The following is a 54,741-nucleotide window of genomic DNA, read 5'->3' as shown; positions in this document are numbered from 1 at the left end:
GCGCGGCGAACCGATGTCGGGCCTCGTCGAGCGCCGCCCGGTCGGGGACGACGAGTTCGAACCACAGCAACCCGCGCCCCGCGGTCGGTTCCGTGCGGTCGTTCCACGTGTTCAGGCCGATGTGATGGTGATAGTCGTCTGTCGCGAGGAAGAGCGCGGACGGGCCGAACCGCTGACGAATACGGGTTCCAAGCGTCTCGACGTAGAACTCCCGGGCGGCGGAGAGTGACGAGACTTCGAGGTGGACGTGCCCGACGGTCGTTCCGGACGGGACCGTTTCGGCGTCCGTCCGCTGTTCCCGGAGTTCGTCGATGTCGAGCGGCAGCGTCTCCATCCGAACGCTCCCGTCTTCCTCGACGGACCACTCCTCGCGGGGGCGGTCACGGTAGATTTCGACGCCGTTCCCTTCGGGGTCCGTGAGGTAGAGCGCCTCGCTTACGCGGTGGTCGGACGCGCCGGACAGCTCCCAGTCGTTCTCGATGCGCACGAGCGCATCCGCCACGGCGCTCCGCGAGGGGACGAGAAACGCCGTGTGAAACAGTCCCGCTTCGGTTCGTCTCCGCACGGGAGCGTCGGCGTCCGCGACCAGTTCCAAAAGCGGAACGCCACCAGCGCCGAGGACGGCGGTTTCGCCGTCCTCCCGCAGGCGTTCGAGTCCGACGACGGTCTCGTAAAAGCGACGCACTCGGTCGAGGTCGTTGACTCGGAGTGCGACGCGACCGACGGTCGTTTCGGGAGAAATTGTGGACTCCATGATAGTCAGTACGGTCAGTACCGTGTGTAGAGTCGGGTGAGAAGACCGTGTATCTTTCCGAAGGGGAAGATTACTCCTCGTCCGCTTCGTCGTCCGATCCGGTACCGTCGTCGGCCACGTCCGCCGTGTCTTCCTCGTCCACGTCGTCCGAGATGTCCTCGACTTCGATACTGACCGGTTCGGTTTCGGACACCTCGTCGTTCAGGTGGCTGTCGAGGTTGAACACCGTGTTCAGCTCCTGTTGTACCTGGTCCACGATACCGCCGACGAGTTCGCTCGGCGCGATGGCCGTGTACTCGTACGGGTTGTTTCCGGCACCCGAACTCTCGCGTTTCTCGCGGAAGACGTTCTCCTCCTCGTGGAGTTCGGCGAGCGATTCGCGGACCGTGCTCGGATACAGCCCCGTCCCTTCGGCGATTTCCTCGCTGGTACTCCCCGGATTCTGCCGGAGGTAAACGTAGATTCGCGCGCGCGTCTCGGTGTCGAGCACCCACGAAAGCAGGTCCACGATACCTTGGTCGAACCCTTCGACCGCGCGGTCCGCCTCCTCTCCGAGGCGTTTCCGACCGCGCGACAGCGGTTTTTCGCCTTCCACCTCGTCCGCATCCAATTCGTCGCCGACGGCCTCCGCGTCGTCCGCACCGCTCGTATCGACGGGTATCTCGTCGCCGGTATCCTCGGAGTCGTTCCGTTCGTTGTCAGCGTCGTCCCCAGTCATGTCGTTCTCAGAAGGACAAAAGTCAGTAGCGCGTAAAAAACTTGCCTACAGCAAAAGGGATTCACACACCGTCTCGAAGCCGTCTTCCTCGTGGAGTCGCCGTTGACACTCGGCACCGCTCTCCGCGTCGTAGATGTCGCCGATGCCGCTGACGCCGAGGCGGTCGCACTCGCGGTCAACCACCTCGCCGAGCGAGATTTCGCCGTCACAGTCGCGGTCGATAAAGGAAGCGTCGTGGCCGTAGCGTATCGCACGCCACTTGTTCTCGTCCAGCAGTTCGCGGCGGTGGCGGTAGCCGGACTCGCCGTCCTCGTAGCGCTCCACGAGGTCGGTCACGAGGGCGTGGGTGTACTCCACGAACGCGAGCACGCGTTCCGGGTCGGCCTGCCCGTCGGGTGTTCGAACCTCGACCGTCCCGTGGCCGGAGTGGGGGCGAACGTCGTACCAGAGTTCGCCGCGGTCGTTTATCGACCCCGTTTCGACCATCGTCCGCTCGAACTCGGAGAACGCCTCGTAATCCTCGAAATCGGTCGGCATGCCGGTGTTCGGCAGCGCCTCGAATATCTTCGCCCGTGCTGACTGCAAGCCGGTGTCGTAGCCGTTCCAATACGGCGAGTTGGCCGATAACGCCAGCATGACGGGGAGATACCAGCGAATCTCGTTTGCCACCCAGACGGCCGCGTCCGCGTCGTCCACGCCGACGTGGACGTGTAGCCCGGCGGTCGTGTTGCGGTGTTGCGGGTACTGAATTCGGTCGAGTTGCGCTCGGTAGCGCGGCTTTTCGGCGTGATCCAGTTCACGCCACTTCGCGCCGGGGTGGAGACCCGCCGCCGCGATGCCGAATCCCTGCGAACTGGCGTGCTCGACGAGAGCTTCGCGTACTCGCCTCACATTGTCGTCAACGTCCGAAAGCGTCGTTTTCGGCGTTTGCGTCTCGATGACGCATTTGAACAGTTCGTGGTCCAAGCGACCGTCGAGTATCTCCGGTGGGTCGGTCTGGTAGACGAGTTCGTCTGTCCCTGCGGTCGGGACGCCTCGCTCGTCGACGACGTAGAACTCCTCTTCGACGCCGAGCGTCCCTAGGTCGGTGAAATTCTCGGCCGAACCCAAATCCATTTTTCGAGATTTAGCCACCCGAGACGTAAATACTTCCGGTGACGGTCACACCTTCCGGGGAACGGCCACGACGCCGAGATGGTCCACGTGGAACGGTTCGAGTCGTCGGGTTTCGATGATTTCGTACCCCTCCCGAAGCGTGTCGAGCGCGCGCTCGAACACGGTTTCCGGGTCGCTCGCCACGTCCTCGCTTCGGGCTTTGATGGCGAGAAGTAGCCGACCGTCCTCCCGAAGGAACCGCGCGTTTTCACAGGCCACGCGGGCCTGTCCCCGCGTCGCCACGTCCTGAACGAGCACCTCGACGTCAGATTCGACGACGTGCGCGTACGTCTCGGGTTTTCGCGCGTCCTTCAGCAGCGGAAAGAGATTTTCGCGGGCGTCCACCGCGTCGAGCAGGTCGCGGGTCGGTCGCGGTGCGAATTCGACCGCGTACGTCGGCCCGGAGAAGTCGGCGACGTGGCTCACCGTCGTTCCGCTCGCCGCTCCGAGGTAGAGCACCGTCTCGCCACCGTCCAGACCGGTGTCCATCCCGTGTTCCAGCATGGCGGCTAACTTCGAGCGCCGAGCGTCCCAACAGCGCCAGTCCCCGTCGGTCGGTTCGCCGTAGACCGGGTGACCCTTCGTCGCCAGTCGGTCGTCGCCGCCGAACGTCCGCCGTTCGACGCCATCGGGGAGCGTCATTCGTCACCCCGCGACTGAATCGCGTCCATCCGGCGGTCGAGTTCCGCCTTCAGTTCCGGGTTGTGTTCGCCCGAGTAGTGGTCGATTCGCGCCGCGATGACGAGTTTCCCGGACAGCGTGCGCGCCGCCGACCCGCGCTGGTCCGGTGGGGCCGCCCGAACCGCTTCGTGCGTGTAGATGATGCCGTGTTTCGGCGAGGAGGCGTGTCCGCGGAGGTGTGCGAACAGCGCGTTCTCCGCGCCGAGCACCTGTACCGTCCCGCCCGGCATCTTCGCCAGCGATTCGAGTCCCCCGGCCAGCGCAATGAGTCGCGCGGCGAGCACCGGGTCGGCGAGCGTGGCGAGATTCGGCGCGACCGCCGGTGCCTGTCGCTCCACGAACGACCGGAGTGTATCGCGCTCGTCGGCGAGGTCCGCGACCCGCTCCGCCAGCGACACCACCCGCTCCTCGACCGGCGTTTCGGGGTCGCTCTCGGCGAGTTCGCGGGCGTATCCGACGCCCGTTCCGGCGTCGGGATACAGCGTTCCCGCCCACTCCGCGACGCGTTCAGCGAGTTCGTTCGCCTCCGATTCACAGTCGTCCATCGCGCGCACCGCGTGCACGAGTTGGCGGTCGTCCGCCCGTTCGCGCTCCGTCACCGCGTCCCGCGTCGCTCGGATGGTAGCTTTTCGAAGCTTCGCGTAGTAGTCCGCGTCGTCCTCGGCAAACCCGGCTTTGACGGCCCGCTCGGGCCAGTCCGCCGGTGCGTCGGCGCTCCCCTCCCGGATGGCGCGCGCGCCGTCCTCCACGTCGTCCGGTTCGACGCCCGCGAACCACCCCAGTTCGCCACCCGCCGTCTCGGCGTCCGATTCGGTCATGGCCGTGGGTTGTGCGCCTTCTCGTTTAAACCTACGTTTACGCGCTCTCCGGTGCCTGTCACGGGGAGTGCGTGCGGCGGTGGCCGCATCGCGCTGTCGTCGGATTTCGTCTCCCGGTGTGCGAGGCGATTTCAGTGTATAGTAGTAAGAAATAGTATTTTTTAGTATAAATTGATAGTTTCGCGGAGAGTTTGGGAGGTTCACGAGGCGAGTTAGTACACCGGTTTCATCGCACCGCACAGGAACTCACGCCGACAATCGTGGCATCGCGTAACGGAAAGCAAAGTGAATTCGGCACGTTGCCATCGGACCGCACCACGGTGGAGTCCGGTCACAGGGGACCGGACGGATGAAGCCATCTCGTCACAAAAGACGGACTGTTTCTGCCGTTCATCCAACCCTTTTCGTCCCGATACGAGCAGTTAAGACCCACCCGCAGAGTTGGAAGTTATGGCCGGTCTCTACGCGCATCCCGACTACTACGAGATTGCCTTCGATTTCCGCGATGTGGCGGCCGAAGTAGACTTCTTCGAAGCCTGTATCGACCGATTCGGCGAGCGGTCGAATCGTCCGGATTCCGTCCTCGAAATCGCCTGTGGCCCGTCTCCGTATCTGCTCGAATTCGACGCGCGGGGCTACGAGTTCACCGGCTTGGACAACTCCTCGGAGATGATTTCCCACTCCATCGAAAAGGCCCGCGAACACGACATCGAAGCGACGTTCCTCCGGCGAGACATGGCGGACTTCGTTCTACCGAGCGACGTCGATTTCGCGTTCTGTGCGCTCGGGTCGCTGTATCTCGATTCGAACGAGGCCCTGCTGTCGCATCTCGATTCGATGGCCGACGCGATGACACCGGGGTCGCTCTACTGCATCGACGGCTCCATCGATTTCGCGGGCGGCACGTCCTCCCAAAGCGAATGGGAAACGACGCGTGGAGACACGACGGTTCGGTTCGGCATCGAACAGGAACCGATACACACGACGGAGCAGTTGGTTCGACAGACGCTGACGACGCGCGTCGAGACGCCCGAGGGAACGCGGCACTTCCGCGAGGAGTACGTACGCAAGACGTTCGCGCCCCAAGAGTTCCGCATGCTCCTCGAACGGACCGAGTTCGACCACGTGGGGTGGTTCGACAGCTTCGACCTCTCGACCCCCGTCGAGGACTGTGAACCGGGTACGCTCCACCGACCCGTGACGGTCCTCAGGAGGCGCTGATGTTCGTCTCCGTTTGGGACTGGCAGGTCGAAATCGACGACGCGCTGGTCGCCGAACCGCTCGACGAAATCCGTCAACAGGTCGGCGAGTACGCGGCGGGCGAACGGCGGTCGTTCGACCTCACCGTGGACTATCCAGACTCTTTCACCGGACGGGTCATGGCCGCGATGGCCGACGTGCCGCGCGGCGAGACGCGGACGTACGGCGACATCGCCGACGAACTCGACACCGCGCCGATAGCGGTCGGACAGGCCTGTGGTCGCAATCCCGTGCCGCTGGTCGTGCCGTGCCATCGCATCGTCGGCGCGAACGATTTAGGCGGGTACTCCGGCGGACGGGGGGACCGCCTCGGACTGAAAAAACGGCTGCTCGACCTCGAATCCGACTGACTATCCGTCCGGTGCGATGCGTTTGACGCGTCCGGTAATCCCGGACTCCAACTCGACTTTCACGCCGCCGGGTTCGCTGTGCTCCTCCGAGAGAATCTTCGCGATATCGCCACGGAGCGGTTCGGCTTCGTCCGCGTTCTCGGCGTTGGTCTGCTCGATTTCGACGGTTATTCCGCGGCGCAACTCCTCTCGCGTCGGTCGATTTGCGGACATACGACGAACTGCAACGGACGGCGGAAAAAACGTGTTGGCCATCTCCATTCGTGTATGGAATCAGACCCATTTATTCACCCTACAAAAGAATTATGTTTACTTTCTCCATAGCTGTTGGTGCGGACCCATCAACACGTCCCCTCGTCGGGACACAAAACCCCTACTCGAACTTCTCGAACGGCTGTTCACAGCCGTTACAGTAGTGCATCGACCGACAGAGCGACGGCCCTTTCGGGTGTTCGCGGTGGGTGTCCGTCGAACCGCAGTAGGGACACTCCGCGCCCGTTTCCTCGCCGCTCGTCGTGACGCTGGGGTCGAGTCGTCTCATATGCTCAGTCCGAACTCCCTGAGGTCGTCTTTGCCCTGTTCGGTCACCATCTCGATGGACCACGGCGGATTCCAGACGAGTTCGAGGTCCGCGTCCTCGACGCCTTCGACCGCCGCGACGTCGTTCACTATCTCCTCGGTCAGCATCTTACGGGCGGGGCATCCGGTGTACGTCAGCGTCATGATGACGGTGACGCTCGCTCCGGCGGCGTTGCTATCGTCACGGGACTCCTCGGGAGTCTCGCACTCGACCCCGTAGATCAGCCCCAGATCGACGATGCTGATGGGCATCTCGGGGTCTTCGATGTCGTACAGCGCGTCCCAGACGCGCCGTTCGAGGCCGGTCGCTCCCTCGCCCGTCGCGGGCAGTTCGTCGGGGGACCGTTCGCTTTTCGTGTAGTCGGTGTACGCACACGCGGTCGGTTCGGAGTCGGTGTCGAACTCCTGTGGGTCACTACTCATTATCTGGGTCCGGCATGATTCGGTGGGCTTCGGTTCGCCCGAGGTCCCGGTACGTCCGCGTCATGTCGTCGTGAAGGTCGGCCCAGTCGTCGGTGTGATTTCCGTCTCGTCCGATGTGCTCGGGGAGCAGTTCGTCTACGTCGTCCTCGGATTCGGCGGGCACGTCCACGCCGAGCGACGCGAGGAACGGGACCGTGATGTCGAGCCACTGCTCGCGCATCGAGTCGAGCGACTCGGTTCGAATCCCGAGTTCGTCGATGTCCTCGCTGGCGTCGCCCGCTTCGAACAGCGTCAGCGCGTACGGGAACAGTCGGTCAACAGCCGCCTGTACGCGTTCTACCCCCTCGTCGTCGCTCGTCAGCCGTTCGAGCCAGTTCTGGGCGTGCTCGCGGTGGTAGTTCTCCTCGCTCAAAATCTTCGCCACGCGGTCCGCGATTCGCGGATACGACGTATCTTCGAGGGCTTCGAGTCGGAGTTCCTCGGCAACGTCGTAGAAGTATCCGCGCACGATGGCGTCGGCCCAGTCGCCGGTTTCGAACGGGCGTTCGACGAGCGTCGAGTGGCGGAAGTCCGCGGGGTCGCGCTCGAAGATGAGTTCGGCTTCCGTGTAGCCGAAGTCCTGCAACAGGTCGTACCAGAGCCGGGCGTGGCCGAGTTCGTCCTGTGCGATATTCGAGATGGCGAGGTCGGATTCGAGCGTTGGCGCGCGAACCTGCCACTCGGTGTAGCGCTCCGCGAGGACGAGTTCGTCGTCGGCGAGTCGGCGGAGCAGGCTTTCGACGGCCGCTCGCTCCGCATCGCCCAGTTCGTCGGGTCCGGCGAGTTGTGCCGACATTATGCCTCACTCCGTCGTCGGTCCGCGTCTTCCTGTTCGCTCTCGGAGTCCTCGATTTCCTGTGCGAAACTGGAGTCGATGGTGTTGTACGCCATCACCCAGCGGTAGGATTTGTTCGTCGTGCCGCCGAAGGCGGTTTCGTCGGCATCGACTTCGCCGATTTCGTCCTTCGGGACGACCCAGAGGCTGTTGGTCGGCTTGCGACGCCCGTGTTGGACTTGGGCGAACATGAGCGCCATGTCGCGGTCCGGCGCGTGGACGTTTCCGCAATGGGTGTGATACTTGCCCGCTTCTTCCTGTCGGAACACTTCCCAGATCATGTTAATCAGCCGCCACCGGCGTGTTCGAACCGCTCGATTCCCAGTCGTCCAGTACGTCACGAACCCATTCCGCCGCGTCCTGTGCGTGTTTGCGGCCGTTTATCTGACCGACGCCGGGTTCGTAGCTGTTCTTCGCGATTTGGAAGAACTCGTCCCAGTCGAGGTCGTCCTCGCGCACTTTGTACGTCCCCGTCTCCTCGTCACGCTCGATGCGGGGTTCGTCGGGAATTTCCAATCCGTACTTCTTCGCCTTCGGGATGTAGGCGTTGAGGAAGGCGTTGCGGAGGTCGTCGTTCGTCATCGTCTTCAACCCGACTTCGGCGGAGAAGTCGTGGTGGGTGCTCTTCTCGTTGGTCGGCCCGAAGAACTGGATGATGCGGGGCCACCACTCCTCGAAGGCCTCCTGCATGAGTTCCTGTTCCTTCTTCGACCCCATCGAGAGTTCGCGCATGATATCCTCGCCGTGTTTGACGTGGAAGCCCTCTTCGAAACACACCTTGTCCATGGCGTGTGCGTAGGGTTCCCAACTCGTGCGCTTCAGGGTCGCCTGTCGGCGCATCGCCGCGCCGTCAACGAAGAAGGCGATCATCGGCGTCTCCCACCAGTTTTCCATCTCGTAGTGGAAACAGTTCAGGAACTTCCCTTCGCCGTTCGCCAACTCGTCCAGCATCTGGTCGCGGGTCTTGATACCGAGCGATTCTGCGGCGCGATAGAGCAGTTGCCCGTGGCCGATTTCGTCCTGCACCTTCGCGCTGAACGCCAGTTTGCGGTCGAGGCTCGGCGCCTGTCGAATGAACGGGCGTTCCAGATACGCCCCCATGATTTCGGAGTTCGCGTGGAACTGAATCATTCGGGTCGCCGCCTTGCGGTACTCCTCCGGCATGTCGTCCTTCGGACTGAACTGCCGGGGTCCGGCCCGCTCCTTGACGGTTGCTATGTCCATGGTCGATAGTTATGGAGCCCAACCCATACCGATTCGCCCGTCCATGTACGGGGTTTAAATATGCCGAGCGCATACAATCGCGGCATGATTGACGAGTGCCTCGTCGTCGAATTCGCCGTAACGGGCGACGACTGCCCGTTGGCCGAGGCGTCGCGCGAGACGGGGGTTCGTATCGACTGCCAACCGCCACAACATCGGGACGATGGCTACGCCCTGCTCCGGTTCAGCGCTCCCGCAGAAAACGACGGTCTCGCCGACTTTCTCGACGAAGACGACCGTATCCGATACCTCCACGTTTCCACGACCGACGGCAGACAGAACTTCCGCTGTCTCTCGAAGCACGCGTGCGTCGTCCACGAACTGACCAACGTCGGGTTCATGGCCGAGTCGCTCCGCTACCGCGACGGCGATGCGAAGTTTACGGGGGCGGTCGTCGGCCACGACGTCCTCCAAGGCGTGCTCGAAGCCGCCGGTGAAACGGTCGGGATGCGACTGGAGCGCGTCCATCAACTCGGGTCCGAGGACGAGAACGTCGTCGCCCAGCAGTGGGACGTGACACCCGCACAGGAACGTGCCCTCCGAACCGCACTGGAATCGGGCTATTTCAGCGTCCCGCGCGGGGCAACCGCGAGCGACGTCGCCGACGAACTCGGCATCAGCAAGTCGGCGTTTTTAGAGCGTCTCCATCGGGCCGAGCGGTCGATGTTCGCACAGATATTCGCGTAGCTGTCGCGGGCGGAAACCCGACGCAAGGTTCATGTTCCGGTGCCAGATATTCCCTCCCGTGCCCACGTCCGACGTCCCCTCTCGACCGGAGATCATCCTCCTCGTCTTCGGCTATCTCTCCATCTCGCAAGCCCACGTCCTCCCGGATGGAGCGGCCGTTCTCGGCTACGCGACCGGGTTCTTCCTGTTCGTGTTGATTCCGTTATTAATTTTGGACGAGACTGACTCCCGGTCGGAATCCAGTAGTTCGAAATAGCGCCCGTTCGATTTTCTCACATGGACCTCGTTACGGCACTCTCGGCGGATTCCGGGCTCCTCTGTGTCGTCGGAGCGGGTGGGAAAAAATCGACGCTGTACACGCTGGCGTCCCATCTCGACAGGGCCGTCGTCACGGCGACGGTCCGAATCCCGATTTTCGATGACCACGTTCGGGAAGTCGTCGTCACTGATTCACCGGGGGAAACACTCCACAGGGTCGAGGAATGGCCCGTTGGGGTCGTACCGGAACAGGAGCGACCCGATCGCTATCGAGGATACGACACCGAGACGGTGGCGTCGCTTCGGGACCGGACCGACGCGCCGGTTCTCGTGAAGGCGGACGGCGCGCGGACGCGGCTTCTGAAGGCACCGAACGACCGCGAGCCACAACTCCCGTCGAACGCCGACGTCGTCGTTCCGATTGCGAGCGCTCGCGTCGTCGGCAAGCCGCTGACCGAGGAGTTCGTCCATCGACCGGAGCGAGTGGCGTCGCTCACGGGGCGCGAAGCGGGCGAAGAACTCCGTGCGTCAGACGTGGCTACCGTGCTGGCGAGCGCGCGCGGCGGGATGAAGGACGTTCCCGAGGAGGCGACGGTCGTTCCGGTCGTGAACATGGTCGACGACGGGGAGTTGGAAGCCGTGGGACGGGACATCGCGGAGCGAGTGCTGGCGAGTGCGAACGTTTCCCGCGTCGTCCTCACGAGGATGATGGCGGACGAACCCGTGGTTGCGGTCGTCGAATGAGAGCACGAGTGGGTCGGGGTACAGGAAACCCGTATGGCGAACAGACGGCACGGCCGGACGTGAAGCGGTGTGCCGTACTCCCGCGGGTCGCTTCACGGCGCTTTGTGGCGGATGGCGAGTGTGGCCGCGCGCTCGGATATAAACCTCAGGTTCCTTCGAGTTGGGTTTCGGCGCGTTCGAACTCCTCGCGCGTGTTGACGTTCTCGAAGGAGTCGAGCGAGCCGTGTTCCCGGAGTTCGTCCTCCTCGACCACGACGTATTCGAGGTCGAACAGCGGTTCGACGATTCGTCGCTCGCCGCGGGCGAGGGCGGCGGCGCACGCCTCGACCATGGGTTCCGGTCGGTACACGGCGTGCGTGGGTTGGAACCATCCGTCGCCGAGTCGAGGGACGGCGGCGTCGTAGCCGTCCACTCGATTCAACAGGAACGAGACGATTGCCGGGTCCACGAAGGGCATGTCACAGGCGACGACGACGGCGTAGTGGTGGTCGCACGCCGCGAGTCCGGTACGGATTCCGGCCATCGGTCCGGTGTCGGGGTCGGTGTCGATGGCAAAGCGAACGGGGAGCGGATAGTCGCTCATGGCGTCGTCGATCGTCGCGCGTTGGTCTTCCCGACAGTTGACGACGAGTTCGTCGACGACATCGACGAGTTGGTCGGCGACGCGGCGAATCATCGGCACTCCCGCGAGCGGAGCGACCGCTTTGTCCGATTTCCCGAATCGAGTCGAGCGACCTCCGGCGATGACGACACCTGCGGGCATGGTTTTTCGTACGTGGCGGGTGAGTAAGTTTCTGTGGCCGAGGGGATTTTCCCCATGCAATTCCTCGGTTCGAAACGAATGGCGTCTCCATCGACCGCTCGGCTTCTTCGAATCGACCTCTCGTCTCGCAGAGCCGAAAGCGAACCGGTCCCCGCGTCGTGGTCACGGCGGTTCGTCGGCGGAAAGGGACTTGCGGCGCGATATCTCTACGACGAATTGGATGCGGGTATCGACCCGCTCGGACCCGAGAACGCCCTGCTGTTCATGCCCGGACCGTTGACGGGCACCGTCCCCGGCGAGTCGCGCTACGCGGTGGTTACGAAATCGCCGCTCACCGGAACGTTTCTGGATTCGTACTCCGGCGGGTCGTTTCCCGACCACCTCGCCGCCGCGCTGGGAAACCACGTCGGCGTGCTGTTCACGGGCGCGTCCGCCGACCCCGTTTCCGTGCGAATCGAGGACGGGGACGCGACGGTCGAACCGACCGACGAGCTGTGGGGTTCGACGGTCGAGGAAACGTGTGACGCGTTCGAGCGACCGACGGCCTGCATCGGTCCCGCGGGGGAAAGGGAGGTTCGATACGCGACCGTCGCGTCCGACGGCGGGGACCACCACGCGGGTCGCGGCGGTGCCGGTGCCGTCATGGGGTCGAAGGGTATGAAAGCCGTCGTCGCGGTCGGCGAACCGGGGCGTGGCGAGGCGGAGTCGAACTACGGGAGCACCGACATCGGCCGGTGGCAGACGTCGAGCGAAACGCTCGAAACGGTCGATTTCGCCAACGAGGTCGGCGTCCTCCCGACGAGAGGGTGGCAGGAAGGGTCCTTCGAGGGCGCGGACGACATCGGCATCGAGAGCGCGCGCGAACGGGCCGTCGCGCGGGAGAACCCGGACGACGAGGTGGCCGGTGGGTTTCGCGTCGAGAGTAGCGAGGGCGAAACGGTGCCGCGTGGCGCAACCGCCATCTCGCTCGGGTCCGGGTTGGGCATCGACGATTTCGACGCGGTAGCGGTACTCGGCGCGGCGTGCGACGACCTCGGTCTCGACCTCATCAGCGCGGGCAACGCCGTCGCGTGGACAATTCGCGCGGCGACGGAGGGCGTCCTTTCGCGCGACATCGAGTTCGGCGACGACGAGGCGGCGCGCGACCTCTTGGAGGAAGTCGCGTATCGCTCGTCCGAACTCGGCGACGTGCTCGCGGATGGAGTAGACGCGGCGGCGGCGCGGTACGGCGGTGAAACACTCGTTCCGACGGTGAAGGCGATGGATTTGCCGACCTACGACCCCCGCGGCGCTCCCGCGATGGCGCTCGCGTACGCCACCAGCGACCGCGGAGCCTGCCACCGCCGGGCGCGTCCCGTCCTCGAAGAGGTGTTCGCGGCCGGGTCGTGGACCGACGAGCGCCGCGCGGAAGCGGTCATCGAGGAGCAGGACTTGCGGTCGCTCCTCTGGAGCCTCGTCGTGGACGATTTCGCTGGCGAAGCGCTGTGGAACGAGGCTGGGGCCGAGTGGTTGCACGAGTCGGGAATCGGTCTGTCGGCGGACGAACTTCGGCGGGTCGGCGAGCGGGTCTGGACGCTGACTCGACTGTTCAACGTCCGCGAAGGGTTCGACCGGGAGGACGACGCGCTCCCGGCGATGCTCGCAGAACCGTTGCGAGGCGGCCCGAACGACGGGGCGCAACTCGACCCCGAGGAGTTCGAGCGGTTGCTGTCGGTCTACTACGAAAAACGCGGCTGGGACGAAACGGGGCGGCCCACCCGCTCGCTACTCTCCCGGTTGGGACTCGATTCGGTCGTGGACGACGAAACCCCCGTCGGGAAGGAGTAGATCCGTTTTTGCGCTCGGTGGTCGTTTCCGGTGGTGTGTCCCTCGATTCAGTCGTCGCCCGTCGTCTGCTCTCCGGGCCTTCCTTCGAGCGTTCCCGTCGGCGGTTCGACGGGGAGGGGGTCCTCGTCGGTGTCCGGGCCGAGCGGTTCGATTCGAACGCTCGTCACCTTGTACTCGGGGATGTAGGACGTCGGGTCGAGCGCGTGTTGGGTGAGTTCGTTGATGGCCCCGTGCGCGAAGTGCATCGGGATGAAGACGACGCCGGGGTCCGAGGTTTCCTCCACGTTGGCCTTCGTCACGATGTCCCCGCGTCGGGACGTGACGCGGACGTACTCGCCGTCCTTCACGCCGAGTCGGTCGGCCATCTCCGGATGGATGGTGACGAAACTCTCGGGCACGTGGTCCATCAGCACCTCGACGCGGCGGGTCATGGTGCCGGTGTGCCAGTGGTAGAGCACCCGGCCGGACGTGAGCATCAACGGATACTCCTCGTCCGGGAGTTCGACCGGGCCGCCGTAGTCCGCCGGGACGAACCGGGCCTTGCCGTCGTCGAAGTTGAACTCGTCCTCGTACAGGAACGGCGTTCCGGGGTCGTCCTCGTCCTCACAGGGCCACTGAAGTCCTTCCGGCGTGGATTCGAGACGGTCGTAAGTGACGCCGCCGTAAATCGGCACGAGGTCGTTGATTTCGTCCATCACGTCCACCGGGCCGTCGTAGTCCCAGTCGAAGCCGAACCGACCGGCGAGGTCCGCGAGAATGTCCGAATCGGTTCGCGCTTCTCCCGGCGGTTCGACGGCGGGGCGGACGCGCTGGACGCGCCGTTCCGTGTTCGTGAACGTGCCGGACTTCTCGGCGTTCGACGCCGCGGGGAGCACCACGTCGGCAAACTCGGCCGTCTCGGTGAGGAAGATGTCCTGTACGACGAGGAAGTCGAGTTCCTCGATTGCGTTCTCGGCCTCGCGGATGTCGGGTTCCGAGAGCACGGGGTTCTCGCCCATGATGAACATGCCCTTGATGTGGCCTTCCGTGATGGCCTCGTACTGTTCGGGCAATCGGAGACCGATTTCGTCCGGCGGTCTGACGCCCCACGCGTCCTCGAACTTGTCGAGCACGTCGTCGTCCGAGAGGTCCTGATAGCCCGGCAGGGTGTGTGGTGCCGGACCCATGTCGCCGCCGCCGCCCTGCACGTTGTTCTGCCCGCGGAACGGAGACACACCGGCGCGCGGTTTCCCGAGGTTGCCCGTCACCAGCGCGAGGTTCGTCAACGCGATGACGTTCCGCGTTCCGTGTGCGTGCTGGGTCATCCCCATCGCCCAGCCGAAGATGCAGGTGTCGGCCTCGGCGATGGTTTCGGCCGCGTTCGTGAGTTCCTCCGGGGGAACGCCCGCGAGTTCTTCGACCTTCTCGGGCGTGAACGGCTGGACCTTCTCCTTCAATTCGTCGAAGTGCTTGGTGCGCTCCTCGATGAACGCCTCGTCGTGGAGGTCGTTCTCGATAATGTATCGCACCATGCCGTTTATCCACGCGATGTCCTCGCCGGGTTTGGTCTGCGTGTACTGGGTCGCGTGCTCGGCCAGACCGATTTTGCGGGGGTCGAAAACGAACAGGTCCGCGCCGTCATCGACGTTCTGCTTGATTCGCGTCGCCAGCACGGGATGGCTTCCCGTGGTGTTCGACCCGGTGATGAGATAGCAATCGGTCTTCCCGATGTCCTCGTTGATGCGGTTCGACATCGCGCCGTAGCCGAGCGTCTGCTGGAGTCCGGCCACGGTCGATGAGTGACAGAGCCGGGCGCAGTTGTCCACGTGCTTCGTGTGCAACACCTGGCGGGCGAACTTCTGGGCGAGGAAGTTCTCCTCGTTCGTACACTTCGAGGAGGAGGTGACGGCGATGGCGTCGTCGCCGGTCTCCTCGCGTATCTTCGACAACCCTTCGTACACCTTGTCGAGGGCTTCCTCCCACGTCGCCTCGCGGAACTCGTCGCCTTCGCGGATGAGCGGCGTGGTCAGGCGGTTCGGGCTGTTCACGAAGTCGTAACCGAACTTGCCCTTCACGCAGGTCGAGAAGTCGTTCGCGGGCGTCGCGTCCTCGTCCGCCGGTCGGACGCCGAGCACTTCGCCGTCCTTGCCGTACAGGTCGAACCGACAGCCGACGGCGCAGTAGTTACAGGTCGTTTCGGCTTTCGTCACGCCGGAGAGGCGCGGGCCGCTGACGAGTTCGGCGACGTCGAACATATGCCCGATGTTCAGCGTCTCGGAGGCGGATTTCTCGGCGACGTGTTCGGTCTCTTCGAGCAATTCGTCCTTCACGCGCTCGCCGGTTTCCCGCGCTTTCCCCTTCGCCTTCGCCATGAACCGCGCGACGCCGGAGAGTTCTTCCTCGTCGCGTTCGCCGGGTACGTTCCGGTTCGGCGCGGTGGACGTATCGGACGTTTCGGCGTGGTCCACTTCGATGGTCTTCCCGATGGAGTTCTTCTGGTTGAATCCGGGGAGCGGGATGGTCGCCGAGTCGGTCAGGCCCTGTTCGACCAGCGAACCCGTCGGGCAGACGGTCGCACAGTGGCCACAGGAGACGCACGTCGAATCGCTCATCGTCTCGGCGTCGCTCTGGAAGCCGATTCGGGTGTCCTGTCCTTGGCCCTCGATTCGGAGGACGCCTTCGACCTGCACGTCGTTGCAGGCCTCGACACAGCGATTACAGAGGATGCACTTGTTCCGGTCTATCTGGATGGCGGCCGACGTGTCGTCGATGGGTTCGTACTCGTCGCGGTCCTCGAACACGCCGTAGCGGGGCTCCTCGACGCCGTTCTCGATGGAGGTGTCCTGTAGCTCACAGCGGCCGTTCTGCCCGCACGTGGTGCACCTGAGGTTGTGATTCGAGAGCACCAAATCGAGGTTGACGTCGCGGGCGTTCGCCGCGTCCTCGGCGTCGGTCCGCACCGTCAGGCCGTCCTCCGCGGGGAAACTGCAGGACGGAACTAAGCCATGTTCGTCCGTCTCCACCATGCACGTCCGGCATTCCGAACGCGGTCCGATGTTGTCGCCCTGATCGGTGTCCCGGTCGTAGTAACAGAGCGCCGGGACGTGTCCGTCCGTCTCCACCGCGTCGATGGCGTCGATGAGCGTCGAACCCGGCGGCACGGCTATCGGGTGGCCGTCCACCGTCACGTGATTCATTCCATCGCCGTCCGCACCGAAGTCGGGGTCGTTCGCCGTCCCCGTGACGAAATCCTCGGTCAGCGGCGTGCTCGGTCGCGGGTCTTCGATGTCCGGCACACCGGGTTTGGGTGCGGCCGGAGCGGTGTCTTCGATTCCTGATTGCTCGTCTGAACTCATTTTGTGATGTCGCCTCTCGTCATCCGCGCTGCGTTTGTAACGCACGTGTCGCTCTCACGGTTGCACGTGTTGCTCTCACGGTTACTGTACTTCCTCGCACGCGCCGCTCGGACAACGGCCCTCGGCGTGTGCGTGAAACTCCGGTTCGAATTCGTCCATCGCGGTCGTTACGGGCCGCGACGCCGACCGTCCGAAATAGCAGATGCTCGTCTCGCGCATCGTCCGGGCGAGTTCGCGGAGCATGTCGTCCTTGAACTCGCCGGAGTAGATATCTCGAAGCAGGTTCGTCAACTGCTTCGAGCCTTCGCGGCAGGGAACGCAGCGCCCGCAGTTTTCCTCCTCGGCGAACCGCGCCCGCGTTCCGGCGGTCACCACGGCGCACCGCGACTGGTCGAAGAGTTCGACCACGCCGTCGGTTCCGAGGCGTGCGCCGGTCAGCGCCGGGGCGCTCGGCGTGTGGTCGAGCGAGCGCGTGACGCCGCCGAACTGCCCGCCGACGCACGCCATCTTGAACTCGCTATCGACCGAGACCGCCTCCAGCACCGTTTCGAGACTGCCGCCGGTCGGCAGTTCGAGGGTCGCGGGGGCGGTCACGTCGCCCGTCACGGTCAGGAGTCGCGTGCCGGGGTCGGCGTCGTCCGGGTCGAACGCGTCCGGGTCGCGCAGGATTCGTCGAACCTGTGCGAACGTGCGCGGCGTGTGGACGATTGTCGGCCGACCGTACAACCCGTGCTCGCCGGGGGACGGCGGGCGGAGGCGGGCCTCCAACCGGTCGTTACCCTCCAGTGCTTCGAGGGCCATCGTCGGCTCCGCCGCGATGTACATGTCCGGGGCGGCGAAGGTGCGAATCGTCACGCCCTCGGCGGCGTCGGTGTCGTTAAACGCGGTCATCGCCTTCCGAACCCGTTCACGGGTTCCGAGGGCGGATTCCGGGCAGTAGACGACGATATCCTCCGCACCGATGGCCGAGGCGACCGCCGTCGCGCCGTCGAGCACCGCTACGGGGTCGGCCTCCAACAGCGTCCGGTCGGTGGCATTCCTATCGTCGGTTTCCCCGGCGTTCACGACGACGACCGGGTCGCCGTCGGTTTCGCGGGCCGTCCGCCACTCCTCGGCGACCGGTTCGTCCATCCGCGCATCGCCCCGTCCGCGGCCGAGCAAGCCGACGGTTTCGACCCGCGAGATGACCGTCTCCGGGGCCGCACCGGCCTCCGCCGCGACGAACTCCTCGTAGCCCTCCGCGGTCGTCGGGTCCACCCAGCCGCACCGTTCGAGGACGTCCCGGCGACCGACCGACAGCGGCCCGTCGTCCGGCACCGGGAAGGTCGCCTGCTCCTCGCCGTGGCTCACGACCGCGTGTGCGCCCTCCTCGACGACGGTGCCGTCCTCCAGCGATTCGACGAGGGTTCGGGCACGCTGGGGGGTGCAGTTCGCGTGAAACGCGGTGGTTCCGTCGGCCGTGGTCGCCACGAGCGGCGTCAACTCCTCGATTCCGACCGGGCCGACGTTCGCAACCGCCACCGTTTCCGCCGCGTCACGTGCACTGTCGAGCACCGCTTCCGCGTCCTCGCGCCCCGCCCCAGCCGAAACGCGAAGAATCGGTGCATCGAGTGCGGGCGAATCAGAAGTTCCCATTCCCGATGTACTATTACAGCCAGCCGATAAAAGATTATGACCGGCAGGCCGACACGACGATAAAAACGACCGCGACGACCGCGTTAGAACGGCGGTTCGAGTTGGGTACGCGACCGCTTTCGTCGGCGGAGCGCGAGCGCGACGGTCACGATTGCGAGCAGGATGGCGAGGAGAGAGCGGCATCGCTTCATCGTGTCACCCCGTCTTGTAGACGCCGCGCGCTTCCGCGACGTGTTCGTCGTCCTCGTCGTAGACGCTCACGTCGACGGTTCCCACGTCGCTCCCGTTCCGCACTACGTCGGCCTCGGCGTAGAGATCGCCCGTACCAGCGCTCAGATAGTCGATTCGCATGTCGATGGTCGGCACCGGCTGGTCGTTGAGGGAGACGAGCGCAGCGCCGCCGACGGTATCCGCGAGGGTGAACGTGACGCCGCCGTGGGCCATGAGTCGGTCCTGATTCCACGACAGTTCCTCGCGTATTTCGAGTCGCCCCTCGGCGTGTCCGTCCGCCGCTTCCGTCACCTCGACGCCGAGCAGGTCCGCGAACGGCATGCCTTCGAAGAACGCTTCGATGTCCATACCACGACTGGACGCGGGGAGTAATTAAATGTACGTGGGGAGACCCTCTCAGGTATGCACGTTTCCGACGACGACGGAATCAGGACCATCACGTTCGACCGCCCGGAGGTTCGGAACGCCTTCACGCCCGACGCGGCGGGCGAACTCGCCGAAATCCTCGCCGAAAGCGACCCGAAAGAACAGGACGCCATCGTGCTGACCGGCGAAGGGAAAGCGTTCAGCGCGGGCGGCGACATCGAGTCGATGGCCGAACGCGAGGAGAACGTCCGGGAAGCCTACGAGCGCGTTCGTGACACTCTCTCCCGCGTGGTCCACGAGGTGCTGACCGCGCCGGTGCCGGTCGTAGCGAAGGTCAACGGCGACGCGGTAGGTGCGGGGATGGCGCTCGTCACGGCCGCCGACTTCGCCTACGCGACGGAATCGGCGCGGTTCGCGGCGTCGTTCATCAACGTCGGCCTCATTCCCGACATGGGCGGAACCTTCCTCCTCCCGCGACTCGTCGGGCTTCGAAAGGCGAAGGAACTCGCCTTCACCGGCGAACTCATCTCGGCCGAAGAGGCGGCCGAACTGGACGTGGTGAACGAAGTCGTCCCGGACGAACAGCTCGATATCCGGGTCACGGAGCTGACGGACACGCTGGCGGACCAGCCGACCCACACCATCGCGCTGGGCAAGCAGGCCCTCCACGAGAATCTGGGCAAGGACTGGCGCGAAGCGCTAGATTACGAGACGATGGTGCAGTCGCAAGCCTACGACATGCCCGCCCACATCGAGGGCGTCGCGGCGTTTTTGGAAGGTCGGGAACCGGAGTTCGAATAGCGGAGAGCGGTCGAATCGCAGTTCGGTATTCGGAGGATTTTTCGGCGGTTTTTGACAGAGGATTGTTATCTTTGTTCGGTGGGGTCGTCGGTTTTCGAACGGATAAACTGTATCTCGCTCTATCGAATCATCCCGTCCGCGAACGATTCAGCGTCAGGGATTTTCGGAGCGGACGCCATCCGTCGTCGTCATCGTTCGATAACGGCTCGACTGACGGCGCTGACTGACGAATAGCCGCGAGCGACGCCGCCGACGAATACATCCCGACGAGCGACACTTCGACGAATTTCCACCGAGTGATTTAACGGAATGGAGGCCCACGGTACGAAATACGAAAACCGATGGTCCCAGATTTCTTTACCGCTACCGTCGTGGCGCTGGCAGTCGGGGTCGGGCTCGCGTTCACCTACTTCGGCTACTCCTTCGTGACGCAACTCACCTCGCTCGTCGGCGGTCTCGGCGGTGCCCTGTTCGGCAGTTTCGCCGCTCGAACCCTCGCCCCCGCACTCGGCATCGCGTCGCCGAACCTGTTGCTCGTGTCGCTGGTCGGTGCCCTCCTCGGCGGCCTCATCGGGAGTCGGGTGGCCCACTCCGCCCAACGGTTCGCCATCGTCGGGGGGAGCGCCCTCGCCGCTGCCTCGGCGGCGTACGCGTCGTTCGGGTCGGGTGGAGTCGAAACGATTGCCCTCCCGATGCTCGACGGGGCCGCGGACCCGCTCGTCGGGTCGCTGCTCGTCGGCGGTGTCACGGGGATTCTCGTCTGGCGGTTCTACCTGCCGTTCCTGACCGTCGTGACGAGCCTCCTCGGGGCGACCATCCTCCAACAACTCGCGCGCCAGTGGGGGAACGTCCTCCCGGTGTTTCAGGCAGACGTGTGGGCGATGCTCGGGACGAACGAGGTGTTCTGGCTCCTCCTCGTCGGGTCAGGCGTCCTGATCCAGTATCGCCGCCACCGCCGCCTGAAATCCCACGTTCGGTTGCGGCGGCTCTCCCCCGGACGGTCGCGGTGAATCGCCTTTTATTCCCGTCTTAGTACTGTTCGACGATTTTCAGTTCATCGCACTGTCGGACACCACAAAGCTTTCACCAGATGTGATGGAAACTATTTGTGAATCCACATGTCCCCCTGGTTGGTCACCTACACGTTCAGAGATGGGAGCACCGTCCGCCGCACCCTCGATGCTCCGACGATAGACGACGCGTACGAAGCGTCCACCCTCCCGAAGACTATCGGCGACCGCGTTCTCGACGGGATAACCATCGAGGAACGAGCGCAGCGGTCCGACGGCCACCGCACGTCGATACGGTTCGGCGAAGAGGAGCGAGGTACGGAACCCACGCCGCAACCGCGGATGGCGGAGTCCGGCGAGCGCGTGCGGAAAGTCGCGGGAGATACGTCGTAAGCGACCCGTCCACGTGAACAGGCCGCTGAAGATATCATTCGAAACGAACCGGAAGGTCAACCGCCTCAATACGACGAACGACTCGTTTCGAACGCTATCGATTCGGATGTCCCGATTGATCCTCCACTGACATCCACGAGGAACGCGCACCTACTCGACGTCCTCGAACGCTTTCAACACGACCTTGCTCAGCGACGGGTGGATGTGGATCGTCTCGGTCACGTCGCCGACGGTCCCGGACCCGCTCGCCAGCGCGAGAAGGACCTCGTGAATCAGCGTCGAGGCGTCGGTACCGATGATGTGACAGCCGATAACGGCCCCGTCGGGGTCGGCGAGCACCTTGACGAAGCCGTCCCGGTCCTTGAGCGCGTTGCCCATCACCGTCTCCCGGTAGGCACATCGACCGACGGCGTACTCCCGCCCCGCATCCGCCAACTCTTGTTCCGTTTTTCCCGTTCCGGCAATCTGCGGTGACGTGAAAATCGCGTGGCCCATGCTCGTATACTCGACCGCCTCTCGTTCCCCGTCGAGGGCGTTTTTCACGACGTACTTCGTCTCGTGGTCGGCGGCGTGTTTGAACTCGTAGGTCCCGATGACGTCACCCTGCGCCCAGACGTGCTCCGCGCTCGTCTCCAGAAACTCGTTCGTCTCGATGTAGCCGCGGTCGTCGAGTTCGATACCCGCTCGTTCCGGGTCGAGACGGTCCGTGTTCGGCCGTCGCCCGGTCGCAACCAGCATCTCGTCGGCCGTGACCGCGACCGGTTCGCCGTCCTCCGCGGTCGCCGTGACGGTCACGCGCCCATTCGATTGAGAGACCGCGGTCGCCTCGTAGCCCGCGTGAACCGTGTGGCGGCGACGGGCGATTTCGGTGAACGTCTCCGCGACATCGCGGTCCTCGTTCGGGACGAGCACGTCGCTCCGACCGATGATGGTGACGGCCGTCCCCAGCGCCTCGTAGAAGTATCCGAGTTCCGCGGCGATGTAGCCGCCCCCGACGATGACCAGTCGGTCGGGTTGGCTGTCGAGTCGGAGCGCGTCGGCGCTCGTGAGGTATTCCACGTCCTCGATGCCGTCGATGGGCGGAATCGACGGGCGCGCTCCGGCGGCCACGACGACTTTTTCGCCACGGATGCGCTCGTCGCCGACGTCCAAGGTTCGCTCGCCGACGAACCGCGCGTCGTCGCGGAACAGCGTAACGTTCTCGCGCTCCTCGTCGATTCGTTCCATCCTCCGCGATTTGCCGTCCACCGCTCGGGTCACCTCGTGGACGATGCGGGGAAAATCGATTCGTTCGAGGTCGGCGTCGATGCCGAACTCGCCCGCTCGCCCGACGGTTTCCGCCACGTCCGCCCGGTGTATCAGCGTCTTCGACGGGTTACAGCCGCGGTTGACGCACGTTCCGCCGACAGGCCCCCGTTCGACGAGCGCCACGTCCAATCCGCGGTTCGCGGCCGCGAGCACCACTTTGTTTCCGGTTCCCCCGCCGATAACGACGACATCGAACTCCTCCATTCCGTTCACCCGGACTCCGTACGACGAGGAGGGTCAAGAATCCCCGAGGCGTTCCTTAGAGGAGTCGGTCGCCGCCGACCGTCACGGACACCGAATCGACCGTCTTCCCGTCGAAATCGACGGCGGTGAGCGTGGATTTCCCGACGGGAAGGAAAACGCTCTTCGACGTTTGGCCGCCGTAGACGCCCGCCGTGTCGAACTCGCTTCCGCTCGAACTGACGACCACGAGGGTCCGAACGCCGTACTCCGTCGTCGCTGACGGCGTGAAGGTCACGTTCGCGTTCACGCGACCGCTGGCCCACGGTTCGCTGACGGAGATCGCTTTGAACACGATCGAATCCTCGATACCCGTGACGCGGACCGTCGGGCTGAGAGTCAGACACCCGCTCGTTCCGACGACTCCCGCGGCGGCCGCCGCACCGAGGAACGCTCGACGTGAGCGTCGGTTCTCCCCTTCGTTCGCGTCGTCGTTCCCCGTCATCGCTGTGAATCCCGCAGGATGAGCGGCCCGATGGCGAGGGTTCGTTTGGCGACCGTGGCGATACGGAGGATGTACGAGACGAGGAGCATGAACGGAACCAGCGTGACGCTGAACGCCGCGCCGACGACCAGCAGGATGTCCGAAAATCCGAACGTCGTTCCCGTGAACGTCCCGCTGCCGACGAACGCGAGCATCGAACCCGCCACGAACAGCGCGGGAATCGCGGCGTACAGTATCATCTGCGAGAGGTCGATGAGCGCCCACTGGAAGTAGAGCGTCTTGATGTGTTCGCGTGCGGGGCCGAACATGGACAGCGAGGTCTTCAACCGCTCGAAGAGTCGATACTGGTCGTCCGTGAGGTCGTCCCGATACTCGTCTCGCATCCGTTCGACGTGGAATATCTTCCACGAGTAGTTGAAGTTGAGCGCCGCGAACAGCACGTCGAACGTGCCGAACGTCGCACCGTCGAGTTGCTCTTTGACGGTATCCGCGTTACCGGTGAGGCTGTCGATGAACTCGTCGAGTTCGCCGCGCAGTTCCTCGTTTCCGTCCCGTTCGACGGAGTTCCGAAGTTCGTTCGCTCGTTCCTCGGTCGTGTCGATTATCTCGCTCAGGAACTTCGACGGGTCGGACGGCGTGGTGTGGCCCAGCATCTCGCCGACGAAGTTCCGGAAGTCCATCGCGTCGCTCATCCGTCCGCGCTGGTCGCCGAGCGGACCGTTCTCCTGTGAGATAACCAACTGCGTGATGGTGACGACGAGCGTCGTCGCGGTGATGTTCGCGCCGAGCATGGTCGAGAACATCGTCTCGATGGTGTCCGATTTCGCTATCTCGGACCGCAAGGGCGGGTAGAGGAACGTCCCGGCGATGACGAACGCGACGAAAAAGAGCAGGACTATCCCACCCGTTACGAACAGTCGTCTCGCGCCGAGAACGACCCAAAGCTTTGCTCTGCTCTCGCCCGCCCGCTCGCGCATCGTGTTGGCGGTGCTGATCTGGTCGCCGTTGTCGTCTCGCTCACTCATTCTCGTCGTCGTCATCCCTCCATGCCGGTCGCTTGAAGACGAGATACTTCGTCCCGCCGCCGACGTATTCGATGGTCGTCACCAGCTCCCAGCCGTCTTCGCCGAGGTCGTTCAGGTCGTTTTCGGGGTCGATGGATTCCTTTTTCGTGCTTCCCCGCGGCGGCCTGATGGTGTGGTATTCCCACCGCTCGGTCGCTCGTTTCGCCATGGGTGGTTTTCTTCGGGGGAGGGAAGGAATAGAATTGTGGCCCCGAACTGTCGCGTAGCGGTCCGCGAGACTACAGGTCGAGGAACTCCTCCGCGTTCTCCCAAAGTATCTTCCGCTGGACCTCCTCGGGGAAGTCGAGGTCCTCGAACTGGTCCAACCACTGTCCGGGGCGAATCATCGGGTAGTCCGTCCCGAACATCACTTTGTCCCGCAGGAGCGTCTTCGCGTAGTGGAGCACTTGGTCGTCGATGTACTTCGGAAGCCACCCGGAGAGGTCCATGTAGACGTTGCCCTTCTGCTGGCAGATGGCGAGTTGCTCCTGCTCCCACGGGAACGCGGGATGTGCGAGCAGAATCTGGAGATCCGGGTGCTCGGCGGCCACGTCGTCGATGAGCATCGGGTTTCCGTACTTGATTTTGAGGCCCCTGCCGCCGGGTGCACCCGCGCCGAGCGTCGAGTTACCGCCGTGGAAGACGACGGGGACGCCGAGGTCCTCGATGGTCGAGAACAGTTCCTCGTGTTCGGGAGCGCTCGGGTCGAAGCCCTGAGCTATCTGTTGGAATTTGAACCCGGAGAGGTCGAGGTCGTTGACGACGCGTTCGGCTTCCTCCACGCAATCGTCCTTCAGGGGGTCGACGCTGCCGAAGCCGATGAAGAAGTCGTCGTACTCGTCGCGGACTTCAGCGACGTAATCGTTCGGCACCGGCGGGTTTCCGGTGTTGGTCTCGGCGTCCCAGCCGAGCAGAATCGTCCGACCGATTCCGGCCTCGTGGTACTCCTCGACGAGCGAATCGTAGGTGTCCGTCTCCATCTTCGCGCCGAACTTGTTCGCGGCGTCCTCCATCATCTGCCCGCCCGCGTCCTCCAAGAACTCCTTCGTCGGCTGGTGGGCGTGCGTGTCGATAATCCGCGGTTCGTCCTCCGCCTCGAGTACGTCGAGCGTCATACGCGATAGTTCGCCGGAGAGGTGAAAAAGATGAACGACCCGGAGTCACCCCGCCATCACACCGCGTCGGCGTACCGTTTCGAACATTCATGAACGATATTTTTAGTAATTCAACCACGAACTGATTTTATGAATTATACTCGCGTTTCTGCTGAAGATGTCCGAGAATCCAGATACACCGAACGAGCGAACGACACTCGACCGACGGTCGTATCTAAAAATCGCAAGCGGCGCACTGGTTGCGGGAGGAACCATCGCTTCCGTCACCCCGACGACGGCCACGTCGAGCGTGACGAACGGTGACATCGACAGCAACGTCGAGGCGACGACGGCGACTCCGGACGGCTTCCAGTACGACGAGGTGTACGACGTCGTGGACGACCTCGGAATGGACCCGAGTGGGGAGGAACCCATCGACGACATCCTCCGCGAGAATCTCCAGAGCAACACGAAACTGGAGTTCCCGGACGGGACCTACCGCGTTACCGAGTTGGTGTATAACTACGGAAACGGACTCCACGACTTCGGGATGGTCGGCGTCGAGGAGGGGGCGACGATGCTCCTCGACACGCCGGACAGCGCCACGCAAAACCCCGGTGCGATGTGGCTGTCGGTGGGCGGCGCGAGCGATTCGTACAACATCCAGTACGAGGGGCTTCGACACGACGTCACCGACGCCCCGGAAGCGCCGGGGATGCAGATAAACGTGGACGACGGCCTCCTCGTCCGGGACGTGGACCATCACGGCGTCCACGACGGGTCGAAAGGACCGTTCATCTTCGGCGTGCTCACCGACGACGGGTCCGGGTTGGTCGAGGGACTCCGCGCCCCCGACGGCGCGCCGGACGGGAGCGGCGCGGTCGGCGTCTTCGTCCACCAGTACACGAAGGGGGACCTCGAATTCAGGGACTGCCACGTCGGAGGATTCCCGAACAACGGCCTGTACGAGTCGAGCAAGAGCACCGGAACCGTCACCGTCACCGGCGGCGAGTACAGGAATAACAACATCGCGAACGTCCGTCTGGCCGGGTCCGGCGGTACGGTTCGTGACTGCTGTGTCGTCATCGACGACGCGCATTCGTCCTCCTCGTTCCCGACGAACATGCGGGGTATCTGGCTGTTCGCCGACGACGCGACGGTCGAAAACTGCGACGTCAGCCTGACCGCCGACGTAGCGAGCGACGGGGCGATAGTCGCCGCCGGTGCGGGAACGACCACGATTCGAGACACCCGGATTCGAATCGGCACCGACGACACGGCGGCGATGTACGCGGTGAAGCCGAAGTCCACGCCCGCGCCGGTCGTCTGTTCCGGCGTACAGGTGACGGGCGACGCGAACCACACGGGAAGCGGCTATCCCGGCAGCGCGCCGCTCCGCGCCTTCGGCCGCCCGAACTCCGTCTTCGAGTCCTGCTGTGTGAGTCAGACCGGTACCGACCGCGACGGAATCCTGTTGCAGTACTGCGACGACAGCACGGTTACGGGAAGCGGGTTCGACGTGACCGGGGACGCCGTCGTCCTCGACCACTCGGACGACGTGACCCAACGGTGTAACTCGACCTGCGGGGCGTCCTGTGCCTCCCCGTCGTGCTCGTCGGAGGAGTAAGGCCGCCGACTCGCGGTTTTGGTTCGTTTTTCACAGTCCCGCGTTGAGCATGAGCACCGCTACGGCACTCGTGACGATAGCCACGGGGACGCCCACCGATAGCAACCGCCGGATGGAGATGTCCACCCCGCGGCGGGCGGCCTGCTGAAGCGCGATGAGCGTCGCCGCGCTGGCGATGGGCGTGGCGTTCCCGGCGAGGGTGCTGACCGCCGAGAGGACCAGCCAACCGGATTGAGTCGTGACGCCCGACGAGAGCAGGACGACCGCCGGAACGTTGCTGATGAGGTTCGACAGGACGAACGTCAGTCCGGCGAATCGCCAACTAGCGCCGAATCCGGAAACGAGTCCCATCAGCGACGTCTCCTCCAGACTGCCGACGAGGACGAAGATGCCGACGAACAGGACGATGATGCTCCAGTCCATCCCGTGCAGTATCTCCTCGCCGGGCACTCGACGGAACAACTGGAGCCACGTGATGTGAATAATTCCCATCGACGCGGCGATGATGCCGGGGTCCGAGTCCGGGAAAACGATGAGAAGGGCGAACGTGGCGAGGAGAAAGACGACGCTCGACAGCGCCCACCGCTCGTCGATGTCGGGGACGGGAATCTCCGGGAGCGACGTCCCGGCGGCCGTAATCGGCACGAGGACGAGCGCCGCGATGAGCAGGCAGACGAGCGCGACCGGCGCGAGGTGCGCGACGAACTCGACAGACGTCAATCCGCTTCGGTTCAGGATGTAGGCGTTCTGCGGGTTGCCGAGCGGCGTCGCCGCGCTGCCGATGTTCGCCCCGAGGACGACGGCGATGAGCGGCGGCACGGGGTCGATGTCCGCGTTGCGAATCACCTGCACGAGGATGGGGGTCAGCAACAGGACCGTCGCGTCGTTGAGCGCGACGGAGCTGAAGACGGCGGCGACGACGAGCGTTCCCACGGTGAGTCGTCTCGCCGTCCCGGTGAAATCCACGAGGTACGACCCCGCCCAGCCGTAAAAGCCGCTCCGCGAGAGCGCCTCGACGTGGGCGAGCATACCGAACAACAGGAGGAGAGTGCTCGTATCGACGCTGGCGAGCGCCTCGTCGGGAGAAATCGCCCCGAGCGCGAGGACGACGACGGCACCCGTCGCGCTCGTCAGCGACCGGCTGAGCGGGTAGACGCGAATTTGGTTGAAAAACAGCAGGCCGAAGGTACAGAAGACGACGGCGACGACGAGCGCGTCGGAGACCATGGACTAAATTTCGAAGGGAACGGCATAGAACGTTCGGACGGCTCGCGGTTCGACTGGCCGACGAAAATCGAACGGCGGGATTAGTCCCGGCGCTTGATGAGGAACTTCATGTCGCCTTCGAAGACGACGGTATCCTCTTGGTTGGTCATCGTGGTGTCGATGACGACGAGACCGGAGTCCTCGCGGCTGGAGAGGTCCTTCGTCTCGATGACTTCCATGTCGAGCGAGATGGTGTCGTCCATCTTGACGGGCGCGGGGATGTCCATGTAGTTCATGCCGAGGAACGCGAGGACGGTGCGCTCCAGGAAGCCACAGCGGTAGACGAACCCGGTCGCCAGCGAGAACGTCATCGGGCCGTGTGCGACGCGTTCGCCGAAGTACTCGTCCTCGGCGTAGTGCTTGTTCGTGTGGAGTTCCGTCCAGTCGCCGGTGAAGGCCGAATGCATCACGAAGTCGTACTCGGTGACCGTCCGGCCGACGCTCTCGAACGTCTGGCCTTCCTCGAAGTCCTCGAAGTAGTGTGGTTCGTAGCTGTAAGCCATGTCGAATCCCACTCGGGAAGAATATAAGTAACTACTGTGCGGAACCGACCCATGGCGAATATCCCGGACGAGAGATACGACGAAATCGCGAACGACCCCTTCTGTGCGACCCTCGGAATCGAACTCACGACCCTCGAGTCGGGCGGGGCGCGGACGGAACTCACGGTCCGAGAGGAGTTGCTGAACTTCCACGGGACGCCCCACGGCGGCGTCGTCTACTCGCTCGCGGATGCGGCGTTCGCGGCGGCGTCGAACGCCGACGGCGACACCGCGCTCGCGCTGGAGACGAACATCTCCTACCTCTCGGCCGCGGACGTGGGCGACAGACTCGTCGCGGTCGCCGAGCGCGAGGACGAGACTCGACGCACCGGTACCTATCGGGTGGACGTGGCCGTCGAGGCGAGAGCTGAGGAAGACGAGGCGGAAACCGAAACGGAAGACGGGAGCGGGGGAACGGAAACCGCGAGAGAAGGAAGCGAAGGAACGGAAGAAGCAAGCGACCCCGAGAACGTCGCCATCTTCCGCGGTCGGGTGTACAAACCCTGACAGCCGGACCGACACCGACCGCCGAAGCACCCGACGGCACCCCGAACACTCCCAAACATCCCCGAACACCCGTCGAACTCGGCCTCGATTCGTCCCACTTCGGTCGTTATATTTCGAGCCAATTTTAATTCCATTGGTAGTTACTTCGAGAACTGCACGCGGTAACCACGTTCGAAACGCTCACCGAAAAGAAATGAGAATTTTATCGGCACGAGGAGCTTAAATTCCAAATTTGGCTGGATAATGGTGTGATTTATACCGTTTCAGTAAATGTCGTGAGGTATGAACACGAGTCCCATGCCGTTGGCTCCCTCGCTGCTGTACGCAACGGCCGGTGGGCGATCATCGCGGCAGAACGTCGTCGTCCTGTCCGACGGGGGTGACGCCGAACGGACGGTTTCGTTCGCGGCGACGCTCGCCGACGCACGGGGTGGCGAGTTGATACTCGTCAATGCGGCCGTCCGGTCGTCGGGAACGCCGCTCAATCTCGCCGGAGACGTGCTAAACGAACGGCAAGCGGCGGCTCGACGGACTCTTCGGACCACCGTCGATTCCGCATTCGACGTTCGAACCCGCGCGGCGGCCCGAGTCGGACGGAACTATCTCACCATCGCACGGACCGCGAGCGAGGAGTTCTCTGCCGGTGTGGTCGTCGTGGACGAATCGGAGTCGATGACGTCGACGGCGTTCGGTCGAAGCGTCTCGACGCGCGTCGGTGGCCACGTCGATTGTGACGTTATCTCCGTGGGCGGAAATCACCTCTCGACCGACGTGACCTCGATTCTCGTTCCGGTGGCTGGCGGGCCACACTCCGGGCTGGCCGTTGACATGGCACGATACCTCGCCGAGAAACACGGCGCGTGGCTCGAACTCCTCCACGTCGTCCCGAGTTCCGCGGACGAACGCGCTCACACCGACGCGGAGCAGTACATCGCCGCGGCCAACGAGCGCCTCGGCGACTTCAGCGCCGTCGACGAGTGGATTCTCGAAGCGGACGACGCCACCGACGCCATCGTCGACCAGTCTCAGTACTACGACGTGACGGTGCTCGGCGCGCCGCAAAAGAACAGGCTTCGGGAGTTCGTCTTCGGGTCCACGACGGCGGACGTTCGTTCCTCGGCGTACAGCACCGTCGTCAGCGTCGAACGCCCGGACGGGCGCGACTCGCTGCTCGGTCCGTGGCTCTGAGTCGAGGGACGCGAAGCGCCGCCCTCAGCGGTGGTCGTACACGCGCTTTACCTTCCCGACCTCGGTCCGTTCGAGGGCACCCGGTTCGACCACTTCCAGCGTGTCGGGTTTGACCTCTAGAATTTCGCGCAAACGCTCCTGAATTCGCTCGCGGAGTTCGTGCGGCGAATCGTCGAAGTCCTCGTGGTATTCGACGGTTATCTCCATCCTGTCGAGTTGGCCGTCCCGCCGCAAGTCGATTCGGTAGTGCGGGGCAACGGCGTCCAGGTCGACCATGACCTCCTCGATTTGGCTCGGGTAGACGTTCACGCCGCGAACGATGAGCAGGTCGTCGGCGCGGCCCGTGACGTTGCCCATTCGAACCATCGTCCGGCCGCAGTCACACCGCCCGTAGTTCAGCGTCGTCATGTCGCCGGTTCGGTAGCGCAGAACGGGCAGGGCTTCCTTGGTCAGACTCGTGATGACGAGTTCCCCCTCCTCGCCCTCGGGGAGCGGTTCGCCCGTCTCCGGGTCCACGACTTCGGGGTAGAAGTGGTCCTCCCAGACGTGGAGGCCGTCCTGTGCGTCCGCACACTCGATGGAGACGCCCGGCCCGATGATTTCCGAGAGGCCGTACACGTCCACCGCGGTCACGTCGAGCGCCTCCTCTATCTCCTCGCGCATCGGGTCTGTGAACGGTTCCGCGCCGATGATGACCGTCGAGAGCGGGAGGTCTTTCGGGTCGAGGCCGCGTTCTTCCATCGCTTCCGCGAGGTACAGACAGTAGGAGGGCGTACAGGAGAGCACGTCGCTCTCCAAGTCTTGGAGCATGTCGATTTGCCGGGCGGTGTTGCCGCCGCCGACCGGAATGACGCACGCGCCGAGTTCCTCGACGCCGTCGTGGAACCCGAGACCGCCGGTGAACAATCCGTAGCCGTAGGCGTTCTGGACGACGTGTTCGGGTTCGACGCCCGCGGCGGAGAGCGACCGGGCCATAACCTCGCGCCAGACACCGAGGTCGGAACCGGTGTAGCCGACGATTTTCGGCTTTCCGGTCGTCCCCGACGAGGCGTGAATCCGCTGTAGTTCGGCACGCGGGACCGCAAACATTCCGTCCGGGTAGTTGTCGCGGAAGTCCTCTTTCGTCGTGAAGGGGAGTTTCGATACGTCCTCGACGCTCTCGATGTCGTCCGGCGAGACGCCGGCCTCGTCGAGCGCGTTCCGGTAGTGGGGGACGTTTTCGTAGGCGTGTGCGACCGTTTCTGCGAGTCGGTCGTCCTGAAGCGCACGCAGTTCCTCCCGAGATGCACTCTCGGCATCACTGTATGTCATGCTTATTCATGATTTGAAGGGGTGCGGGAAAACTGTTTCTCGATTCCCGCCGAAATATCGCGGCTCGACTGAACGTTTATTTTCCTCGCCGTTGCACGCGGAGTGGATGGCAACTGTCTCGGAACTGTGGGGGCGGTCGAGTGCGGGCAAACGACACTGGCGAGTCTTCGTCGGCGGGTACGCCGCGGTCGTCTTCGCGCTCCTCGTCGTCGTGACGCTCGCCGGTGGGTCGGTTTTCGCCGACTCGTTTCTGCTTTCCGCGGCGCTGTTTTACGCGCCGCCGTTCGTCTCCGCGGCGAGCGCCTTTCGCGGCGGCGGCGCTCCCGCCAGCCTCGCCGTCGGTCTCGCACCCGGCGTTTTGTTCGCGTTCGTCGTCGGGAGCCGCGCTCTCGTCGGCCACCCCGTACAGGGAGAAGCGCCGCTCTGGGCGCTGACCGTTGGGTTCTCACTCCTCGGCGTGGTCGGGGCGCTGCTCGGGTACGGGCTCGGAAGGGGCGTGCTCCGCTTCGTGGAAGGGTAGCTGATTCGGATGACGTGAAAGGAGGGGAGGGAAGGGAAGTCGCATTGGGCGCTGAGCTCCGGCGGACGCTTCTGTCCGATGCGTGATACCAGACGACACAATCAAATAATCGACCACCGCAGTTCGGGACGGATGCAAATCGACTACCAGCGCGAACTCGCGGAATTCGAGTGGGACATCCCGGAGGGGTACAATCTCCCGGCGGTCATCGAGTCCCACGCGGCGGCGTTCGGCGACCGACTCGCCGTGCAGTTCCGGGACGACGACGGGAACGAGGCACGGCGACGGTTCGCCGACCTGCGCGACGATATGAATCGGTTCGCCAACGCGCTCGAATCGCTCGGCGTGGGCGAGGGCGACCGGGTGATGCACCTCCTACCGCGCCACCCCGACGTGTTCGCCATTCAACTCGGGGCGCTGAAACGCGGCGCGATTCTGGTGCCGTGCTCGGCCATGCTGAAACCCAAGGACGTCCAGTTCCGGGCGAACGACTGCGAGGCGACGACGATAGTGTGTCACGACGAACTGACGGACATGGTGGAAGCCGTCGCCGACGAGACGCCCCTCGACACGATGGTCGTGCTGGGCGGGTCGCGGATGGGCGAGTGGGAATCCTTCGGCGCGCTCATCGACGGGGAGTCCACGGAACACGACGGGCCGGACATCGGTCCACAGTCCCCGATGTCTATCAACTACACGAGCGGGACGACGGGACAGCCGAAACCCGTGCTCCACCGGCACCGCTGGATGCACTGTTTCGAACGCGTCAACGGGCGCTACTGGTGGGGCGTCGAGGAGGGGATGGACTTCGAGGACGAACTGCTCTGGGCGACGACGGGCACCGGGTGGGCCAAGTGGTTCTGGAGTCCGGTCGGGGTGGCGCTGACGACGGGCGCACCGCAGTTCATCTACCGGGGCGACTTCGACCCGGAGACGTTCCTCTCGCTGCTCGAATCGGAGGGCGTCACACGCCTCTGTGCGGTGCCGACGCAGTACCGGATGTTCACCCAAGTGGACGACATGGCCGACTACGACCTCTCGCTGAAGCAAACGCTGTCGGCGGGCGAACCGCTGAACCGCGAACCGATTCAGGCGTTCGAGGAGGCCTTCGACGTGACGCCGCGCGACGGCTACGGGCAGACCGAAACCGTCGCCTTGGTGACGAACTACCCCGGTATCGACGTGAAGCCCGGAAGCATGGGCAAGCCGACGCCCGGCCTCGGAACCACCATCATCGACACGGTGGACGAGGAAGAAGTCGAGCGGGGAGAAATCGGCGAAGTCGCGGTTCCCGTCGATAGTCCCGCCATCTTCGACGGCTACTTCGAAAAGCCGGAATTGGACGAGCGGACCTTCTCGGGGGCGTACTACCGAACCGGCGACTTGGCGAGCGAGGACGAAGACGGCTACTTCTTCTTCGAGGGCCGCGCCGACGACATCATCATCTCCTCGGGCTACCGCATCGGGCCGTTCGAGGTGGAGGATGCGCTCGTCGGCCATCCGGCGGTCGCCGAGGCCGCCGCCGTCGACAGTCCGCACGACGATCGCGGCAACGTGGTCAAAGCGTACGTCATCCTCGCGGAGGGCTACGACGGGAACGACGAACTCGTCGAGGAGCTACAGGAGTACATGAAAGAGGAGACGGCGCCGTACAAGTACCCGCGACGTATCGAGTTCGTGGACGAACTGCCGAAGACGTCGAGCGGAAAAATCCGACGTATCGAACTCCGAGACAGGGAAATGTCGAAGTTCGGAGACTGACCCTCGCCGCTTTTATTCGACCGCGAAGCCCTTGTCCTGTAGTACCTCCGTGACCCGCTCACGGTGGTCGCCCTGTAGTTCGATAACCCCCTCGTGTACCGTCCCACCGGTCGCCATCTTCCGCTTGAGTTCGGACGCGAGGTCCTTTACGTCCACCTCGCCGGTGTCGAACCCCTCGACGATGGTGACCGGTTTGTCGTAGCGCCGTTTCTCGGTTCGGATGACGAGGCGCGTCTCGGTTCGCCCCAAATCTTCGTCGATGCCGAGTTCTTCCGGCAGTCCCGTGATGGAACTGAAGTCGTCTTTGTCGTTTGCCACGGCACACGAACTATGCCACCCAGTACCTTGGTTCTGTCTAATATCAGAGAACCCACATCATGAGGCGGGTCCCAAAACCGTTCATCGGCACCCCGGACCGTCGTTGTGAGAGAAGATGCCCACGTTGCCGGACCGATAATCGAGTATCACGTCGTGGCAACCGCGTTTCGTAAAGGTCGCGTGAGTGTGAGCCGACCCGACGCTCACGCTGAGCGTGTATCGCCCCGGTGTCGTTCCCCACATTCGGTCGGCGACGGGGATAGCGATGGGATCATCGTGCTCCACTCGCCGAGAGAATCGATGGGCGGTACTTCCGTCGCGTTCGATTCGGACGCGAAAGACGTGCGGTTCGTCGTCGTAGTTCATCAAGTCGAAGTGACCGAGCGTCGCCTCGGGATCGTTGAAAATTCCGACGCACCCGGCGGTTACACCCGTACCGAGGGAGACGAGGAGGGCTCTCCGTTGCATATCTGACACGATACCGAACCACGACAAGTGCTTTTTGTTGTCGAAATCTCAAGCTTCTAAACCCGTCCCCCCGTCGTGGCGACCATGGAACGAGTCGCAATCATCGGCGCGTCGATGACCCAGTTCGGGCAGCGCGACGCGTGGATACGCGAACTGTTGGCGGAGGCCGGGGAGGCTTGCCTCGACGACGCGGGCGTCTCGCCGTTGGACCTCGACCACCTCTACGTCTCGAATATGGCGAGCGGCGAATTCGAGGGGCAGACCGGCGTGCCGAACGCGCTGGCGCACGACCTCGGCGCGCTCCCGGCGTACACGCAACGCATCGACCAGACGAGTTCGAGCGGCGGCGCGGGAATCTACGCCGCGTGGCAGTCGGTCGCCTCGGGAGCGAGCGACCTGACCCTCCTCGTCGGCGGGGAGAAGATGACCCACGAGACGACCGCCGAGGCGACGGACGTCATCGCCTCGCTGACCCACCCCGTCGAGTACAAACACGGACTCACCCTGCCGAGTTTCGCGGGACTCACCGCCCGTCGCTATCTCCACGAGTACGACGCGCCGCGCGAGAGTCTGGCCAAGGTCGCCGTCAAGAATCACAGAAACGGCGTGGACAACCCGCACGCGCAGTTCCGCAAGGAGGTCGATGTGGAGACGGTGATGGAGTCGCCCATCGTCGCCGACCCGCTCCGCCTCTACGACTTCTGTCCCATCACGGACGGGAGCGCCGCGCTGTTGTTCTGCCCGGAATCGGAGGCCAAGCAGTACACCGACGAGTACACCGTCGTCTCCGGAATCGGCGGCGCGACCGACACCCACGTCGTCCACGAGCGCGACGACCCGACGGTGATGGGTGCGGCCGTCGAGAGCAGCGAACTCGCCTACAACATGGCCGAGCGAGAACCCGAGGACATCGACGTGGCCGAACTCCACGACATGTTCACCATCCTCGAATTCCTGCAGAGCGAGGCCGTCGGCTTCTTCGAGCAGGGCGAGGGCTGGAAAGCCGTCGAGGAGGGCGTCACCGACCGCGACGGCGACCTCCCAATCAACACCTCCGGCGGCCTGAAATCCAAGGGCCACCCGCTCGGCGCGAGCGGCGTCGCACAGGCGTACGAACTTCACCAGCAGTTGCTCGGCAACGCCGGAAAACGACAAGTCGATGCGGAGGTCGCACTGGCCTGTAACGTCGGCGGATTCGGTAACTGCGTCATCACCACCATCATGGAGCAAGCATGAGCGGAAATTCGAAATTCGAAGCGCACCGCTGTCCCAACGGCCACCTCTCGTATCCGGGGCACCCACGGTGCCCGGAGTGTGCCGAACCGCAAGACGAAACCGTCGATTTGACCGATAGGACCGCCGAGGTCGTCACGTGGACGACCAGCACCGCGACCCCGCCCGGCGTCCGCCAACCGAACCACATCGCCATCGTCGAGTTCGACGTGGACGGCGACTCGGTGCGGGCCATCGGGCAGTTGACGACGGACGGCGTGGAAATCGGCGACGAAGTGCGGCCCATCTACGCCGACGAACTCCGCGACCCGGACGCCGGAATCCGCGAGAAGGCGAGTCAGGAGTGGGACGGCTACCGGTTCGAACCCGTCGAGTGAGCGCACGGTCGTCGTTTTTCCATCCGGTTCGAAACCCCGTCGATGGTTCGAGAGGGGACGCTGAAACAGAACGAAGAACGAGAAGAGGGGAGAACAGAGGGAGAAGAAGGGGCTTACGCGTCGGGGTCGTCGTCGGGACCGGATTCGTCATCGTCGGAAGAGGATTCGTCATCGGCGTCCTCGTCGCCGCTGCCGTTGCCGCGAACGCCCAACTCGTCGCGGATGGAGCGGAGTTCGGCATCCACATCCACTTCGGGTTGGTCGACCTCCTCTTCCAGTTCCGCTTCTTCGGCATCGGCGTTGTCCGCGAGTTCGCGCCCCTCGTCGGCCTGTTCGCTCCCGGCCGAAACTTCCTCGCGGATGTCGTCGCTGAGTCGGCGGGCGTCTTCGAGGATGCGTCGGGCGCGCGGTTCCTCGGGTAGGCCACCCTCGGTGAGAGCACCTTCGACGTCGTTCAGCGTATCCTGCAATCGGTCGAGAGTGGCGCGACTCGCCCGTCCGGCGCGGGCGCTGAGGTCGGAGCGCGCTCCTTCCGTCGGGTCGTATTCGGGGTCCACGAGGCGGATGATCTGCTGGAGCGCCTTCAGCGCGCGGACGTTCGCTTCCAGCATGGTGATGAGCGTCGGGATGGCGTACTCGCCGGTAAACGAGAGGACTTCCCGGGGCGTCGGCGGGCGGGGCAGTCCCATCGGCCCGCGCGGCGGTTGCCGAAGTTCGGTCTGGAGGCCGCGCAGGGTGGTTTCCAGTTCCTCGATTCGCTCTTCGAGGTCCTCTCGGTCGTCCCGGTCAGGGTCGTCCCGGTCGTTCGACATAGGTGACCGTTGGCACCGCAGAACAAAAGTATTGGTCGGTCGGAATGTGCGGGTCGGTCAAAATGAGCGGGTGGGTCGGAACATGCGGGTCGGTCGGCGGTCGGGACTCAGAACCCTTCCGTGAGGAACACGTCCCGCTCGGGGAACAGTTCGGCGAGGTTCGCACGCGCGTCGTCGGTTTCGATGGAGAGGTTTCCGAACCGTTCGGCGTCTTCGACGGCGTGGTAGCCCACGACCAACTGCGAGAGCGTGTTCACGTCGGTCACCGCGTCGGGGTCGGCGTCGGTGCGCTCACAGCGAACGACGTCGCCGGTGTCGAGTTCGAACGTCCCTTCGTTCCACTCCGCCAGCGGGTCGGTGACGCGGAGGACGACGTTGGCGTCCGCATCGTACGCGATGCTTTCGAGGGCGCGCGGGACGTCCACGAGGCGGAACATGGGACCGGCGTTGATTTCGCAGTCCACGTCACGGGGATTCGCCACGATGTCGAGGAGGTCGGTGGATTCGGGGACGTATGTCAGCTCGACGGTTTCGACTTGCGAGTCGTGGTACTGCACGAACCGCAGGAGGTGGCGGTATGCCTCGTCGTCCATGGCCGTCAACTCCCACACTTTGAACCGTTTGCCGTCGTCCTCGTCGTGGACGGTGTAGACGACGTAACCGCGCGCTTCGCCGTCCCGCATCCACGCGTACACGTAGGGGTCTTTCTTCCACCCTTTGAAGACCCGCTCTCGCCACCAGTCTTCGGTTCGGTCGGTGCTGAGGGCGTATCCCTCGGTCATCGCGTCGAACGCGGGAACGAGCAGTTCCCAGTCGTCGGCGTCGAGCGGCCGAAGCTCGCCCGCGGGTTCGATGTCCAAATCGAGCGCGTCCGGGGTCGTCTCGTATTTCGTGTGCTTGTTCGCCGTTGCCCAGCCGTACTTCCGATAGAACTCGTAGGAGAAGGGCCAGAGGGCCGAGAAGTACACCTCGTTCTCGCGGTACTCGGCGAGCGATTCGGCGAGCATCTCACGCACCAATCCACGGCGGCGGCTCTCGGGCGGCGACGCGACGGCGGACAGACCGGCCATCTCGTGCCACTCGCCGCGGATACGAGTCGTGAACCAATGGTGTTTGCACACGCAGAGCAAGTCGTCGCCGTCGAAGAGTCCGCGACGGTCCCCGAGTTCGGGGTCATCGTCGTCCTCGCCGATGTCGGGGCCGTCTTCGGGTTGGAACGCGTAGTACAAAAATCGCCGATACTCGTCCTTGTACTTCGCGGGAATCGGCCGATAGTCGGGCATGATTCGGGATTGGCTGGAAGCGAGAAATAGGTTCGTGTCGGGCACTAGAACCGCATTTCGCTGTACGAAAGAAGGGATATCGGGGAAGTATGTCGGATCGATATGAAAGGCGAAATACAGGGCAGAACGAACTCTATGACTTGCTTCCCCAACCGAACGAGAGCCATCCGCCGTCCGGGTGGAGGATTTCGCCGGTCATGAAGTGTTCACCCTCCGCGAGGAACGCGGCGCAGTTGGCGACTTCCTCGGGGGTTCCAAACCGACCGAGCGGCGTGCGGTCGATGACGTCCTGCTCGTCGAATCCTATCTGGTCCTGTGCGTCGTCCACCATCTCGGTTCGGATGTAGCCGGGGGAGATGGCATTGACGTGGATGTCGTGTTCGGCCCACTCGACGGCCAGACAGCGGGTGAGGTTGTTGACGCCGCCCTTCGACGTGTTGTACGGCGTCCGGCCGGTCTGGCCCTGTTCGCCCATCATGCTGGAGATATTGATGATGTTCCCGCCGGTTCCCTGCTCTATCATCTGCCGTCCGGCGAGTTGCGCCCCGGAGAAGGCGCCGGTCAGGTTCACGTCGATGACTTGCTGCCAGTCGGAGAGCGACATCTCCTCGGCCGGGCCGCGGATGTTGATGCCCGCGTTGTTCACCCAGACGTCGAGGGAGCCGAACTGCTCGACGACGTCCTCGACGAGCGATTCGAGCGAGTCGGCGTCCGTCACGTCGGCTTCGATGGCAACGACGGACTCTGAACCCGTCTCGTCCGCGATTTCCTCGGCCGCTTCGGCCGCCCGCTCCTGCGAGCGTGAGTTGACGACGACGTTCGCGCCCCGGGACGCGAACTCCTGTGCGATTGCGAACCCGATACCGCTACTCGACCCCGTTACGACGGCGGTCTGGTCGTGCAATGTGCTGGTCACGGTTGTTGGCTATCGCGCTGCCGTTTTATTATTCCGGTTGTTTCGTCACTATTTGCACACTAAACCGTGTGAAACTGGACTATTGTTGAATAAATGGTGAAGAATCAGTTAATCCGTAAGAACGGTGACCGGTCCGTCGAAGTCGAGAATGACTTCCTGTGTCGCGTCGCCGAAGAGGGCCTTTCCCGTCGGCGAGCGCTGTCGCCCCGTAACGAACACGTGGTCGCAGTCGTACTCCTCGGCGGCGGCGAGGATTTTCTCGGCCTTGTTGCCCAGATAGCCCGTCACGTCGTACTCCACATCGAGTTCGGAGAGGACCTCGTCACCGATGTCACGGGCGAACTGCGTCGCACCCTCCTCGGCCTCGCCGACGGTGTAGCTCGCCGAACTGCTCATGAGCGATTCCATCGCGTCCCGCCGAGCGCCGTACTCTTGTTCGGTAGTGATATGCGTTAGAATCAAGTCGGCGTCCAATCCCTCGGCGATGATACCTGCTTCGCGAACGAGTTCCTTGGCCGCCTCCGTAGGTTCGACGACGGCGAGTGCACGGTCCATAAATACCGCAAATAAACGAGAAATAATAAAACCAGCGTTCGTTTACATAGTGAAGAAATAATACAATCTATTTCAAATATACTGTTTGTTAATTATTCATCTTTATTAAATTATCGCTATTAAAGGAAAATGTTTTCAATGAACATCAATGACATGGAGTCGCAATCCATGGCAATCGAATTCGCACAGAGTCCGCTGTTGACGTTCGCAGCCGGACTGATTTTAGTCATCCTCCTCCTGGTCGTCTGGGACCTCCCGGCGTTCGTCGGGCTAGCTATCTCCGCATTTGGTGTCGGATTACTCAACGCGGTATTCGTCGCCGACTTCACGTTCGGCGACGCGGCAGCACGAACGGCGACGGAGTTCGGGAACGGGATGGCCGGTATCGGTATTCCAATTCTAATGGCATCGGTTATCGGAAAGTCGATGCTCGAGAGCGGTTCCGCCCAACGTATCGTTCGGGCGTTCCAATCGGTCGTTGGAAAGGAAAATTCGGACATCGCGCTGTGGGGCAGCAGTACCGTACTCGCGATTCCTGTGTTCTTCGACAGCGTGTTCTACCTCCTCGCGCCGCTCGCACGTTCGATGCGCGCACGTGTGGGGAAGAATTACGCGCTGTATCTGATAGCCGTCGGGGCAGGTGCCTCGGTGGCTCACGTCTTTATCCCACCGACGCCGGGACCGTTAGCAGTCTCGGATCAACTCGACATCGCTAACCTCGGGCTGACCATTCTGGTCGGTATCGTCGTCGCCATTCCGTCGGCGATCATGGGAGGTCTGGTCTACGGCCGCTGGATAAACAAGCGGATGAACATCCCGCTTCGGGATGCCATGGGAACGACGACGGAAGAACTCGAAGAGCGTGCGAACCGGGACAACAAGAACCTCCCCAGTGTGCTCGAATCGGCCATCCCCATCATCCTCGCAATCGGGTTGGTCGCCTCCTACACCATCGTCGATACGTTCAAGGACCCATATCCGGTGCTCGCGAACCTGCAACCGGTGGTCGCGTTCGTCGGGGACAAGAACGTCGCGCTGACTATCGCCGCCATCGCGGCGGCGTACACCTACCTCCGCTGGTCCGACCTCTCGCGGTCGCTCTGGGAGGAGGAACTCACGGAGGCGCTGAAGAGCGGTGGGAACATCGCCGCCATCACCGCGATGGGCGGCGCGTTCGGTGCGCTCTTGGCCGCGTCCGGAATCGGGTCGTACATCGCAAGCCACCTCAAGGGCATCGGCATCGGCCTGCTCGTGACCGCGTGGCTCATCGCCGCCATCGTTCGCGTCGCGCAGGGGTCGGCAACGGCCGCCATGCTCACCGCCGCGGGAATCATGGCACCGCTCACCGCACAGCTATCGGTTAGCCCGGTGTACATGGTGATGGCCATCGGAGCGGGCGGAAACATCTGCTCGTGGTACAACGACTCCGGGTTCTGGCTCGTCAAGGAAATCGGCGGGCTTACGCAAGCGGAGACGCTGAAGACGTGGACCGTGTTGACGACGATCATCTCCATCACGGGCCTCGTGACGGTGCTCGTCATCTCGACAATCTTCCCACTGGCGTAGTTCGAACCCACCGAAATTCCCCGATTTTCCGAAGCCGTCGCTTAGCAGTGGAAAAGCCACCTGACCCCCACGGAGAATCATAGTCAAGCGACGAACGCGCGCCCTGTTCGAATTCGGTGTCGCCGCGATAACGTTGGTCGTTCAGATACGCCATTGGCGGGCACTGCTGAACGACGACCGACCGTGACGTCGGCGGTGTGCGAACGAAACGCCGTCGCCGTCTGCTGTTCATCCTGTGCACGGGCGCTGCCCGGCGACGATTCCTGCCACAAACGGGAGCGTTCAGGGACAACTTCGGCGTCGGTCAAACACCCGGGATGGTCGTTTATCGACTCCGGTACGGCGTGCTTCGGCCGCTTCCCGGTACGGACGAATAGAAAAGTCGGCCGATTACAGCACCACCGAGAGGAACTGCTTCGCACGGTCCGTCGGCTTGGGGCCGGTTTCCGGCTCGAACGCGTACCGCAAAAACCGCTGATACTCGTCTTCGTATGTGGCCGGTATCGGCCGATAGTCGGGCATGATTAGAGATTGACGAGAAGCGAGAATTATGTTCGCATCGGTCACATGTATCGTATATCGATATATGAAATCGGGGATTCGAGCAGGGGTATCGTCCGCCGGGAAACCGGCGCAGCCGACCTGAAAGTCAGCTATATGCTCGTCGCGGAACCATAGCCACCCATGAAACTCGGACGGATACGGGTGTATCCCATAAAAGGGCTCGACGGCATCGAGGTCGATGCGACCGACATCGTACCGGGAGGCACGGTAGCCTCCGATAGGGAATTTGCGCTCTTCGACGCCGCGGGCAACGCCGTCAACGGGAAGCAAACGGATATGTTCCAACGGCTGTCAACGGATTTCGACCGCGCTTCGGGTGAGCTGACGATAGAAACGCCGGACGGAGAGACACGCCTCTTCGACCTTCCCGAACAACGCGAACGGGCCGAACGATGGTTCAGCGAACTCTTCGAGATGGACCTGACGCTGCGTCGGGACACGGAGAACGGGTTCGTCGACCGGCGAAAGCGGGGGCCGTCGGTTATCAGCACGGCCTCGTTGCGTGCCATCGCGTCGTGGTTCGACGGGATGACGGTCGAAAGCGCGCGGAGACGACTCCGCGCCAACGTCGAAATCGAAGGCGTTCCCCCGTTTTGGGAGGACCGATTCATCGGTGACGGGTCGCCCGCCTTCGAAGTCGGCGGTGTCCGATTCGAGGGCGTCGAGGCGTGCAATCGGTGCGTCATCCCACAGCGCGACCCGGACACGGGCGAAGCCCTCCCAGAATTCCGCACGCGATTCATCCGAAAACGGCGGGAGACGCTCCCGGACTGGGTGGACGAGAGCGCGCTCGACCACCACTACGCGGCGATGCTCATCGCCCAGATACCCGAGTCGGACCGCCATCAAACGCTCCGCGTCGGCGATGCCGTCGAAGTAGTCGAATAGGCCCGGACGGATTCGACAGCACGGCACGGAGCCACGATTTTCGAACCACGACGGGCACGGAAAATAGAGAACACGGGGACAGTCGAAGGACCGCTTGCGACCGTTGAATACCGTAAAGACCGGCGGCGTTTTCAGTTCGCCGCTTCCCCGGATTCGACGTTCGTCCGTCGGCCCAGGAGTCGCTCGCGGATTACGAGGAGGCACGGAAGCACCGTGACGCACGCGACGAGGGCGTACACGATGCTCAATCCCGTCACCGTCCCGAACCGCCGGAGCGGAGGCGAGAGCGCCAACGCGAGCACGCCGAACCCGGCGGCCGTCGTCACCGCGCTTCCGAGGAGCGCGCCACCGGTCCCGACGATGGCGGCCGAGAGCGCCTCCCCGAGCGTGTCGTGACGAGCGCGTTCGTCCACAACACGTTCGCCGAGGTGGATGCTGTAGTCCACGCCGAGACCGATGGCTAGACTGGTGATGATGACGGTTTCGCTGTTGAACGGAATGTCGAGCAACGCCATCGTTCCGAGCAGCCACGCGAGCGCGATGAGGACGGGAACGAGGAGCACCGCGCCGAGTTCGGGTGCACGGTATCGCCACCAGTACAACCCGACGAGGAACACGAGGATGACGCCGAGCGTGATGGAGAATCCCTCGACGAGCGTCTCGAACAGCGCGCTCTGGACGACGGCGGTAACGACCGGCTGACCGGTCGCAATCGCCGTGACGGGGGCACCTCGTTCGACCGCGGTGGCAACCGCGCGGACGTCGCTTGCGCTCGACTGCGCCGAGGCGTCGCCCGCGATTCCGACGATAACGCGTGCGGATTCGTACGACCCGTTCGCGTCACGGTAGAGGACCGTCGCCGCGCGTTCGGGAGCGGCGTCGTACAACCGGTCGTAGACCGCCGCGACGTCTTCGTCCGGGAGTCCGTCGCCGTCACGGTCGCGGTCGTCGATTGCCGCGGCCACCGTGTCGTTCGTGGCGGCCACGTCGCGCAGGACCGTCGCGGGGCTTTCGACGGCGGCTGACCCATCCGGCCGCAAGACGATGGTGCCGTTCCGCCCACCGCGTTCCGTTGCAGTCGTCGTCGCCGCATCGAGCGCCGCGAGCGATTTCGCGTCGGTGACGGTCCCACGGACGAGTATCTGCGCCTCCGACCCTTCACCGCGCTGCCGGAAGTTATCGCTCAGGTACGCGAGGTTCGCGCTGACATCGTACTGGTCGGGCGCGAACGGTTCGGGGAGCGAGTGCATCCACGCGGGGGCGTCCTGCGGGATGAAATCGGCTTGGTTGAACTCCGTATCGATGCCCGTCGCGCCGTAGACGCCGGACGACGCGAGGAGGACGGCGACGACGAGGACGACGACGGGTGCCCGTTGGGCGAGGTTTGCGGTACCCGAAAGCGCGCGCCGAATCGGCCCGTTACCGCCGCCGAACGCCGAACGCAAGCGGGGACGGCCGCGGCGGTCGAAGAAGCGTTCGACTTCGAGTTTGACCGCCGGGACGAGCGCGGCGAAAACGACCAGCATGGCGATGATGCCGGTGCCGCTCAGGAGCGCGAAGTCGCGGATGGACGCCAGCGGACTGACGTAGTTCGAGAAGAATCCGATGGCAGTCGTAAACGCCGCGATGGCCAGCGCGAGGATGACCCCGGAGAGTCCCGACCGCATCGCCATCGCCGGAGACCGCCGGTCGGTATCCGAATCGTCGGTATCGAGGGCACCGGTCCGCGCCTCGCGGTACCGCATAACGACGTGCAGCGAGTAGTCGAGACTCAACCCGATGAGGAGGAACGGAACCGCGATGAGGAGCGAACTCGACGGAATCCCGAGCCACGCCTGCGCGCCGCTGAGCCACACCATCACGACGCCGACGCCGAAGACGCTGATGAGCACGTCCACGAGGTCGCGGTAGGCGAGGGTGAGCGCGATGAGCAACAGGACGAGGGCGACCGGCGTGATGATGATGAAACTGTCGCCGATGGCCCGCGACGAGGCGTCATCGACGATTCCCTGCCCGAAGACGAACGCGTCGTCGAAGCGCGAATCGACCAGCGACTCGATGGCCACCTGCGCGTCGTACGCAGCTTGAGTCGCGGCTTCCGAGTCGTCCGTTCCTCGCTGGAAGACGAACGTAATCCGTGCGTCCGCGCTCGTCGTCCCCGGTTCGTAGTTCGAGGAGAGGAACTCCGTCGGGTCGGTTCCCGGAGCGGCCGCGTCGGAATCGAGCACCGTTCCGACGAGGGACCGGACGTCGGCGGGAGAGCGCGTTTCGAGCGCGCGTATCTGCTGGTCCAACGTCGGCGACGGTGGACGGGTCGCCGGAGCACCGGCGTTCGTCCCGGACCCGTTCTTCGACGAGTTGGCCCGTTGCCGTCGCACGTCCTCGGCGTACGCGGCGGTTGCGACGACGTTCTCGATGCCGACGAGTCCGCGGTCGGCGCGGAGCGTCCCGTTGATGGAGTCGTCGTTTCGTATCTCGCGTTGGAGACGGAGACTTCGAAGCAAGGACTCGCGGGAGAGGACGTTTCCGTCCTCGGTTCTCACGACGACTTGGCTTACTATCGCGTCGTTCGTCCCGTACGTCGCCCCGATTTCGTCGAGGGCTTTCTGTTCCTGCGACGTGGTTCCGGCTTGGCCGATGGGCGCGTCGCCCGTTTCGCCGATGACCGCGCCCGCACCCACGACCACCGAGACGAGGAGCAAGAGCGCGATGACGAGCCGGCTCCGCTCGACGATGGTGTCCGCGAACCGTTCCGCTACCGTCCGCTTCATCGGTCACCACGCGGTCCCGAAGCGGGTCGTCGGTGCGGCACGTCGAACGTGAGGGTACCTTCAGTCGTGACTCTCATTACGATAGTCTCCACAGGCATCGAACAAGAACCGATGGTGGGGTCCCACAACGTGGGACAACCTCGAAACGTGGAGGGAAACCGGTGTGTGAACGGACGAAAACGCCGCTATTGCCCGTACAGTCCGACGACCATGACGCCGAACCCGACGCAGATGATGGAGCTTTCGAGGAGCATCCCCATCGTGAGTTCGACGTGGAGGAAGTGGTGGAAGACGCCGACCAGCACCGTCCCGACGGTGATGATGAACAACCCGATGGCGAAGTAGCGAAGTCCCGCGAACTGCGTGCGCTCGTAGGCTCGGTAGGCGAGTAGAGTGACGACCCCGCCGAGTCCGAGCGCGGTGAACTTCACGATGACGAGGAGCCACGTTATCGCGTCCATCATGATTCTTTTTTCATCTCCGTCCAGAAAGTCGCCATCCGGTCCGTGGCGTCCCGGTCCGGGCGCTCGACTGAAACCGTGAACTCGTCGTTCTCGTCGATGCTGATGGAGATATCAGTAAAATCGCGCTCGTAGAGGGTGGCGTTCGGTCCGTCGCGTCGAACCTCGGTGTACTCCCGCACGAGTCCGGCCTCGCCGAGTCGTTCGAGTTTCCGATACACGGTCGAACGGGGCATGTCGCACTCGGTGCGGAGCGCGGTCGCGGACGTGGGTTCGCGTAACGCCGTGAGGAGCGTTCGACACTTGTCGTCTTCGAGCGACCGCAGGACCACCGACGGCGGCGGGGACGTCCGGTCGTCCGACGGTTCTCGGTTCATGTCTGTAGACGGCTCGGTCGTCTCCGTCCGCTCGGGAACCAGTAACAACCGGCTCCAATCGACGTTGTGTTCGTTCATTCGGGTCGCCGGGACCGCTCGATGCGACGTGCGGAATCGGTCCCGTATCTACCCGTCATTTCCGGGCAGGTGTAAAAGAGACATCGACTCGTCCCAGAAGCTTGGAATTGGGTTCCGTCTCACGAAAACGGGAGAGATAGAGGGCGGTCGAGAGGGATTCGACGGGACAATCGAGCGGAATTCGACGGGACCGTCGAGAAAGGTGGGACAGGAGCGTTCAAAAACCGCTACAGCACCATCGAGAGGAACTGCTTCGCACGGTCCGTCCGCGGGTTCTCGAAGAATTCCTCGGGCGGCGCGGTTTCGATGACGTGCCCGTCGGCCATGAGGACGATTCGGTCGCCGACTTCGCGGGCGAAGCCCATCTCGTGGGTGACGACCATCATCGTCATGCCGCCCTCGGCGAGTTCGCGCATGACGCCCAGCACTTCGCCGACGAGTTCGGGGTCGAGCGCGCTCGTCACCTCGTCGAACAGCATGACGTGCGGGTCCATCGCCAGCGCGCGAGCGATGGCGACGCGCTGTTGTTGCCCGCCCGAAAGCTGGTTCGGGTAGGAGTCGGCTTGGTCCTCAAGGCCCACGTCGGTGAGGAGTTGCTGGCTCCGTTCGTCCGCCTCCGCACGCGACAGTCCCTTCACGTCTATCGGCGCGATAGAGACGTTCTCCAGCGCGGTCTTGTGCGGGAAGAGGTTGAAGCTCTGGAACACCATTCCGATGCGCTGGCGGAGGAAGTTGATGTCCACCGTCGGGTTGGTGATGGACTGTCCTTCGATGCGGATGTCGCCGCCCTGTATCTCCTCCAAGCGGTTCGTACACCGCAACAGCGTCGATTTCCCGCTGCCGCTCGGGCCGACGACGACGACCACTTCGCCGTCCTCGATTTCGAGGTCGACGTCCTTCAGGACGTGTGCTTCGCCGAAGTACTTATCAACGCCGTCGAACTCGATTTTTGGAGTATTCATCGCTGTTCACCCCATGCAGCGCGCTCTTCCAGCATACGCACGAGTTTGCCAAGTGGGAGCGTGATGGCGAGGTACGCTATCGCCACGAGGACGAGCGGCGTCCACGCGTCGAATTGGTTGCTGTTGACGTTCCGGAAGAGGCTGATGAGTTCGCTGACGGCGATAACCGACAGCAACGACGTGTCCTTGACCAGGATGATCTGGTCGTTCCCGACCGCGGCGAGGGAGTTTCGGAACGCCTGCGGGAGAATGATTTTCCGCATCGCACTGATGTAGGACATGCCGAGCGACCGCGCGGCCTCCATCTGACCGTCCGGAATGGAGTTGATACCGCCTTTGATCGCCTCGCCGGAGTACGCCGCGTGATTCAGCGAAAGGCCGATGATACCGGCGTACCAACCCCACCGGGAGAAGTTTCCGATGCCGAACCTCGGGAGTCCGATGTACAGGACGAACAACTGGAAGAGGAGCGGCGTTCCGCGGAAGAACTCGACGTAACACGTGGCGACGGCGCGAGTGAATTTCGTTTTCGACACGCGACCCAAGCCGATGAAGACACCGCCGATGAGCGAGAGGACGCTCGAAACGACGACGATTACGAGAACGTCGATGTACGTGCTGATGAATCGCGGGAAAATGGTCACCAACAGATCGTAATCGACGAAATCCGTGAGAATACGGAAGATAACGTACGCGATGAGAAGCGAGAATCCTCCAGCGACGGCGATTCCGAACCATTTGAGCCGGGTGTCGGTCAGTAGGCCGTCGCCTGCTCGGTGTTCGGCGGCAGCGTCTTCGTGGTATGTCTCTGCCATAATGTATCAAATTATAGTTGTTTGGTGAAGGCGACGTCCGTGGAATCAGCCCTCAAAATACTTGTCGTATATCTTGTCGTACGTGCCGTCGTCCTTGATGGCTTTGATGGCCTCGTTCACCTGTTTCCGGAGGTCATCGTCGTCCTTGCGGAACGCGATGCCGTACTCCTCGATTGTCAGCGTGAGATAGTCGGGTGCGTTCTTCCCCTGCTTCGCGGCTTCTCCTTCGCCTTCGAGGAATACGACGCCGTCCATCTTGTTCACGAACTCCGCGTTGACGGTGTTGTCGTTGATGACCGCGACCGCCTGCTGGTTCCGCAGCGCGTTGAACGCGCCCGCAATCTGGTCGTAGCTGTGAATCGTGAGGCTGCCACCGAAGTCCTCCTTCACTTTTTCCGCCGCACTTTCGCCGGTCGTCCCCTTCTGGACGGCGACGGTCTTGCCTTTCAAGTCGTCGAGCTTCTCGATGCCACCACCCTTGCGAATCGCAACGGTCTGGTACGCCGTGAAGTACGGGTCGGAGAAATCGACCTTCTCCGCGCGCTTGTCGGTGATGGTCATCGCGCTCATGATGAGGCGGAAGTTCTTGTTTTTCAGACTGTCGATGATGGTGTCGAAACCGGCCTTCTTGAACTCGTACTCCCGGTCGAGCTGTCCCTTGAAGATGGCTTCCGCGATACCGGGGTCGAACCCTTCGAGCGACCCGTCCGCCGTGCGGTACTCGAACGGCTTGTACGGTATATCGGAGCCGATGAGTATCTTGCCGGTGTCGGAATCGTCCTTGCCGTCCGAACTGGTCTTCTCGTCGTCACCGTTGTCGCCGTTGTCACCGTTGTCGTCGCTACCGCTGCCACCAGAGTCGCCCAAACAACCCGCGAACGCCAGCGCAGCAACTGCTCCGGAACTGGCCTTGAGGTAGGTTCGTCTATCCATGCTATGAAAGCATTTACCACAATTATATTAGCCTTCCGTCTCAGTTCCGTGCGAATTGAAAGTCGGGCAAAGTAACGGGCTTTCACCGTGAATACCGTCCGTCATCGTTCGCAATATTATCCTATTGTTCGCTAATTAATCGTCATCGGGACAGAATAGTCATAAAAGAATTCTGGAAATAGCGTCGAGGAGGACCCTACTTCACTCGAAGTTTATCCGGCCGTTATTTCAAGGAACCCGAGGACCGATACGAGAAGGGAAATCCTGATACGCCGCGCCCCTGTAGTGTCAGGGATGAGTTCCTCCGACCCACAGGGTTTGCAGGCGTTCCCCGACGAACTATCCGAGCGAGAAGCGTGGCTCGAACCGTTCGACTGGTATCGGGAGATGCGCGAGCGGGCACCGGTTCGGTACGACCCGACGCGGAAGGTGTGGGACGTGTTCCGATACGACGACGTAAAGGAGATGCTCGACGACGACGAGCGATTCTCCGTAAGCCCGCGGAACGCGAGCGGATTTCAGGAACCTGAGGGCGAGGAGGCGGGCGTCATGCTCGATACGATGCTCCTACAGGACCCGCCGCGACACGACGAACTCCGCGGCGTCGTGGACGAGGAGTTCAGTCCCCGAACGATTCGGGAACTGGAGCCGCGTATCCGCGAGTTGACGACTGAGTTGCTGGACGACATCCTCGATAACGGGGACGAAATCGACCTCGTGTCGGAGTTCGCGTACCCGCTTCCCGTCATCGTCATCGCGGAACTGCTCGGCGTTCCGACGGAGGACCGCGAGCAGTTCAAAACGTGGTCGGACGCCATCGTCTCGGCCGCGAGCGAGGACGAGAGCGGCGCGGAGTTCGTCGAACGCCAAGAGGAGATGCGCCAAGAGATGGCGTTCTACTTCATCCAACTCATGGAAGACCGGCGCGAGAATCCGCAAGACGACCTCATCTCGACGCTCGTCACCGCCGAAATCGACGGCGAACCGCTCACGCATCGGGAAATCCTCGGAACGTGTATTCTGTTGCTCGTCGCCGGGAACATCACGACGACGAACCTCATCACGAACGCGATGCGGTCTTTCGACGAGGTGGACGCCGTGGACGAACTGGCGGGCGACGACCGCGCGCTCACCACGGCCATCGAGGAGGTACTTCGCTACCGGTCACCCGTGCAGGCGATGACCCGCGTGGCGATGGAGGACGTGACGATGCACGGCGAAACCATCGAGGAAGGCGACCAAATCGTCGTCTGGCTCGGTTCCGGGAACCGCGACGAGCGGCAGTTCGACGACGCGGACGAGTTTCGGCCCGACCGCACCCCGAACCAACACTTCGGGTTCGGCTACGGCACCCACTACTGTCTGGGTGCGCCGCTCGCCCGGCTCGAAGCGAAGGTCGCGCTCTCGGAACTGCTGTCCCGCGTGTCGAACGTCACGATTCCCGAGACGACGCTCGAACCGACGCGGAGTTCGTTCATCTACGGCGTCGAGTCGCTCCCGATTCGCTTCGACCGCGAGTGAGACGGGGCGACAGAGCTTATCGACGTGGGAGACGTCTCTACCGACATGAGCCTCGACGTCACGACACCCGCCGCGCCGACCATCTACGAGCTAACGCGGGACGACCAGTACGAGTCCGACGTCCACAAACGAGCCGACCTCCAGACGTATCTGGACGGCGAGGAGAACGCGTGGCACGAGGGATTCTCCGCGTGGGCGGCGGAGACGGCGCTCTCGGTGGACGCGTATCACATCGCGCTCGACCTCGGGTGTATCGCGGCATTCGACTTCTACTGGGACCCGGAACTGGAAGAGGTGGCGTACGAAGCGCCCGAAATCCCGGACGATTGGGAGGACCGGAGTCGCTACGCGGACATCGACTCGTGGTCTACCGTCTCGGCCATCAACGAGGAGATGGACGCCCTCGGCGAGACGGTGGCGGGCGTGCTCACCGAGTACTACGTCGATTGGGAGTCCGAACGGGACATCGTGGAGACCTTCGGCGACCAGTACAACGGCCGGGACGACGCGATGCCGGAGCACATCCGGGAGGACAGTCGCTACGAGTGAGAGTCAGGTACGTGGGGAAGTTCAGGGAAAGTCACGTGAGGAAGTGCGACAGAATTACGGCGGAAGTGCGACGGCACTACGACGGCACTTCGGTCCCGAAGCGGTTCGAGAACTCCTCTTCCCGGATGTGAAGCGTCTGGAAGACCGGTTCGAGGTCGTCGACGGAGAAGCGAACGACGACGAGTTCCGGCGCGACCGCTTCGAGTTCTTTGACGGTCGGCAGTTCGTCGCCCTCGATTTTCAGCCCGAGCCAGCGCGCTCGTTCGATGCCGTAGCGGACGAGCGCGCTCCGGACGAACTCCGCGATTTCCCGCGTGTCGGTCGTGGCGAGTCCCGTCGTTTTCCGGCGGGTACCGCGAAGCCAGACGGTCGCCGGGTGCTCCTCGCGAAAGTTCTTCCACCAGTTGCTGTGGTGGCGGAGGGTGGTGGCGACGAGAGTGTCCTCGCGCCGGTCGTAGGCGACGGGCGTGGTGTATCGCGTGCCCGACCGTCGCCCGACGTAGGAGAGGAGCATGAGTCGGTTGCTCACGAGCCAGTGGGCCTTCGAGCGGAGGAGTCGCCGGAGGACGGGATTGGCGACGTACCGCTCGAGGAGAAAAAACGGTTCCGGTGGCGTCCTGATTTCGACCGTCCGTCCACCGCCGCCCCCGCGGGTCGCATCGTCAGTCGGCATGGACGTTCCTCCGCCCTCTTCGGACGTAGTTTCCACGACTGAGCGCCAGCGCCATACCGATAGATGGAGAAGAAACGGCTTAAATGGACCGTCAGACGGAGGTGGGACCGTCAGACGGAAGTGGGACCGTCAGACAGGGGTGTGGCGTGTCGTCGCCTCGTCATCGTTCGGTTTCGTTTTCTCGCTACCGTTCGGGGACGTTCCCTCGTCGTCACTGCACGGCGCGTCGATACTGTATCGGCCACTCGACGCTATCTTCGGCGTCGAGTTCCTCGGCGGCGTGCAGCGTAAAGTAGGGGTCGCGGAGGTGTTCGCGCCCGATAATCGCGAGGTCGGCGCGCCCGTTCCGGATGAGGGCGTCGGCCTGTGCGGGTTCCGTGATGCCGCCGACCGCGCCGACGGGAACGTCCGTGTCCTCACGGATGCGCTCCGCGAACGGGACTTGGTAGTTCGGACCCGGATTCGGAATCCGCTGGTCGGGATGGAGTCCACCGGCGCTCACGTCGATGAGGTCGGCACCGATGTCACCGAGTCGGTCGGCGAGGTGGACGGAATCCTCTATCGTCCACGACTCGCGCTCGGGCAGCCAGTCGGTCGCCGAGATACGGACGAAGACGGGTTTGTCGTCGGGCCACACGTCGCGGACCGCTTCCGTCACCTCCCGAACGATTCGGGTTCGGTTCTCCAGACTGCCGCCGTACTCGTCCTCGCGGTCGTTCGTAACGGGGGAGAGGAACTCGTGGAGGAGATAGCCGTGTGCGGCGTGGACTTCCGCGATTTCGAACCCGGCGTCGAGCGAGCGCTCGGCCGCCGCCGCAAAATCGTCCACCAGCGTTGCGATATCGTCCGTCGTCATCTCTCGGAGTTGCGGCGGCGTGTCCTCGTAGGGCCACGGGTCCGCGCTCGGGGCGATGGCTTCCCAGCCGCGTTCGTCGGGTTGCAGAGGTTGATTTCCGTCCCACGGACTGGTCTTGCTGGCCTTCCGACCCGCGTGGGCGAGTTGAATCGCCGGGAGCGCACCGCGGTCGCGGATGAACTCGGTTATCGGGGCGAGCGCCTCGGCGTGGTCGTCGCTCCAGATGCCGAGGTCGTCCGGCGAGATTCGACCGCGCGGTTCGACGGCCGTCGCTTCGGTCATCACGATACCGGCGCCGCCGGTGGCGCGGCTTCCGAGGTGGACGCGATGCCAGTCGGTTGCCAGTCCATCGCCGTCACAGGAGTACTGGCACATCGGCGAGACCATCACGCGGTTTCGCGCCGTGGACTCTCGAAACGAGATACTGCTGAACAGGTCGTCGGTCATCGTTCCCCGTACGGATTCGACGCTTAAGATAGCTACAAAGACAGTCGCGTTTGCCGACTTTCGCCGGAGGCGACCCGAAGACTTATGATACATAGGCGGGCACGTCGGAAACAATGGAAAGACGTGGCGAAAACAGTTCCGAGGCCCGAGAAACGGCCGAGATTTTCACCCGGGAACTGGCGGAACTCAAGCGCCGAGGAAGTGGCCTCTTGGTGGTGGGAACGAAACCACCCATGCAACGAGCGTGCGAGCGGTTCCTCGGTGATGCCACGGAAACGCCACGCCGTCGGGTCTTCGTTCGGACCGACGGTGAGCGCCACCACACGCACGCGGGGGCGCACGAGGACACGAAATTCATCGAACAGGTGACCGATACTCGGAGCACCGCGGCCGTTTCGAACGTCGGCAATCGGGCGGACACGACCGTCCTCCGGACTCAAAAGCTCGCTCCGCTCGGCATCGAGATTTCCGGCGCGATAGACGAGTTCGAACGCGAGTGCGGTCCGTTGGCACCCGGAGAACTTCGGGTTTGTTTCGACTCGCTGACTCCCCTCATCGAGGAACACGACCCCGAATCGGTGTTCCGGTTTCTGCACGTCCTGATCGGTCGTATCAAGACCGTCAATGGGATGGGGCACTTCCACCTTCCGGCGGAGATGGATTCCACTATCGTCCGGACGCTGTTGCCCGTCTTCGACGCCGCGGTCGAGGTTCGAGTGAACGGCAGTAACGCAGAACAGCGGTGGCATCTGGTCGAACGTGACGTGACCACCGAGTGGTTATCGCTTTGAATTGACGAATCGACGTTTTCGGGAGACGGTGTGCGAACCGGCGCTACCGTTGTGAACCGGCCAGTGCCCACCGATGCCAGTCATCAGTACCGACGGCGCGAATCGTCGATGGTACCAACGGCTCGAATCGTCGCTTGTACTGACGACGCGAATCAGCGCGTTTCGGTGCACGAATAACTGCAGTCCCGCGGTAGTGTTCGACACATTGCGAGATAAAAGCAATCATGTGTCATTAATCCGGTTGTGAGTAAATAATTTACCTACCGAGTCCTAAGGTGTAACCATGTCACAGAAACCGATCCATCGACGGGAGCAACTCTACATCGATGGCGAGTGGCTAGACGCCGACGGCACGCTCGACGTGACCGACCTCGCGGACGGGGGCGTCTTCGCCGAAGTCGCCGCCGCCGATGCCGAACAAGCCGACAACGCGCTCGCTGCAGCGGAGCGGGCAGAAGCGGCCATGCGCGAGACGACGATTCCGCAACGGGCGGAATGGATGGAAGACATCGCGGACGGTCTCCTCGAACGGAAAGAGGAACTGGCCGAGGTCATCGTCCGGGAGGCCGGAAAACCGATTTCGAGCGCGAGCGGCGAGGTCGAAAGCGCGGCCGAGCGGTTCCGCCGCGCGGCGGAGGAAGCCCACGACCTGCAAGGCGAGTTCCGCCAAGGAACTACGAGCGGCCACGAAGGGTGGGAAGCCATCCTCAAGCCGGAACCCATCGGCAC

60 protein-coding genes (2 of these 60 running past the window's edge) are annotated in these 54,741 nt (G+C 63.4%); 22 read left to right on the top strand and 38 right to left on the bottom strand.

Annotated elements, in window-relative coordinates:
- The 5 genes from B208_RS0102815 to B208_RS0102795 form a co-directional block, all read right to left on the bottom strand.
- Nucleotides 1–754 carry the 5' portion of a VOC family protein gene (locus tag B208_RS0102815; protein ID WP_007978940.1) on the bottom strand. It extends 86 nt beyond the left edge of the window, so the window shows 754 of its 840 coding nt (coding positions 1–754); its start codon is at nt 752–754; its stop codon lies off the left edge, out of view.
- A 70-nt stretch (nt 755–824) separates the two neighbouring features.
- The gene (locus B208_RS0102810) at nt 825–1,472 is read right to left on the bottom strand and encodes a winged helix-turn-helix transcriptional regulator (RefSeq protein ID WP_007978944.1); all 648 of its coding nucleotides are present in this window, start codon (nt 1,470–1,472) and stop codon (nt 825–827) included.
- Between the two features lie 45 nt (nt 1,473–1,517).
- A complete protein-coding gene (locus B208_RS0102805) occupies nt 1,518–2,588 on the bottom strand; it encodes a glutamate--cysteine ligase (RefSeq protein ID WP_007978945.1) in 1,071 nt (356 codons plus the stop codon).
- Between the two features lie 45 nt (nt 2,589–2,633).
- The gene (locus tag B208_RS0102800; RefSeq protein WP_007978947.1) at nt 2,634–3,269 is read right to left on the bottom strand and encodes a fibrillarin-like rRNA/tRNA 2'-O-methyltransferase; all 636 of its coding nucleotides are present in this window, start codon (nt 3,267–3,269) and stop codon (nt 2,634–2,636) included.
- Nucleotides 3,266–4,126 carry an NOP5/NOP56 family protein gene (locus tag B208_RS0102795; RefSeq protein WP_007978948.1) on the bottom strand — a complete coding sequence of 287 codons (861 nt, stop codon included), beginning with the start codon at nt 4,124–4,126 and terminating at the stop codon, nt 3,266–3,268. The genes B208_RS0102800 and B208_RS0102795 overlap by 4 nt, the downstream gene beginning before the upstream one ends.
- Before the next feature lie 450 nt (nt 4,127–4,576).
- Here B208_RS0102795 and B208_RS0102790 point away from each other — a divergent pair, with 450 nt between their 5' ends.
- Nucleotides 4,577–5,347 carry a class I SAM-dependent methyltransferase gene (locus B208_RS0102790; RefSeq protein WP_007978949.1) on the top strand — a complete coding sequence of 257 codons (771 nt, stop codon included), beginning with the start codon at nt 4,577–4,579 and terminating at the stop codon, nt 5,345–5,347.
- Nucleotides 5,347–5,736 carry a methylated-DNA--[protein]-cysteine S-methyltransferase gene (locus tag B208_RS0102785; protein WP_007978950.1) on the top strand — a complete coding sequence of 130 codons (390 nt, stop codon included), beginning with the start codon at nt 5,347–5,349 and terminating at the stop codon, nt 5,734–5,736. Before B208_RS0102790 ends, B208_RS0102785 begins: the two co-directional genes overlap by 1 nt.
- Here the strand turns inward: B208_RS0102785 and B208_RS0102780 are convergent, their stop codons facing one another.
- The 6 genes from B208_RS0102780 to paaA form a co-directional block, all read right to left on the bottom strand.
- Nucleotides 5,737–5,949: a DUF2196 domain-containing protein gene (locus tag B208_RS0102780; RefSeq protein ID WP_007978951.1), complete on the bottom strand. Its 213-nt coding sequence runs from the start codon at nt 5,947–5,949 to the stop codon at nt 5,737–5,739. It abuts the gene before it with no gap.
- A 160-nt stretch (nt 5,950–6,109) separates the two neighbouring features.
- Entirely contained in the window at nt 6,110–6,277 is a 168-nt protein-coding gene (gene paaE / locus B208_RS24130) for a 1,2-phenylacetyl-CoA epoxidase subunit PaaE (RefSeq protein ID WP_007978952.1), read from the bottom strand.
- Complete coding sequence (gene paaD / locus B208_RS0102770) at nt 6,274–6,738, bottom strand: 1,2-phenylacetyl-CoA epoxidase subunit PaaD (RefSeq protein WP_007978953.1); 465 nt, start codon at nt 6,736–6,738, stop codon at nt 6,274–6,276. Before paaD ends, paaE begins: the two co-directional genes overlap by 4 nt.
- Nucleotides 6,731–7,573, bottom strand: coding sequence for a 1,2-phenylacetyl-CoA epoxidase subunit PaaC (gene paaC / locus B208_RS0102765; RefSeq protein WP_007978954.1), 843 nt, complete (start codon nt 7,571–7,573; stop codon nt 6,731–6,733). The genes paaD and paaC overlap by 8 nt, the downstream gene beginning before the upstream one ends.
- Nucleotides 7,573–7,893 (bottom strand): 1,2-phenylacetyl-CoA epoxidase subunit PaaB, encoded by a 321-nt coding sequence (gene paaB / locus B208_RS0102760; RefSeq protein WP_007978955.1) that lies wholly within the window; start codon nt 7,891–7,893, stop codon nt 7,573–7,575. The genes paaC and paaB overlap by 1 nt, the downstream gene beginning before the upstream one ends.
- A 1-nt stretch (nt 7,894) precedes the next feature.
- The gene (gene paaA, locus B208_RS0102755; protein ID WP_007978957.1) at nt 7,895–8,836 is read right to left on the bottom strand and encodes a 1,2-phenylacetyl-CoA epoxidase subunit PaaA; all 942 of its coding nucleotides are present in this window, start codon (nt 8,834–8,836) and stop codon (nt 7,895–7,897) included.
- A gap of 84 nt (nt 8,837–8,920) precedes the next feature.
- Here paaA and B208_RS0102750 point away from each other — a divergent pair, with 84 nt between their 5' ends.
- Genes B208_RS0102750 through yqeC form a run of 3 tightly spaced genes read left to right on the top strand, consistent with a single transcriptional unit; the run spans nt 8,921 to nt 10,564 of the window.
- Entirely contained in the window at nt 8,921–9,562 is a 642-nt protein-coding gene (locus tag B208_RS0102750) for a helix-turn-helix domain-containing protein (RefSeq protein ID WP_007978959.1), read from the top strand.
- Between the two features lie 58 nt (nt 9,563–9,620).
- Nucleotides 9,621–9,818 (top strand): hypothetical protein, encoded by a 198-nt coding sequence (locus tag B208_RS0102745; RefSeq protein WP_007978961.1) that lies wholly within the window; start codon nt 9,621–9,623, stop codon nt 9,816–9,818.
- A 20-nt stretch (nt 9,819–9,838) separates the two neighbouring features.
- Complete coding sequence (gene yqeC, locus B208_RS0102740; protein WP_007978963.1) at nt 9,839–10,564, top strand: selenium cofactor biosynthesis protein YqeC; 726 nt, start codon at nt 9,839–9,841, stop codon at nt 10,562–10,564.
- A gap of 145 nt (nt 10,565–10,709) precedes the next feature.
- On the opposite strand, the gene B208_RS0102735 is transcribed toward yqeC, so the two are convergent.
- A complete protein-coding gene (locus B208_RS0102735; protein WP_007978964.1) occupies nt 10,710–11,327 on the bottom strand; it encodes a molybdenum cofactor guanylyltransferase in 618 nt (205 codons plus the stop codon).
- A gap of 78 nt (nt 11,328–11,405) precedes the next feature.
- Here B208_RS0102735 and B208_RS0102730 point away from each other — a divergent pair, with 78 nt between their 5' ends.
- Nucleotides 11,406–13,154 carry an aldehyde ferredoxin oxidoreductase family protein gene (locus B208_RS0102730; RefSeq protein WP_026177709.1) on the top strand — a complete coding sequence of 583 codons (1,749 nt, stop codon included), beginning with the start codon at nt 11,406–11,408 and terminating at the stop codon, nt 13,152–13,154.
- A 47-nt stretch (nt 13,155–13,201) separates the two neighbouring features.
- Here the strand turns inward: B208_RS0102730 and fdhF are convergent, their stop codons facing one another.
- The 3 genes from fdhF to B208_RS0102710 form a co-directional block, all read right to left on the bottom strand.
- On the bottom strand, nt 13,202–16,489 hold the full coding sequence (gene fdhF / locus B208_RS0102725) for a formate dehydrogenase subunit alpha (RefSeq protein WP_007978967.1): 3,288 nt from the start codon (nt 16,487–16,489) through the stop codon (nt 13,202–13,204).
- Between the two features lie 81 nt (nt 16,490–16,570).
- Nucleotides 16,571–18,124: an NADH-ubiquinone oxidoreductase-F iron-sulfur binding region domain-containing protein gene (locus B208_RS0102720; RefSeq protein WP_007978968.1), complete on the bottom strand. Its 1,554-nt coding sequence runs from the start codon at nt 18,122–18,124 to the stop codon at nt 16,571–16,573.
- A gap of 195 nt (nt 18,125–18,319) precedes the next feature.
- On the bottom strand, nt 18,320–18,703 hold the full coding sequence (locus B208_RS0102710; RefSeq protein WP_007978970.1) for a PaaI family thioesterase: 384 nt from the start codon (nt 18,701–18,703) through the stop codon (nt 18,320–18,322).
- Nucleotides 18,704–18,757: 54 nt separating this feature from the next.
- On the opposite strand from B208_RS0102710, the gene B208_RS0102705 reads away from it, so the two are divergent.
- From B208_RS0102705 to B208_RS0102690, 3 genes are all read left to right on the top strand, one after another.
- Entirely contained in the window at nt 18,758–19,522 is a 765-nt protein-coding gene (locus B208_RS0102705; protein ID WP_007978971.1) for an enoyl-CoA hydratase/isomerase family protein, read from the top strand.
- A 341-nt stretch (nt 19,523–19,863) separates the two neighbouring features.
- Nucleotides 19,864–20,532, top strand: a complete 669-nt coding sequence (locus tag B208_RS0102695; RefSeq protein WP_007978973.1) for a hypothetical protein — start codon at nt 19,864–19,866, stop codon at nt 20,530–20,532.
- Between the two features lie 108 nt (nt 20,533–20,640).
- Nucleotides 20,641–20,925 carry a hypothetical protein gene (locus B208_RS0102690; protein WP_007978974.1) on the top strand — a complete coding sequence of 95 codons (285 nt, stop codon included), beginning with the start codon at nt 20,641–20,643 and terminating at the stop codon, nt 20,923–20,925.
- 150 nt (nt 20,926–21,075) lie between these two features.
- Here the strand turns inward: B208_RS0102690 and B208_RS0102685 are convergent, their stop codons facing one another.
- From B208_RS0102685 to B208_RS0102665, 5 genes are all read right to left on the bottom strand, one after another.
- Nucleotides 21,076–22,437 (bottom strand): dihydrolipoyl dehydrogenase, encoded by a 1,362-nt coding sequence (locus B208_RS0102685; protein WP_007978976.1) that lies wholly within the window; start codon nt 22,435–22,437, stop codon nt 21,076–21,078.
- Nucleotides 22,438–22,492: 55 nt separating this feature from the next.
- Nucleotides 22,493–22,918: a twin-arginine translocation signal domain-containing protein gene (locus B208_RS0102680; protein WP_007978978.1), complete on the bottom strand. Its 426-nt coding sequence runs from the start codon at nt 22,916–22,918 to the stop codon at nt 22,493–22,495.
- The gene (locus B208_RS0102675; protein ID WP_007978980.1) at nt 22,915–23,943 is read right to left on the bottom strand and encodes a hypothetical protein; all 1,029 of its coding nucleotides are present in this window, start codon (nt 23,941–23,943) and stop codon (nt 22,915–22,917) included. The genes B208_RS0102680 and B208_RS0102675 overlap by 4 nt, the downstream gene beginning before the upstream one ends.
- Complete coding sequence (locus B208_RS0102670; protein ID WP_007978981.1) at nt 23,936–24,151, bottom strand: DUF4177 domain-containing protein; 216 nt, start codon at nt 24,149–24,151, stop codon at nt 23,936–23,938. The genes B208_RS0102675 and B208_RS0102670 overlap by 8 nt, the downstream gene beginning before the upstream one ends.
- Nucleotides 24,152–24,221: 70 nt before the next feature.
- Nucleotides 24,222–25,097, bottom strand: coding sequence for an amidohydrolase family protein (locus B208_RS0102665; RefSeq protein WP_007978982.1), 876 nt, complete (start codon nt 25,095–25,097; stop codon nt 24,222–24,224).
- Between the two features lie 157 nt (nt 25,098–25,254).
- Here B208_RS0102665 and B208_RS0102660 point away from each other — a divergent pair, with 157 nt between their 5' ends.
- On the top strand, nt 25,255–26,703 hold the full coding sequence (locus tag B208_RS0102660) for a right-handed parallel beta-helix repeat-containing protein (RefSeq protein ID WP_007978983.1): 1,449 nt from the start codon (nt 25,255–25,257) through the stop codon (nt 26,701–26,703).
- A 30-nt stretch (nt 26,704–26,733) separates the two neighbouring features.
- Here the strand turns inward: B208_RS0102660 and B208_RS0102655 are convergent, their stop codons facing one another.
- Nucleotides 26,734–27,930 carry an ArsB/NhaD family transporter gene (locus tag B208_RS0102655; protein ID WP_007978985.1) on the bottom strand — a complete coding sequence of 399 codons (1,197 nt, stop codon included), beginning with the start codon at nt 27,928–27,930 and terminating at the stop codon, nt 26,734–26,736.
- Between the two features lie 80 nt (nt 27,931–28,010).
- On the bottom strand, nt 28,011–28,472 hold the full coding sequence (locus B208_RS0102650) for a MaoC/PaaZ C-terminal domain-containing protein (protein WP_007978987.1): 462 nt from the start codon (nt 28,470–28,472) through the stop codon (nt 28,011–28,013).
- A 51-nt stretch (nt 28,473–28,523) separates the two neighbouring features.
- On the opposite strand from B208_RS0102650, the gene B208_RS0102645 reads away from it, so the two are divergent.
- Both B208_RS0102645 and B208_RS0102640 read left to right on the top strand, forming a co-directional pair.
- Nucleotides 28,524–29,018: a PaaI family thioesterase gene (locus B208_RS0102645; protein WP_007978989.1), complete on the top strand. Its 495-nt coding sequence runs from the start codon at nt 28,524–28,526 to the stop codon at nt 29,016–29,018.
- 282 nt (nt 29,019–29,300) lie between these two features.
- The gene (locus B208_RS0102640; protein ID WP_007978992.1) at nt 29,301–30,206 is read left to right on the top strand and encodes a universal stress protein; all 906 of its coding nucleotides are present in this window, start codon (nt 29,301–29,303) and stop codon (nt 30,204–30,206) included.
- 24 nt (nt 30,207–30,230) lie between these two features.
- Here B208_RS0102640 and paaK read toward each other — a convergent pair whose 3' ends face one another.
- On the bottom strand, nt 30,231–31,517 hold the full coding sequence (paaK, locus tag B208_RS0102635) for a phenylacetate--CoA ligase PaaK (protein WP_007978994.1): 1,287 nt from the start codon (nt 31,515–31,517) through the stop codon (nt 30,231–30,233).
- Nucleotides 31,518–31,623: 106 nt separating this feature from the next.
- Here paaK and B208_RS0102630 point away from each other — a divergent pair, with 106 nt between their 5' ends.
- Nucleotides 31,624–32,037: a hypothetical protein gene (locus tag B208_RS0102630; RefSeq protein ID WP_007978996.1), complete on the top strand. Its 414-nt coding sequence runs from the start codon at nt 31,624–31,626 to the stop codon at nt 32,035–32,037.
- A gap of 132 nt (nt 32,038–32,169) precedes the next feature.
- A complete protein-coding gene (locus B208_RS0102625) occupies nt 32,170–33,798 on the top strand; it encodes an acyl-CoA synthetase (protein WP_007978999.1) in 1,629 nt (542 codons plus the stop codon).
- A gap of 12 nt (nt 33,799–33,810) precedes the next feature.
- On the opposite strand, the gene yciH is transcribed toward B208_RS0102625, so the two are convergent.
- A complete protein-coding gene (gene yciH, locus B208_RS0102620) occupies nt 33,811–34,116 on the bottom strand; it encodes a stress response translation initiation inhibitor YciH (protein WP_007979001.1) in 306 nt (101 codons plus the stop codon).
- A gap of 81 nt (nt 34,117–34,197) precedes the next feature.
- The gene (locus tag B208_RS0102615; RefSeq protein ID WP_007979003.1) at nt 34,198–34,584 is read right to left on the bottom strand and encodes a hypothetical protein; all 387 of its coding nucleotides are present in this window, start codon (nt 34,582–34,584) and stop codon (nt 34,198–34,200) included.
- An 84-nt stretch (nt 34,585–34,668) separates the two neighbouring features.
- On the opposite strand from B208_RS0102615, the gene B208_RS0102610 reads away from it, so the two are divergent.
- Nucleotides 34,669–35,820 (top strand): thiolase family protein, encoded by a 1,152-nt coding sequence (locus B208_RS0102610; RefSeq protein ID WP_007979005.1) that lies wholly within the window; start codon nt 34,669–34,671, stop codon nt 35,818–35,820.
- Nucleotides 35,817–36,194, top strand: a complete 378-nt coding sequence (locus tag B208_RS0102605) for a Zn-ribbon domain-containing OB-fold protein (protein ID WP_007979007.1) — start codon at nt 35,817–35,819, stop codon at nt 36,192–36,194. Before B208_RS0102610 ends, B208_RS0102605 begins: the two co-directional genes overlap by 4 nt.
- 113 nt (nt 36,195–36,307) lie before the next feature.
- On the opposite strand, the gene B208_RS0102600 is transcribed toward B208_RS0102605, so the two are convergent.
- The 4 genes from B208_RS0102600 to B208_RS0102585 form a co-directional block, all read right to left on the bottom strand.
- Nucleotides 36,308–37,006, bottom strand: a complete 699-nt coding sequence (locus tag B208_RS0102600) for a DUF7547 family protein (protein ID WP_007979009.1) — start codon at nt 37,004–37,006, stop codon at nt 36,308–36,310.
- A gap of 107 nt (nt 37,007–37,113) precedes the next feature.
- Nucleotides 37,114–38,289, bottom strand: a complete 1,176-nt coding sequence (locus tag B208_RS0102595) for a GNAT family N-acetyltransferase (protein ID WP_007979010.1) — start codon at nt 38,287–38,289, stop codon at nt 37,114–37,116.
- Between the two features lie 133 nt (nt 38,290–38,422).
- Entirely contained in the window at nt 38,423–39,205 is a 783-nt protein-coding gene (locus B208_RS0102590) for an SDR family NAD(P)-dependent oxidoreductase (protein ID WP_026177708.1), read from the bottom strand.
- Nucleotides 39,206–39,313: 108 nt separating this feature from the next.
- Nucleotides 39,314–39,760, bottom strand: a complete 447-nt coding sequence (locus B208_RS0102585; RefSeq protein WP_007979014.1) for a universal stress protein — start codon at nt 39,758–39,760, stop codon at nt 39,314–39,316.
- 168 nt (nt 39,761–39,928) lie between these two features.
- Here B208_RS0102585 and B208_RS0102580 point away from each other — a divergent pair, with 168 nt between their 5' ends.
- Nucleotides 39,929–41,326, top strand: coding sequence for a GntP family permease (locus B208_RS0102580; RefSeq protein ID WP_026177707.1), 1,398 nt, complete (start codon nt 39,929–39,931; stop codon nt 41,324–41,326).
- Between the two features lie 390 nt (nt 41,327–41,716).
- Here the strand turns inward: B208_RS0102580 and B208_RS24880 are convergent, their stop codons facing one another.
- Nucleotides 41,717–41,848, bottom strand: coding sequence for a hypothetical protein (locus tag B208_RS24880; RefSeq protein ID WP_264781408.1), 132 nt, complete (start codon nt 41,846–41,848; stop codon nt 41,717–41,719).
- Nucleotides 41,849–42,010: 162 nt separating this feature from the next.
- Between B208_RS24880 and B208_RS0102565 the strand changes: the two genes are divergently transcribed.
- Nucleotides 42,011–42,778, top strand: coding sequence for an MOSC domain-containing protein (locus tag B208_RS0102565; RefSeq protein ID WP_007979019.1), 768 nt, complete (start codon nt 42,011–42,013; stop codon nt 42,776–42,778).
- 131 nt (nt 42,779–42,909) lie between these two features.
- Here B208_RS0102565 and B208_RS0102560 read toward each other — a convergent pair whose 3' ends face one another.
- The 6 genes from B208_RS0102560 to B208_RS0102535 form a co-directional block, all read right to left on the bottom strand.
- Nucleotides 42,910–45,549 carry an efflux RND transporter permease subunit gene (locus tag B208_RS0102560; protein WP_007979020.1) on the bottom strand — a complete coding sequence of 880 codons (2,640 nt, stop codon included), beginning with the start codon at nt 45,547–45,549 and terminating at the stop codon, nt 42,910–42,912.
- 185 nt (nt 45,550–45,734) lie between these two features.
- Nucleotides 45,735–46,013: a DUF7521 family protein gene (locus tag B208_RS0102555; protein ID WP_018128685.1), complete on the bottom strand. Its 279-nt coding sequence runs from the start codon at nt 46,011–46,013 to the stop codon at nt 45,735–45,737.
- A complete protein-coding gene (locus tag B208_RS0102550; protein WP_007979022.1) occupies nt 46,010–46,465 on the bottom strand; it encodes a winged helix-turn-helix domain-containing protein in 456 nt (151 codons plus the stop codon). Before B208_RS0102550 ends, B208_RS0102555 begins: the two co-directional genes overlap by 4 nt.
- Before the next feature lie 227 nt (nt 46,466–46,692).
- On the bottom strand, nt 46,693–47,427 hold the full coding sequence (locus B208_RS0102545; RefSeq protein ID WP_007979023.1) for an amino acid ABC transporter ATP-binding protein: 735 nt from the start codon (nt 47,425–47,427) through the stop codon (nt 46,693–46,695).
- Nucleotides 47,424–48,242 (bottom strand): amino acid ABC transporter permease, encoded by an 819-nt coding sequence (locus tag B208_RS0102540; protein WP_007979025.1) that lies wholly within the window; start codon nt 48,240–48,242, stop codon nt 47,424–47,426. The genes B208_RS0102545 and B208_RS0102540 overlap by 4 nt, the downstream gene beginning before the upstream one ends.
- A gap of 45 nt (nt 48,243–48,287) precedes the next feature.
- The gene (locus tag B208_RS0102535; RefSeq protein ID WP_026177705.1) at nt 48,288–49,175 is read right to left on the bottom strand and encodes a transporter substrate-binding domain-containing protein; all 888 of its coding nucleotides are present in this window, start codon (nt 49,173–49,175) and stop codon (nt 48,288–48,290) included.
- Between the two features lie 294 nt (nt 49,176–49,469).
- Here B208_RS0102535 and B208_RS0102530 point away from each other — a divergent pair, with 294 nt between their 5' ends.
- Nucleotides 49,470–50,696, top strand: coding sequence for a cytochrome P450 (locus B208_RS0102530; RefSeq protein WP_007979029.1), 1,227 nt, complete (start codon nt 49,470–49,472; stop codon nt 50,694–50,696).
- Nucleotides 50,697–50,741: 45 nt separating this feature from the next.
- Complete coding sequence (locus B208_RS0102525) at nt 50,742–51,245, top strand: hypothetical protein (protein WP_018128683.1); 504 nt, start codon at nt 50,742–50,744, stop codon at nt 51,243–51,245.
- A gap of 76 nt (nt 51,246–51,321) precedes the next feature.
- Here the strand turns inward: B208_RS0102525 and B208_RS0102520 are convergent, their stop codons facing one another.
- Complete coding sequence (locus B208_RS0102520; protein ID WP_007979032.1) at nt 51,322–51,918, bottom strand: nitroreductase/quinone reductase family protein; 597 nt, start codon at nt 51,916–51,918, stop codon at nt 51,322–51,324.
- Nucleotides 51,919–52,129: 211 nt separating this feature from the next.
- The gene (locus tag B208_RS0102515; RefSeq protein WP_007979034.1) at nt 52,130–53,221 is read right to left on the bottom strand and encodes an NADH:flavin oxidoreductase/NADH oxidase; all 1,092 of its coding nucleotides are present in this window, start codon (nt 53,219–53,221) and stop codon (nt 52,130–52,132) included.
- Nucleotides 53,222–53,334: 113 nt separating this feature from the next.
- Between B208_RS0102515 and B208_RS0102510 the strand changes: the two genes are divergently transcribed.
- Both B208_RS0102510 and B208_RS0102505 read left to right on the top strand, forming a co-directional pair.
- Nucleotides 53,335–54,012: a DUF7504 family protein gene (locus B208_RS0102510; RefSeq protein WP_007979036.1), complete on the top strand. Its 678-nt coding sequence runs from the start codon at nt 53,335–53,337 to the stop codon at nt 54,010–54,012.
- Nucleotides 54,013–54,295: 283 nt separating this feature from the next.
- Nucleotides 54,296–54,741 carry the 5' end (the start) of an aldehyde dehydrogenase family protein gene (locus B208_RS0102505; protein ID WP_007979038.1) on the top strand. The gene runs 985 nt beyond the window's last position, so the window shows 446 of its 1,431 coding nt (coding positions 1–446); its start codon is at nt 54,296–54,298; its stop codon lies beyond the right edge, outside the window.

Origin of the sequence: Haladaptatus paucihalophilus DX253 (assembly GCF_000376445.1) — an archaeon.
In the GTDB taxonomy this organism is placed as follows: Archaea; Halobacteriota; Halobacteria; order Halobacteriales; family Haladaptataceae; genus Haladaptatus; species Haladaptatus paucihalophilus.
This window is presented reverse-complemented; position numbering and strand designations above follow the sequence as displayed.

Bases quoted from the DNA above. Each gene is read 5' to 3' on its own strand.
- B208_RS0102695 (WP_007978973.1), top strand. From the start codon at position 19,864: ATGGTCCCAGATTTCTTTACCGCTACCGTCGTGGCGCTGGCAGTCGGG.
- B208_RS0102645 (WP_007978989.1), top strand. From the start codon at position 28,524: ATGGCGAATATCCCGGACGAGAGATACGACGAAATCGCGAACGACCCC.
- B208_RS0102665 (WP_007978982.1), bottom strand. From the start codon at position 25,097: ATGACGCTCGACGTACTCGAGGCGGAGGACGAACCGCGGATTATCGAC.
- B208_RS0102680 (WP_007978978.1), bottom strand. From the start codon at position 22,918: ATGACGGGGAACGACGACGCGAACGAAGGGGAGAACCGACGCTCACGT.
- paaE (WP_007978952.1), bottom strand. From the start codon at position 6,277: ATGAGACGACTCGACCCCAGCGTCACGACGAGCGGCGAGGAAACGGGC.
- B208_RS0102685 (WP_007978976.1), bottom strand. From the start codon at position 22,437: ATGGAGGAGTTCGATGTCGTCGTTATCGGCGGGGGAACCGGAAACAAA.
- B208_RS0102730 (WP_026177709.1), top strand. From the start codon at position 11,406: ATGGCGTCTCCATCGACCGCTCGGCTTCTTCGAATCGACCTCTCGTCT.
- B208_RS0102625 (WP_007978999.1), top strand. From the start codon at position 32,170: ATGCAAATCGACTACCAGCGCGAACTCGCGGAATTCGAGTGGGACATC.
- B208_RS0102600 (WP_007979009.1), bottom strand. From the start codon at position 37,006: ATGTCGAACGACCGGGACGACCCTGACCGGGACGACCGAGAGGACCTC.
- B208_RS0102675 (WP_007978980.1), bottom strand. From the start codon at position 23,943: ATGAGTGAGCGAGACGACAACGGCGACCAGATCAGCACCGCCAACACG.
- B208_RS0102690 (WP_007978974.1), top strand. From the start codon at position 20,641: ATGTCCCCCTGGTTGGTCACCTACACGTTCAGAGATGGGAGCACCGTC.
- B208_RS0102560 (WP_007979020.1), bottom strand. From the start codon at position 45,549: ATGAAGCGGACGGTAGCGGAACGGTTCGCGGACACCATCGTCGAGCGG.
- B208_RS0102710 (WP_007978970.1), bottom strand. From the start codon at position 18,703: ATGGACATCGAAGCGTTCTTCGAAGGCATGCCGTTCGCGGACCTGCTC.
- B208_RS0102535 (WP_026177705.1), bottom strand. From the start codon at position 49,175: ATGGATAGACGAACCTACCTCAAGGCCAGTTCCGGAGCAGTTGCTGCG.
- B208_RS0102785 (WP_007978950.1), top strand. From the start codon at position 5,347: ATGTTCGTCTCCGTTTGGGACTGGCAGGTCGAAATCGACGACGCGCTG.
- B208_RS0102585 (WP_007979014.1), bottom strand. From the start codon at position 39,760: ATGGACCGTGCACTCGCCGTCGTCGAACCTACGGAGGCGGCCAAGGAA.
- B208_RS0102705 (WP_007978971.1), top strand. From the start codon at position 18,758: ATGCACGTTTCCGACGACGACGGAATCAGGACCATCACGTTCGACCGC.
- B208_RS0102605 (WP_007979007.1), top strand. From the start codon at position 35,817: ATGAGCGGAAATTCGAAATTCGAAGCGCACCGCTGTCCCAACGGCCAC.
- B208_RS0102630 (WP_007978996.1), top strand. From the start codon at position 31,624: ATGGCAACTGTCTCGGAACTGTGGGGGCGGTCGAGTGCGGGCAAACGA.
- B208_RS0102660 (WP_007978983.1), top strand. From the start codon at position 25,255: ATGTCCGAGAATCCAGATACACCGAACGAGCGAACGACACTCGACCGA.
- B208_RS0102800 (WP_007978947.1), bottom strand. From the start codon at position 3,269: ATGACGCTCCCCGATGGCGTCGAACGGCGGACGTTCGGCGGCGACGAC.
- B208_RS0102595 (WP_007979010.1), bottom strand. From the start codon at position 38,289: ATGCCCGACTATCGGCCGATTCCCGCGAAGTACAAGGACGAGTATCGG.
- B208_RS0102735 (WP_007978964.1), bottom strand. From the start codon at position 11,327: ATGCCCGCAGGTGTCGTCATCGCCGGAGGTCGCTCGACTCGATTCGGG.
- B208_RS0102580 (WP_026177707.1), top strand. From the start codon at position 39,929: ATGGCAATCGAATTCGCACAGAGTCCGCTGTTGACGTTCGCAGCCGGA.
- B208_RS0102790 (WP_007978949.1), top strand. From the start codon at position 4,577: ATGGCCGGTCTCTACGCGCATCCCGACTACTACGAGATTGCCTTCGAT.
- paaB (WP_007978955.1), bottom strand. From the start codon at position 7,893: ATGATCTGGGAAGTGTTCCGACAGGAAGAAGCGGGCAAGTATCACACC.
- B208_RS0102670 (WP_007978981.1), bottom strand. From the start codon at position 24,151: ATGGCGAAACGAGCGACCGAGCGGTGGGAATACCACACCATCAGGCCG.
- B208_RS0102615 (WP_007979003.1), bottom strand. From the start codon at position 34,584: ATGCAACGGAGAGCCCTCCTCGTCTCCCTCGGTACGGGTGTAACCGCC.
- B208_RS0102545 (WP_007979023.1), bottom strand. From the start codon at position 47,427: ATGAATACTCCAAAAATCGAGTTCGACGGCGTTGATAAGTACTTCGGC.
- yqeC (WP_007978963.1), top strand. From the start codon at position 9,839: ATGGACCTCGTTACGGCACTCTCGGCGGATTCCGGGCTCCTCTGTGTC.
- B208_RS0102525 (WP_018128683.1), top strand. From the start codon at position 50,742: ATGAGCCTCGACGTCACGACACCCGCCGCGCCGACCATCTACGAGCTA.
- B208_RS0102565 (WP_007979019.1), top strand. From the start codon at position 42,011: ATGAAACTCGGACGGATACGGGTGTATCCCATAAAAGGGCTCGACGGC.
- B208_RS0102780 (WP_007978951.1), bottom strand. From the start codon at position 5,949: ATGTCCGCAAATCGACCGACGCGAGAGGAGTTGCGCCGCGGAATAACC.
- B208_RS0102555 (WP_018128685.1), bottom strand. From the start codon at position 46,013: ATGATGGACGCGATAACGTGGCTCCTCGTCATCGTGAAGTTCACCGCG.
- B208_RS0102640 (WP_007978992.1), top strand. From the start codon at position 29,301: ATGAACACGAGTCCCATGCCGTTGGCTCCCTCGCTGCTGTACGCAACG.
- paaA (WP_007978957.1), bottom strand. From the start codon at position 8,836: ATGGACATAGCAACCGTCAAGGAGCGGGCCGGACCCCGGCAGTTCAGT.
- B208_RS0102810 (WP_007978944.1), bottom strand. From the start codon at position 1,472: ATGACTGGGGACGACGCTGACAACGAACGGAACGACTCCGAGGATACC.
- fdhF (WP_007978967.1), bottom strand. From the start codon at position 16,489: ATGAGTTCAGACGAGCAATCAGGAATCGAAGACACCGCTCCGGCCGCA.
- B208_RS0102515 (WP_007979034.1), bottom strand. From the start codon at position 53,221: ATGACCGACGACCTGTTCAGCAGTATCTCGTTTCGAGAGTCCACGGCG.
- B208_RS0102805 (WP_007978945.1), bottom strand. From the start codon at position 2,588: ATGGATTTGGGTTCGGCCGAGAATTTCACCGACCTAGGGACGCTCGGC.
- B208_RS0102650 (WP_007978987.1), bottom strand. From the start codon at position 28,472: ATGGCTTACAGCTACGAACCACACTACTTCGAGGACTTCGAGGAAGGC.
- B208_RS0102655 (WP_007978985.1), bottom strand. From the start codon at position 27,930: ATGGTCTCCGACGCGCTCGTCGTCGCCGTCGTCTTCTGTACCTTCGGC.
- paaC (WP_007978954.1), bottom strand. From the start codon at position 7,573: ATGTCGGCACAACTCGCCGGACCCGACGAACTGGGCGATGCGGAGCGA.
- B208_RS0102510 (WP_007979036.1), top strand. From the start codon at position 53,335: ATGGAAAGACGTGGCGAAAACAGTTCCGAGGCCCGAGAAACGGCCGAG.
- B208_RS0102610 (WP_007979005.1), top strand. From the start codon at position 34,669: ATGGAACGAGTCGCAATCATCGGCGCGTCGATGACCCAGTTCGGGCAG.
- B208_RS0102530 (WP_007979029.1), top strand. From the start codon at position 49,470: ATGAGTTCCTCCGACCCACAGGGTTTGCAGGCGTTCCCCGACGAACTA.
- paaD (WP_007978953.1), bottom strand. From the start codon at position 6,738: ATGAGTAGTGACCCACAGGAGTTCGACACCGACTCCGAACCGACCGCG.
- B208_RS0102520 (WP_007979032.1), bottom strand. From the start codon at position 51,918: ATGCCGACTGACGATGCGACCCGCGGGGGCGGCGGTGGACGGACGGTC.
- B208_RS0102540 (WP_007979025.1), bottom strand. From the start codon at position 48,242: ATGGCAGAGACATACCACGAAGACGCTGCCGCCGAACACCGAGCAGGC.
- B208_RS0102720 (WP_007978968.1), bottom strand. From the start codon at position 18,124: ATGGGAACTTCTGATTCGCCCGCACTCGATGCACCGATTCTTCGCGTT.
- paaK (WP_007978994.1), bottom strand. From the start codon at position 31,517: ATGACATACAGTGATGCCGAGAGTGCATCTCGGGAGGAACTGCGTGCG.
- B208_RS0102750 (WP_007978959.1), top strand. From the start codon at position 8,921: ATGATTGACGAGTGCCTCGTCGTCGAATTCGCCGTAACGGGCGACGAC.
- B208_RS0102795 (WP_007978948.1), bottom strand. From the start codon at position 4,126: ATGACCGAATCGGACGCCGAGACGGCGGGTGGCGAACTGGGGTGGTTC.
- B208_RS24880 (WP_264781408.1), bottom strand. From the start codon at position 41,848: ATGCCCGACTATCGGCCGATACCGGCCACATACGAAGACGAGTATCAG.
- B208_RS0102550 (WP_007979022.1), bottom strand. From the start codon at position 46,465: ATGAACGAACACAACGTCGATTGGAGCCGGTTGTTACTGGTTCCCGAG.